We start from the raw sequence: 54,285 nt of genomic DNA, 5'->3' as shown, positions 1-54,285 counted from the left end.
GATGCTGTGGCCGGAGGCGCGGCGGTCGCCGAGTGTCGGAATCGTCGGCGCGACTCCGACCCCCTCCGCTGACACCCATGCCACCGCCCGGCCGACCGCCGCCTCTTCGAGGCGGTGCAGGAAGCGCAGGCGGCTCTCGGGCAGGAAGCGTGACAGTGCCCATGTCGTGGTGACGACGGGCAGGGCGTCGTCGGGCACCCGGGCGACAGCGTCGGCCATCACCTCGACCGGGTCTCCCCGCATCAGCAGCGGAGGGGCTGTCGCGGCCAGTGCCATCTCCGCTTCGAGCCGCGCGATCCGCTCGGGCTGGTCGGGCGACAGGCAGGCGCGCAGCCATCGGGCGTCATCCGCGTCGGTCACGTCCGCCGGATCGAGGTCGACACCGATTCGGGTGACGACCTCGGGCAGCGCCCGCGTCGGGAGGGGCCGGTTCCCCACGAGCGACGATGACAGTTGCACGGGAGATGACGGGTCCCCCAGCGATTGGCCGTTGCTGTAGGTGATGCCCACGCGATCGACATTGAGATTGAGCCCGGCCGAACACCCCACGTCGATCAGCCCGACCGCGTGCGCACCCGCCCGGTGCGCCGCCTCGGCAACGGCCGGATACAGCACGGCGCAGCGGCCGGTCTCGTCGGCCCGCGTCGGCCGGCGCACGGCGACGGCCGCGACCGAGTCGGTCATTGTCAGCAGGGTGTCGATCGCCGCGCCGGCGGCAGCGTCGCCGTCCGCAGCGGCATAGGCCGCGGCGAGCGCCGGGGCGCGTCCGGCGAGAGCGAGGTCGTGCAGCGCGGCGAGGATCACCGTGGGGTGCCGTTTGCGTGCCGGAACCGCCCCGATGGCGCGCAACGCCTCGCCGGACTCGCTCAGCGCGACGGCGACGCGCTCGTACAGCGGGGACGTCCTGGCGGCCTCGACCTCACCGAAGCGGCGGTACACCTGGGCGAGGGTCCGGGCCCTGCCCACGGATGCGGCGTTTCCTGCGGTCGGCCCTGGCATCCGACGATGCTAGCGGCTCAGATGCGGGGTTCCGAAGTCCGGCACCGGCACCGGCCGGATGCCGGACGGACCGTCCGCCTGGCCGTACCCTTTCGCTTCCTGCCGGGCAGAAGGTCACTTCACGGCGTTGTCCAGGTGGGTGAGGACGGCCGCCACGTCATCACTCTCGGTGCCCCGGATCAGCTGCAGGGCGGGCCGGACGAGGCCGCCCGGTCGCGCGATCAACCGTGCGAGCACGGCGGCCCGGACCTCGAGCCGCTCGATGGTGGCTTCGCGTTGCTCCTCGTTCTGGTGGGCGAGCAGGACGGCGTTGTACCACGCCTCCTCGCGGGACTGACGGACACTGAAGTCGAGGATCCGCTCGTCGGTGCGGGCTCCGAGCTGATCCAGCAGTGACATGAGAGGCGACAGGGCACCGAGCGACTCCTGCACCGCCAGTACCACCCGCGCGAGGATGTCGTTGATCAGCAGAAAGTCGTGGCGCAACGCGTGGATGGCCTCACCCGGGGCGGTCCGCGCGGCGGCGACGGCGAGATCGAGGTTGATGTGCGCGTTCACGCCGAGCAGGAGGTGCTGGACGATGACGGTGTCGGTGTCGTCGAGCAGCCCGAACGCCTCGCGCCAGCAACGCGGCCCGCTCCGGTCACGACGCCAGGCGTCGTACGCGTCGAAGTAGCGGTTGCCGAAGTGTGTGTCGAAACGGTCCATTCGAGCGCCGTCGTCGAACAGCCCGTCATGTATGGCCGTGCGGACCTCCACGGTCACCTGTCGGTACAGCGCCGCGAAGTACCCGACCCGGTCGCCGGCGCGGCCCGCCTCCCGCACGATCTCGGCGAGCCCGTCCACGACATCGTCGATGTTTTCTGCCGCCATCCCCAACTCCCCTTTCGCGGAGCCTCGTTCGGCCCGCGCTCTGCTGCTGTCCTGCGTGCCGATCAACAGCCCCGTCCTATCACCGCACGCCGGAAAGAGGCCCCGCCTTACCGGAAACGGGACGGATCCGGTGGGTCGCGGCCGGAGCCGCGATGGCGACCGTCGGCGCAGGGCTGGGGCTCAGGGCAGTGGCGGCGGGTGACGTCGCCAAGTACGGCGGAGACGCGCTGTACACCGTCCTGCTTCATGCTCTCGTCGTCCTGATGGTGCCGCGCGTGACACCAGTGAAGGCTGCGGCAAGCGCGTCGGCCGTCAGCTGGGCGGTCGAGTTCTCACAACTCACCGAGGTCCTGGCGGAACTTTCCCGGTACAGCACTGTGGCCCGCCTCGTGCTCGGGTCCACCTTCAATCCACCCGACCCGCTCTGGTACCCAGTCGGCGCGGCGGTGGGCCGGCTCGTTCACGCGGGACTGGGAGCCTTGCTGTCGCCCCGGTGCGGAGGGCGCAACTGAAGCCGTCTTTGTGGCAGCGGGCTGACGAAGAGCAGCGACTGCGGCGGACGGAAACCGGTGGGGAGGAAGCAGCACCCGCGCTGCTCACCGGGGCTTTCAAAGCCTCGGCGCGGGCACGTACGTCGCGACGCGTGTTCACTCCTGGGAATATCTGACTAGTCAGGTACTGTTGGTCCGGTGAACCGCTCGTATCCGGCGGGCACCACACCCTTCTGCCGAGGTACCCGATGAAGCTGATCTACGTATTCGACGCCTACTGCGGCTGGTCCCACGGCTTCTCCACGACTCTCCGCGAGGTGGTCTCACACCGTCCCGAGCTGCCGGTGGAAGTGGTTTCCGGAGGCCTGTTCACCGGATCGCGCCGGGTGCCGATCCGCGAGTTCGGCTACGTCCAGGGCGCCAACGCCAAGATTGCGGAGCTGACCGGTGCCGAGTTCGGCGAGGGCTACGAGCGGCTGATCGCCGACGGTTCGTTCGTCATGGACTCGGAAGCCGCAGCGCGTGGCCTCGCCGCCCTGCGCCACGCCGCCCCCGGCCGTGCGGCGGAACTGGCCATGGCACTGCAGCACGCCTTCTACGTCGACGGCCTCAGCCTCTCCGATCCCGCCACCTACCGGGAGGTCGCCGAGCGGGCCGGTTTGGACGCGGACGCCGTAGTCGCCGCCTTCGAAACCGCCGGCACCCGGGCCGAGGCCGACGCCGACGTGGCGCGCGCTGCCGAACTGGGTGTCAACGCCTTCCCCACCCTCATCGCCGTCGACGCCGGCCGCGCGACCGTCCTGGCGCGCGGCCAGGCCACCACCGACGACGTGGAGCGGCGTCTCACGGCGTTCGCCTCCACCCGCTCCCACTGACACCCGACCGCCCCCCTCCACCCGCGAAGGAACCACCATGAGCACACTCGACTTCAACATCCTCGACCTCGACGTCCCGGCAGGCAGCAAGAACAAGACCGCCACTCTCGTCACCGGCGAGACCCAGGCCCTGCTGGTCGACGCAGCCTTCACCCGCGCCGACGGCCACCGGCTGGCTGCCGAGATCCTCGACTCCGGCAAGAAGCTGGTGACCGTCTTCGTCAGCCATGCGGACCCCGACTTCTACTTCGGCGCCGAGGTCATCGCCGACGCCTTCCCGGAGGCGAGGTTCGTCGCGACCCCGCTCGTCATCGAGCACATCAAGGACTCCTACGAAGGCAAGCTCAAGGCGTGGGCGGCCCTCGGTGCCAACCTGCCCACCCGCCTGGTGGACCTGGAGCCCCTCACCGGGGACCTCACCCTGGAGGGCCACCGCTTCGAGCTCAAGGGCGGCCCGGCTGCGCTGCCCGACCGCCATTACCTGTGGCAGGCCGAGGAGCGGGCGGTCCTCGGCGGCGTCCTGCTGTTCCAGCAGGAGCACGTCTGGGTCGCCGACACGGCCACCCCCGGCGACCGTGCCGCGTGGATCGACCTGCTCGACGAGATGGCCGCCCTGGACCCGCGGCTCGTGGTGCCCGGCCACCGCCTGCCCGGCACGGCGGCGGACGCGTCCGCCATCACCGCCACCCGCGACTACCTGGTCGCCTTCGAGGAGGAGCTCGGCCGGGCCGCCGACGGCGCGGCCCTGACCGAGGCACTGGTCAAGCGCTATCCCGACAACGGCATGCTGATCGCCGCGCAGATCGGCGCGAAGGTGGCCAAGGGCGAAATGAAGTGGGGCTGACCATGAGCGAGTTCGCGACCTCCACCGCTCCCGCCGATGTCGTACGCCGCCAGTACCTGGCCTCCGCGGCAGGCGACCTGGAGGCCCTGCGGGCCACCCTCGCACCGGACGTCGAGTGGACCGAGATGGCCGGCTTCCCCCTCGCGGGCACCTACCGCACCCCCAACGGCGTCACCGCCAACGTGATGGAACAGCTCGGCAAGGCCTGGACGAACTGGACCGCCCACGACGACACCTACGTCGTCGACGGCGAGAACGTCGTCGTCCTGGCCCGCTACACCGCAACCAACAACGCCACCGCCAAGGCGATCGACGTCCGTGTGGCGCACCACTTCGTCGTACGCGGTGGACTCATCGTCCGCTTCGAGCAGTTCGTCGACACCGCGCTGGTCCGCGACGCGATGACCGGCTGACCCACCCGTGCACCACCACCCGTACGCCGCGGCGCACGCGCGTCCCGGCGTACGGCCCACCTGCGGACGCTTCTGTGAACCCGACCGTCGTTCCGGTGCACGGGGCGATGCACACCCCGGGGATCTTCAACCCGCGGGGAGAAAGACTCACGGGCCGCCGCCGAGGAGTCGATCTTCAGCGGGGTCGATCCCGCGCCGGCCGCCGAGGCCGTTCCCGTGCCGACGAGGTCGCCGACGTCATCGCCCAGGCGGTCGCCCGGGCCGACACCGTCGGGTGCCCTCGGAGCGTGCGGGTACGGCGCCCCCGTTCCGGTGGCGGTGCCGCACGCATGCCGTGATGCCCGTGATGCCGTCACGGGACGACGGTCCGCAACCGGGCGCCCCCAACGGTTCAGCCCGGGCAGCGCTCGCCGGCGCGTCAGCGCCTGGAGCCGCCCGGGCCCTGCGGTGACAACCGCGTCAGGTGCCGAGCGTGCCGAAGAAGGCGCGGACGTCGGTGACGAAGGCTTCTGGCTGCTCCAGCGCCAGGAAGTTGCCGCCGCGCTCCAGCTCGTTCCAGTACGTGATGTTGTGATCCCGCTCGGCGAAGCGGCGGATGGCGATGTCGCTGCTCAGGGCGACGGCCACGCCGGTCGGGACGGTACCGCGTGCCTTCGGAGTCCAGGCGTTCGCGTCGTGGGCCGTCTCGTAGTACAGGTTGGCCGACGAGCCCGCCGTGCCGCTGAACCAGTAGACGCTGACGTTCGTCAGCAGCCGGTCACGGCCCACCGCGTCTTCGGGGAGCTCGGCCGCGGCGTCCGTCCACTCCTTGAACTTCTCCACGATCCAGGCGAGTTGACCGACCGGCGAGTCGTGCAGACCGTAGGCGAGGGTCTGCGGACGGGTGGACTGGATGGCGTTGAATCCCATCATGTCCTGCTGGAAGTTCTCCAGCCGTGCCAGTCGCTCCTGCTCCGGCGCGGTCAGTCCCTCGAACTCGGCGGGATCGCCTGAGGGGAAGGTGAGCAGGCCGTTGACGTGAATGCCGACGATCTTGTCGGATGCCTGCCGCCCCATCTCGGTGGCGATCCAGGCGCCACCGCCCGTCCCCTGCACGCCGTAGGCGCTGTAGCCGAGCCGGTCCATCAGCTCGACGAACGCTCCCGCTATGCGGCCGGTGTTCCAGCCGGCCTCGCCGAGGGGACCGGAGAACCCGGTACCGGGCGTCGAGGTCACGATCACGTGGAAGTCCTCCGCCAGCGGCCGGATGACATCGGCGAACTGCACGAACGAGCACGGCCAGTCGTGCAGCAGAAGCAGCGGAACGGCCGCCGGGTTCTGCGAACGGACGTGCAGGAAGTGGATGTTCTGCCCGTCGATCTCGGTGGTGAACTGGGGGAACTCGTTGAGCTCCGCCTCCGCCTTGCGCCAGTCGAAGGCGTCCGCCCAGTACGCGACCAGGCCCCTCAGATAGTCGGTGGGAACACCCCGGCTCCAGCCGGCGCCGGGAATCTCGCTGCCCCAGCGCGTACGGGCCAGCCGGTCGCGCAGGTCGTCGAGCTCGTCCTGCGGAACGTCGATGCGGTACGAGTGGATCCGGGCGTCGGTGCTGCTGCTGGTTTCCATGGACAGAACAGTATTCTCCATATAGGCACGATGCGTTCCTAATGGCACCACAGGCTGGACTTCATGCTGGACACCTCGGCGCGGCTGCTGCGCCTCCTCTCCCTGTTGCAAGCTCCGCGAGCCTGGCCCGGATCCGAGCTGGCCGAGCGACTGGGCGTGAGCGGACGCACCGTGCGCAACGACATCGACCGACTGCGCGAGCTCGGCTATCCCGTGGACGCCACCCGCGGCGCCGTGGGCGGCTACCGGCTCGGTGCCGGCGCGGCCATGCCCCCGCTGCTCCTCGACGACGACGAGGCAGTCGTGGTGACGATCGCGCTGCGCACCGCCACGGAGGGTGCCGTTCCCGGCACCGAGGAGACCGCGCTGCGGGCGTTGACCAAGCTGGAGCAGGTACTTCCCTCGCGGTTGCGCCGACGGGTGCGGGCCCTGCACGCGTTCACCGTCACCGTGCCGGCCGACCGGCCCGCCCCGAGCGTCTCGGCGGACGTGCTCACCACACTGGTATCCGCCTGCCGTGACCGCGAGCAGCTGCGCTTCGACTACCTCGACCACGCGGGCACGCCCACCCTGCGCGTCGTCGAGCCCTATCGGGCGGTGAACTGGGGGCAGCGCTGGTACCTGGTGGCGTGGGACCTCGCGCGCGAGGACTGGCGGACCTTCAGGATCGACCGGATCCAGCCGCGAACCCCGACCGGACCGCGCTTCACCCCGCGAGAACCTCCCGGCGGCGACATCACGGCGTACGTCTCCCTGCGGGTGTCGAGCGCGTCGTGGCGCCATCATGCGCGAGTGACCGTCCACGCCCCGGCGACTGCGGTGATCGAGCAGATCAACCCTGCGGTCGGAACCGTCCAGGCCCTCGACACCGACACCTGTGTCCTGACCACCGGAGCCGACTCGGTACAGAGGCTCGCTGTCTATCTGGGCATGCTCGACTTCGACTTCGACGTCACCGAGCCCGCGGAACTCGTCGACCACCTCAGGCGGCTCGCTGACCGCTACTCCCGCTCGACACCGCCCGTCCGGCAGAGCGAGAAGACCACGACAGGTCCGCCAGGACTGGCATGAACCGGATCCGCCGGACGAAAGTCTCCTGCCTTCCCCTCCATCACCGTCCTCCTCGGCCCAGCAATGGGGTTTCCGGCCTCCGGGCCCGGAGGCCGCGCGTGCTGGAGCCCGCGGTACCTGTCTACGCGCCGTGGTTCGTGGTGAGACAGGCCCCTGTGGACCCGGCCGGGGTGGTGACCTCGGCGAGAAAGGTCTGTCTGGTGTGCGGGTACGGCTCCTGGCAGACGGTCAGCGGACCACCGGCTTCGAGAGCGGTCCGGTCGACGACGGCGGAACACTGGTACATGGGGGCCTGTGTTCCGACGTATTCCGCCGTGCCGGTCACCCACGTACTGCTCTGCAGTGAGAGACAGCCGCCGGACTCCAGCTTGTCGGTGTTGGCCACGTAGACCCGTGCCAGGGGCGCGGTGCCGCAGATGGTGTCCAGATTCTCGGTGTACATGGGGGATCCGAGCGCGCAGACAGCGGTCCTGGACTCGCAGAGTGCGTCCCCGGTCGGCAGTTTGTACGTGACGTCGACGCACGACTGCTGCGTCTGGCCGTCCGGCGGCGTGGTGGGGGCCGGCGGGTCGCTGCTCCACGGCGCAGAGGGTTCCGAGTGCGGGGGAGACGCCGTTGTTTCGGCATGCGCGGCCGTCGGCAGTGCGCCCGGTCGCTCGGAGGCCGTCACACCGGGCTGGCTGTGCTGCGGACGGCCGAGGACGAAGGCCAGGGCTCCAGCCAGCACCGCAACGCCCATCGCGCCGGCGAGCACCCGCTTCCAGGGAGGGCTTCGCCGCTCCGTGATGATCGGAATGTTGTCGAGCGTGTCTCCGTTGTGGAAACGCTCAAGCTCTTCGGCGGGAGTCGGCGGGCGTAACGGGCGCTGCTCGGACACTGGATCCCCCTTGCGCATGGCGTACGGACACGTCGGAGCCCGGTTGCCGCGCCCGGTTCCACACCGCCGAAGCCGTGGTCCCCACCGGCGCGCTCCCACACGCTGAACGAGGTAGGGCGAAAAACGATGCGTCCGCCCGGAGGTACGCCGGCACAGGGTGGCCGGAGAGCGATGAGTTCGGCGAACGAGCACGGTCTACACCCGCGAACCGCCTGCCGTGAACTTCGGAGGAACGTATGACCGCCAAGGCAGTACCGCCCGTCGTGGACGCCGAGACCTGGCAGCGTCGACTCGACGACCTGCGCGCCCGGGAGAAGGCCGCGACCCGCGAACTCGACGCGATCGCCGCCCAACGCCGCCGAATGCCGATGGTCGAGATGCCCGAATACACCCTCGACGGCGAGGAAGGGCCGGTCCGGCTGGCCGAGGTCTTCGGCGACAGGACCCAGCTGATCGTCTACAACCACATGTGGTCCCCCGGTAAGACGTGGCAGTGCTCGGGCTGTACGGGTTTCACGTCGCAGTTCACCCGGCTGGAGTTCCTGGATGCCTACGACGCGAAATTCGTCATCGTCACCCAGGGCCCGATCGACGAGACCCTCGCCTACAAACGGCGGGTGGGGAACAGGATGACCTGGTACTCCACCGCGAACAGCCCGTTCGGTTCCGACGTGGGCGCACCGCCCGGAGGCGGCTTCGCGGTCAACGTCTTCCTGCGGGACGGAGACACCGTCTATCGCACCTGGCACACCGAGGGGCGGGGCACCGAGCAGCTCAGCCACAGCTTCGCGCTGATCGACCTGTTGCCGTACGGGCGCCAGGAGGAGTGGCAGGACTCGCCCGACGGCTGGCCGCGGTCACCCACCTACAGCCGATGGGCCACATCCGAGGACATCGCGGCCTTCTACGGCGCGGAAGCGTGAGGCAAGAGCCTTTCCGGCGTCGGACCGGTGCTCCCCGAAGGCTCTTGCGACACAGGAGTCCCTCCCCCGCCCAGCGCGGGGGAGGGCCCCGGGCCGTGTGAGGGTGGCTAGAAGCCCTGGACGCTCCATGGCCGACAACATTCCTTTTGACAAGGTGAGTTGGCCTTTCGTGCCGGCGGCGGTCCGTGCGATTGGGCTCCGTCCAGCGGTCGTTCGGGCATGATCTGTGCGTGTGATCCGGCCCCGCGCGCTCGTCGTGGTGTGCTCCGAGGACGGTTGTGCCCGAAGAGGGCATCGGTGACGGGGAGATGCGTGTGATCGTCTGGGTGAACGGCGCGTTCGGCAGTGGGAAGAGCACGCTGGTCGATGAGCTGCGTCCGCGCTGGCCCGAGGCACTGGTCCTCGACCCGGAGATGGTCGGCTACGTGCTGCGCGAGATCGTGGAGGTCCCCACGGGTGACTTCCAGGATCTGCGGTTGTGGCGACGGCAGGTCGTGAACCTGGCTGTGGGCCTCGTCGAGGAATACCGAAGGCCCGTCCTGGTTCCCATGACGTTGGTGGACCCGGGGTATGTGGTGGAGATCTTCGGTGCGCTGAAGGACGCCGGCGTGGTGGTCCACCACTTCTTCCTCAAGGTCTCCGAGGAGGTCCTGGTGCGGCGGATCGACGGACGGAGTTTCACGCCGGACAAGCCCGAACAGGATGAGCGGGTCCGGCAGTGGTGCAAGGCCAGGATCGAGCCGTGCACGGCCGCGATGGACACGCTGCCCGGTGACACCGTGTTCCTGGACGGCGGGCTGACTCCGCAGGAGTTGGCCGACGACGTCCTGGCTCGCGTAGGTGGGGGTTCGGGCCGGTAGTCCCGGTCCTGATGCGACTCGTCCGACGTGGTGGCCGTGGACACCGGCAGCGGGTCAGCGCGTCAGTGGGAAGTGCTCCACGGCGGGGCGGCCTGTGCCCAGGCCGCGTCCCACTGGGCGAAGTTGTGCCGCTCCAGCCTGCGGTTGGCACAAGCGTATGCGGCGGCGCCGAGGAGCGGGACGGTCATCGCGGCGAGGACGGCGCAGCTCATGGCGCGGGTACGGACCTGTTCCGCGGTCAGGGGCGGACCGGTGATCCTGCCTTCACCATCGACCCACACGCGGACGGTGCTGTCGGCGGTCAGGGCGGGTTCGACGTCGGTCTGTGCCGTGCGGGTGTGTCCCTGGGCGTCGGTGAAGTGGACGGTGACCGGATACCGGGTCTCCTTCGCCTCGTCCGACCCCGGTTCCGGGTGGCGGGGAGCATCGTGGACCAGTACGGCGGGGATGTACTCGCGGGTGGCGGTCTGCTGCCGGGCGGTCTCCTTGTAGTGACGGTAGGCGGTGTCGCCGACCAGGATCATGGCGGCGGGAGTGGCGGCCAGCACGGCCACGAACAGACCGAGGGCGATCCACGCCTGCACGAGATCCGTACGACGGCGCAGGGGGTTGCGGCGCCATCGCCACAGCAGAACGTGCGGGTGTTCTGCTGGAGGCGGTTGTGCCGGGGGTATCTCGCGGTCCACGGCGTCTCTCCTTCCGTAGGACAGTGGCCGCCGCGCCGGCCCCTTGCTGACTGGGACCAGGGGGGCGGCGGGCTAGTGGGAGTGCGTCGCGTCGGTGACGGCGGTGACGGCGGGGTGCGAGTGGGTGGCTCGGAGGAGTCTTGCGGCGCCACGGACCGCGGCGGTGTGAGGGGCGGGGACGGGCAGGACAGGAGCGTGCAGACGGCCGGTGAAGCGGTAGGCGATGTCGGGTCGCAGCGCGCCCCCGCCGGCGAGGAGCGCGCCCCGCCGGAGGGCATCGAGCGTCTGGGACGTGTGGTCCTGGTCCAGCATGGCGGTCACCATCGCGACGACCGCTTCGGTGATCTGCGTGGGCGGGGTGAGGCCGTCCAGGTCGCTGGTGCCCAGGATGGTGTGACGGGCGTCGACCACCGCGCCGTCGGCGAGAAGCGCGACCTCGGTGAGATGGGCCCCGAGGTCCACCACGAGCAACGGACGCGCCAGGTCGGCATCGACGGCCATGGCCACGGCGCGTGGAGTGGGGACGGTCAGTACCGTACGCGGACGCAGGACCTCGACCGCGGCGCGGGCTTCGGCCCGGTAGGCGACTCCGCCCAGCACCGGTGTGGTCAGGATGAGCAGAGGGCGGCCGAAGCGGGGCAGACGGTGGCCGAGCAGCCGGGCGACCATCCGGGCGGTTCCGGGGGTGTCGACGATGGTGCCGCGCTGAATGGGGTGGGTGGCGCCGCCGTCCGGGAAGGTGACCGAGGGTACGTCGAGGATCATCCGGCGCCCGGACATCCAGGCTCGGGTACGGGCGCTGCCCAGGTCGAGGGCGATGCCGGAGCACTGCCGACACCAGGGCCAGGAGCGGTGCCGGGCGGCCGGGGGACCGGGGCGGGCGGGGGTGGTCACCGGTCGGCCTCCCTGACCTGTTGGCAGCGCGTGCAGTAGCGGGCCTGCGGCACGATCCGCAGCCGTTCGCGGGCGACGGGCCCGCGGCACAGGTGGCAGGTGCCGTACCGGCCCTGGTCCATCCGGGTGAGTGCGGCCTCCACGTCGGCGAGGACCATGCGGGCGGACGCGGCGAGCTTGACGCGCACCTCGACCTGGGAGGCGGCTTGCCGGTCGAGGAGCGCGTCGGCGCGGGTCGTGGCGGCGGTCGAGAGCTGTTGCAGTTGCTCCTGGCGGAACAGGCGTTGCTCGTGCAGGTTCTCGCGCAGTGCGGCGAGGTCGTCGATCGACAGAGTCGTGTCGCGGTCGTCGATGGTCTGGTGGTTCACCACTTCACCCCTTGGGCAGGGCGGGAGACGGAGGGTGGACAGGCGTCGTCAGGCGCTGTTGCGCTGACAGGGAACGCAGAACCGTGCGTAGGGCAGGATTTCCAGGCGTTCGACCGGGATGGGCCTGGAGCAGGTCCGGCAGACGCCGTAGCTCCCGTCCCGGACGCGGGCGAAGGCGGCCTCGACCTCGGCGAGGACGCGCCGGATGGTGCCCTTCTGCGCGGACAGCACGTGTTCCTCCGCGTCGGCTCCGGCCTCGGAGATGGCCTGCAACTGGGTGAGCCGGGAGGCCCGTTCGTGTTCGAGGCGCTGGAGGGCGTCGTGCGCGGTCAGCCGCGGGGGGCGGCTTTCGGTCTGCGACGTATCGAGTGACATGGTGGCTCCTGTTCTCGGCCCGGGGTCGAGCCGGGCGGGGGAGTCGTCGAGACGGGGGAGAGGGAAGGGCCGGACATCACGTGTGGCGGTTCATGCCTCCACCGTGGCCGATGCGCCGCGCGGATCCCATCGGGCGCGATACCCATCTACGGCGGGTCCCGGAGCCCATCGCGGCGTGGGCAGGCCAAGTCCGGGAAATGGGCACTGGAGCCCATCGACGGTGGACCATGGAGCGGGCAGGCTGGACCACGAGCCGGTCAGCGTCAGTGGCCCGCGACTCATGCTCGGGGCGCACGGTGACCGACAGTAGAGGCACAGCCGTGTCATACGGAGAAAGGCGTCATCCCGGTGTCCCTGTTCTGGAGGATCTTCGCGCTCAACGCGGTGGTGCTGGGCGGCGCCACCGCGTTGCTGCTGTGGGCTCCGGTGACGGTGTCCGTACCGGTTCTGCTGACCGAGGCGGTCATCCTCGTGGCCGGTCTGGTCGTCATGCTGGTCGCCAACGCCGCTCTGCTGCGGATCGGACTGGCTCCGCTGGACCGGCTCACCCGGCTGATGACGACCGTGGACCTGCTGCGCCCCGGGCAGCGGCTGCCGGAACACGGCCACGGCGAGACCGCCGAACTGATCCGCACCTTCAACGCCATGCTCGGACGACTGGAACACGAGCGGGTCACCAGCAGCGCCCGCATCCTGCTCGCCCAGGAGGCCGAACGGCGCCGCATCGCCCAGGAACTCCACGACGAGGTCGGCCAGACCATGACCGCGGTCCTGCTGTCTCTGAAACGGGCCGCGGACGAGGCGGACGAGCCTCTGAGAGGCGAGCTGCAGCAGGCGCAGGAGATCACCCGCGGGAGCCTCGACGAGGTGAGACGCCTGGTTCGTCGGCTGCGGCCGGGAGTACTGGACGATCTCGGCCTCGTCAGTGCCCTCACCTCGCTGACCACCGAGTTCGCCACGCATGCAGGACTGCGCGTGCTGCGGCGCTTCGACGCCGACCTGCCCGCGCTGGACTCCGAGACGGAACTGGTGCTGTACCGCGTCGCCCAGGAAGCCCTGACCAACGCGGCCCGCCACGCCGAGGCCGGCCAGGTCGAGGTGAGCATCCACCACTCCGGCGAAACGGTGGTGCTGGCCGTCGTGGACGACGGCCGCGGAAGCGGCGTCGCCCGCGAAGGGGCAGGAATCCGCGGAATGCGTGAGCGGGCCCTGCTGATCGGGGCCACGCTGGACGTCACCTCCCAGCCGCAGGCCGGAATGCAGGTCCGGCTGACCGTGCCCCTCCTCAGGAAGCAGCCATGACCACGTCCGACGCATCCGTGATCCGTATCCTCCTCGCCGACGACCACGCGCTGGTACGCCGTGGGGTGCGGCTCATCCTCGACGGGGAGCCGGACCTCGAGGTGGTCGCCGAGGCCGGGGACGGCGCGGAGGCTGTTGCCCTGGCCCGCACCCATGAGGTGGACCTGGCGGTGCTGGACATCGCCATGCCGCGGATGACCGGTCTGCAGGCCGCACGCGAACTCGCCGCCCTGAAGCCCGGTGTGCGGGTGCTGATGCTGACCATGCACGACAACGAGCAGTACTTCTTCCAGGCGCTCAAAGCAGGTGCCAGCGGCTATGTGCTGAAGTCCGTGGCCGACCGCGATCTGGTGGCGGCCTGCCGGGCCGCCATGCGGAACGAACCCTTCCTGTATCCGGGCGCGGTCACCGCACTCATCCGCAACTATCTCGACCGTGTCAGGCACGGGGAGGAACCGCCCGACCAGGTGCTGACCGCGCGTGAGGAAGAGGTCCTCAAGCTCGTGGCGGAAGGACACTCCTCCAAGGAGATCGCCGAGATGCTCTTCATCAGCATCAAGACCGTCCACCGGCACCGGGCGAACCTGCTCCACAAGCTCGGCCTGCGCGACCGGCTGGAGCTCACCCGCTACGCGATCCGTGCCGGCCTCATCGAAGCCTGACCGCGCCGGCCGCGCAAACCGGCCGCACCCCACCGGTGAGCGGGCGGCGGGTGCGATCGTCACAAGGGCTTGAGCCGCGTGCGCAGGAGGCAGAACTCGTTGCCCTCGGGGTCGGACAGGACGTGCCAGCTTTCGGTTCCGGTCTGACCGACGTCGGCGGGCCTGGCGCCGAGAGCGAGCAGTCGTTCCAGCTCGGCATCCTGGTCCCGGTCGGTGGCGTTGACGTCGATGTGTACCCGGAGCTGTCCCGTCCTGGGGGCATTGCTCGGGTTGAAGACGAGCGTGGGCTGCGGGCTTGCGGAACCGGCGTCCGGCGGGCCGATCGCGATGCTTCCGTCGGCCTCCCGCTCCAGCTCGACATAGCCGAGCACCTCGCTCCAGAACGCGGCCAGGCGGTCGGGGTCCGCGGCATCGATGACCAGTTCACTGATTCGGCATGCCATGGCCGTCACTATACGAAGACGTGACGGGCTCGGCGCGGCTTCGCGGTGAGTGGGGGCGGGCGCCCTTCCGGGAGTGGTGGATGATCTCTGGGCCCGGAACGCTGCTGGTCTACGTCGCCTAGCCGCCAGGTCAGGCTTCGACGTTCACGCGGCGGCCCCGGCATGGGGGCCGCGCCAGTCCAGGCACAGGACCGTGGCGTCGTCCCGCACGTGGCCGTCGCAGGCGTCGGCGACCGCGGCGACCAGCGTGCGCACGACCTCGCGGGGGTGTTCGGTTGCGGTGGCACGCATCAGGCCGGGCAGGTCGACCGTGTTCGCCTGGCGTTCCTGCATGCCGTCGGTGAAGAGCAAGAGACGGTCACCGGGGCGCAGGTCGAGATCCTGCACCGTGTAGGAGCCCTGCCCGACGACGCCGAAGGGCAGGTTCACGGCCAGGTGGAGTTGTTCGGCCTTGCCGTGGCGCAGGCGCAGGGGCCAGGGGTGGCCGGCGTTGACGAGCTGGGCGCTGGTGCCGTCCAGGGCGATGCGCAGCAGCTGGCCGGTGGCGAAGGTGCGCCGGCCGTGGTCGAGGAGGGCCTGGTGGGTCTGGCGGGCCTGTTCGGCCAGATCTGTTCCGGCGCGGCGGGCGCCGCGGGAGGCGTTGACCAGGAGGGTCGCTATGAGGGAGGCGTCGACGTCGTGGCCCATGGCGTCGGTGACGGACAGGTGCAGGGTGTCCTGGTCGAGGGCGTAGTCGTAGGTGTCGCCGGCGATGTCGGAGGCCGGCACCAGGGCTCCGGCGAGATCGAATTCGGGGGCTTCGCAGGAGGGGGCCGAGGGCAGGAGCTGGCGCTGGATCTCCGCGGCCAGACTGACCGTGGTGGTGCGGTTGCCCCAGTGGTAGAGGTCGGTGAAGCGGCGGTCGGTGACGATGATGTACGCCAGCGCGTGCGCGGCCTCCTCCACCTGCTCCAGCACGTCCTCGGTGACCTGGGTGAGGAACAGTTCCAGGACGCCTATGGCGTCGCCGCGGTTGGTGACCGGCGCGAGCACCCGCAGCCCCTGTGCGCCCTCCGGTGCCTGGACGAGCTTCTGGGTGCGCAGAACCTCGTCATAGACGCTGCTGCCCGCGAGAGGGACCTGATCGGCGCGGCGCTCCTGTGGCGTGGCCGCCTTCTCGCTCACGCGCAGCAGGCGCCGGCCGACGACGTCGACGAACAGGAACGACACGTACCGCGCCCCGAAGCGGTCACGCAGATTGCGTGCCACGACATCGAGGGAGCCGACCGGTGAGGCGTCCTCCGCCGCTGCCAGCACGTCCGCCAGTCCGATCCGATCCCGCATCCACTTCAGCTCCCAAGGTTACGAACTCTCCTTCCCACCGACACGTCGGGCATTACTTTCGAAGATCAGTTCGAATGGCCGAGTGCGTCAACGCCGAACACCCTCGCGTGGCCGTTCGGTGATCGTCGCGTACGCGGCCTGGGGCGGTCGAGCGCTGCCCGTCAATCGCACGTGGAGCCATCGCCACCGCGAAGACGTGCGGTTGCGTCGGTCTCGCTGCCTGCATCGATGATGAAGACCTGGTCCAGGCCGATGATGCGCAGGATGCGAAGAGTGTTGGCGGGAACGGCTGCCAGAATCACCTCGGCTTCGGCTGTCTGGGCGCGTTGGCGGGCGGCGAGAAGGGCGCTGATGCCGGTGGAGTCGCAGAAGTCCAGACCGGACAGGTCGATGACCAGGTGCTGGCCCGGGCTCAGGACAAGACGCTCGACCTCTTCGCGCAGAGCGGTGGCCTGCTCGTGGTCGAGCTCGCCGACCACCTGCAGAACGGGCCCGGCGGCGGCGTCTCGATGGGTGATGTTCAGCGGGCTCATCCTGCTCGGTCCGTAACCGGCAGGGCGGGCACGCCCAATGCGAGCAGGGCGGTGTCGTCGTCCAGGCCGTCGCCGAAGCTCTCCAGCAGCCCGGTCAGCGCGGTGATCATCTCGTTGGGTGTGGCCGGGGCGTGCCGGGTGGCGAAGGCATGCAGGGCGTCGTCGCCGAAGAGGTTCTCTCGGGTGGGGCCGGTGCGGGCCTCGGTGAGGCCGTCGGTGTAGAGCAACAGCGTGTCACCGGCGGCGAGGACGGTCTCCGCGGTGCTGAACGGAGCGGTAGGCAGGACGCCGACGAGCAGCCCGCCGGGAGTGCGGAGGTAGTCGGTTCGGCCGTCGGCCCGCATGACCAGCGCCGGCGGGTGACCACCCGAAGCGAGGCGCACGGTGCATCGGTTCTGGCCGGCGTCCGGTTGGATGACGCCGAAGATGACGGTGCAGTAGCGGGGGTCGCCGGAGGCGGCGTACCGCTCCTGGAGGACGGCGTTCAGCGTGGTCAGGGCAGCGGCAGGCTCGGGATCGTGGAGGGCCGCGGCCCGCAGGGTGTAGCGGGTCAGCGAGGTGAGGGAAGCCGCCTGCGGGCCCTTGCCGCACACGTCGCCGAGGAAGAACGCCCACCGGCCGTCGCCCAGGGAGAACAGATCGTAGAAGTCGCCGCCGAGACGGTCGGGGGAGGCGGTGTGGTAGTGGACGGCTGCCTCCAGCCCCGGCACGGCAGGCAGCGAGGAGGGCACCAGGGACTGCTGCAGCACCGCGAGCGAGTCGGCCAGCCGTTCCCGGTCGGTCTCGGCCTGCCGACGGGCCTCCTCCGCCTCGGCACGTGCGCGCTCGGCCTCGGCACGTGCCCGCTCGGCCTCCTGGCGGCGGCGCAGGAGTTCCTGCTCGTAGGCGCGCCGGTCCGAGGCGTCGAAGACGGTGGTGCGGATCAGCAGCGGATCGCCTTCACTGCTGTGCTTGACCACGGAGGAGACCATCACCGGCAGACGGCGCCCGTCGGCGCCCTTCATCTCGAGGGCGATGCCGCGCAGCTCGCCCTGCATGCGCAGCAGCGGCGCGAAGTGTGTCTCGTGGTAGAGCTTTCCGCCGACGGTGAGGAGATCCGCGAAGCGGACCCTGCCGACCACTGCTTCGCGCTTGAGGGACAGCCAGTCCAGCAGCGTGGCGTTGATCTTGGCGATGGTGCCGTCCATCAGGGTCGACAGGTAGCCGCAGGGAGCCGACTCGTACAGGTCCTCGGCACTGTCCTCCAGCAGGGCGCTGAACGCGGCATCCGTGCCCGCGTCGTCCTCGATCTCCGTGGGTTCCGGTTCGTCGCCTGTGCGGCACATCAACGCTGGGCTGCCAGAAAGTCGAGAATCGCCGCGTTGGTGGCCTCCGGTGCGCTCAGTTGCGGGCAGTGCCCCGTGGCGTCCAGGGTGACCAGGCGGGAGGCGGGGATCGCGGCATGCACGTACGCGCCGACCTCGCGGGGTGCGATCACGTCCTGGGAGCACTCCAGCACCAGGGTCGGCACCGTCACGCTCTTCAGGTCCTCTCGGCTGTCGGACAGGAACGTGGTGCGGGCGAAGACCCGGGCGATGTCCGGGTCGGTGGCGCAGAAACTGTTGGTCAGCTCCTGCCCCAGCTCCGGCCGCTCCGGATTGCCCATGATCACCGGGGCCATGGCGGAGGACCAGCCCAGATAGTTCGAGTCGAGCGAGTCCAGCAGTTCGTCGATGTCGTCCGCCGTGAAGCCGCCCCGGTAGCCGTCACCGTCGATATAGCAGGGTGAGGGTGCCACCATCACCAGCGCTCCGATCCGCTCCGGCACCATCCGCGCGGCCAGCACCCCCACCATGGCGCTGACCGAATGCCCGACGAACGCCGCCCCCTCCAGATCCAGCTCCTCGCAGACGTCCACGACATCCTGGGCGTATCCCTGCAGAGAGGAGTACCGCTCCTGGCTCCAGGCAGCCAGATCCGAACCGCCGGATCCGACGTAGTCGAAGAGCACCACCCGGTATCTCTTCTCCAGGGCCGGTACGGCCAGCCGCCACATGTTCTGATCACAGCCGAATCCATGTGCCAGCACCACCACCGGCCCTTCAGCAGGACCGGTGACCGTCACATTGTTCCTACTGCGAATATCCATACAGGTCATACTCCCACTCGGCCCGAGGAGCTCGGCGCAGGGCCGCACAGTTCCACCGGTGCTGAGCCCGCTCTCCTGCCGGTCATCGGCCGGCAGGATCGAGTGCTCACCGCCCACTGCTGTTCCGCGGTCTCTGGTGTCGTACACCTCTGCAAATGCCCCTGGAGTGTCATGAGTTCGGAGAGACTGAAGGGCTTTCAGCAGGAGTCCGAGGGCGGGACGCCGTGTCGGTGGAAGGTCGAGCCGTGAGTTCGCGCCGAACGCGGTTCGGGGTGCTCGGCTCCCGGTGCCTGAGGGTGGCGTCGCTTCACGAAGACGCGCTCCGACCGGACGCGGAGCTCGTTCGCCCGCTCCCGTGCGCCGCGCCCTTGTGTCGCATGGGCACGCGTCCGGCCAAGGCCGCGGGGGCACCGACTGCGAGCACTCGTCCTGAACCCCTACGACGATTCGCGCACCACGAGTTCGGTGGGAAGGACCACGTGCTGGCGCGACTCCTCGGGATCGCCGATCTCCTTGAGGAGGATGTGGGCGATCGTGCTGCCGATCTCCTCGATGGGCTGACGTACGCTCGTCAGAGGCGGGTTGCTGTGCCGGGCGATGATGGAGTCGTCGAAACCGACCACCGCCACGTCGCCGGGAACGCTGCGCTTCTGCCTGCGCAACTCCGCAAGGGCGCCCACCGCCATGACGTCCGATGCGACGAACACCGCGTCGAGCTGGGGAACTTGTTCAAGGAGTGAACGCATGGCGGCCTCGCCACCCTCCTCGGTGAAGTCCGCCTGAGCCACAAGCCGGTCGGTGACTTCGTGTCCTGCCTTCTCGAGGGCCTCCCGCCAGCCCTGGAGCCGGCTTCGTGCCACGTCCATGTCGAGGGGGCCGCTGATCGTGGTGACGGTCCGCCGCCCGCGTGCGAGCAGGTGGCCGACGGCCGCCGCGGCCCCGCCCGCGTTGTCTGAGTGGACGTGGCTGAGCGACTCGGCGGGGGAGCGGCGGCCGGCGAGCACCGTGGGCAGGCCCATGTCCTCCAGCAGTCCCGGCAGCGGATCGTGCTCGTGCACCGAGACCAGGAGGACTCCGTCGACGCGCCGCTCCGCCACCGACTCGGTGAGCTGGTCCCGCTCCGCCTGGTCGCGTACGAGCACCAGTTGGAGCTGTGTCCTCGTTTCCGCGAGGGCTGTGCTGACCCCGCGGATGACCGCCGAGAAGTAGGGCTCGGAGCCCAGCCTGCTCTCCGACTCGGGGATCACCAGGGCCACGGAGTTGGTCCTGCTCGTCACCAGCCCCCGGGCCACCGAGTTCGGTACGTAGTTCAGCTCGGCGATGGCGGCGAGCACCGCGGCCCTGGCCTGCTCGCTGACGAGCTCCGAGCCGTTGATGACTCGTGAAACCGTGGTGCGTCCGACGCCGGCGCGCGCGGCCACGGTCTTGATGGTCGGGCGTTGCCTGCCCACCATGACGCCTCCCTCGCTTGCGCGCTGCCAGATGGCTTTCACCTGCGCATTGTGCCAGACCCTCGCAGAGCGCCCGCAGGCCTTGAGCGGAGCGGTGCGACATCTTCCGGAAACGAAGCGGGTTCAACTTCTTGACAGACGCCTTTCGTGGCGGCCAGGCTTCGGGCTTCCGAGTGGGCACGTTCCCACCAAGGTTTGGGAACGTACCCACCGGACAAATCGTGCCTGCGGAGCGGACCGTGGGGCTCGAACTCCGGTGCGTCAGCGCCGCCGCTAGGAGGGCGAAATGGACAAGTTCCGAAGGAAGTTGCGCAGGAGAGTTGTGACCGCCGTATCGGCCGTGTCAGCTCTCGGGCTGGTCGTGGGCTGTGGGGGCAGCGACGGAGGAGGCACGGGCGGGGGCAAGAAGGACGGCAAGGTCACCATCACCATGGGCCTGTTCGGCGTCATGGGCTTCAAGGAGACCGGGCTGCTCGACAAGTACATGAAGGAAAACCCGAATGTCACCATCAAGGCGGACATAGCGGGTGACGAGCAGACCTACTACACAGCACTGCAGACCCACCTGGCCGCCGGCAGCGGGTTGAAGGACATCCAGGGCATAGAGATCGGCCGGGCCAAGGAACTGTCCGACACGCAGAAGGACAAGTTCGTCGACCTGGCCGGGGTGGCCGGGACGGACCACTTCCTTCCGTGGAAGCAGAGTCAGGTCACCGCCTCGGACAAGAAGGTCATCGGCCTCGGCACCGACATCGGCCCGATGGCCGTCTGCTACCGCAAGGACCTCTTCGAGCAGGCCGGCCTGCCCACCGACCGCGACGAGGTCGCCAAGCTGTGGGAGGGCGACTGGTCGAAGTACGTATCCACGGGCAAGCGGTTCAAGCAGAAGTCCAAGGCCGACAAGGTCGCCTTCATGGACAGCTCCAGCGGGCTCTTCAACGCCATGATCTACGGCAACTCGCAGCAGTTCTACGACAAGGACGGCGAGCTGATCTACGGCTCCAACCCCGTCGTGAAGGACGCGTGGAAGCTGGCCTCCGAGGCGGCCACCTCCGATCTGACCGCGAAGCTCCGCCAGTTCCAGCCCGGCTGGGACCCGGGCCTGGCCAACAGCACCTTCGCCACCACCGTCTGCCCGGCGTGGATGCTCGCGCACATCAGCGAGAAGGCGGGCCCGAAGAACAAGGGCAAGTGGGACGTGGCCAAGGCGCCCAAGGGCGCCAACTGGGGCGGAGCGTTCCTCGGCGTGATGGAGAAGAGCCCCGTCAAGAAGGAAGCGCAGGATCTCGTCGCCTGGCTCACCGCCCCTGAGCAGCAGGCGTACCTCTTCAAGAAGATCGGCAACTTCCCCTCGTCACAGACGGCGTTGGAGATGCCCGAAGTCGTCGACGCCAAGTCGGACTACTTCAGTGGCGCACCCATCGGGAAGATCTTCGGCGCAGCGGCCCAGGAGATCCCCGACGAGCAGGTGCTCGGCCGCAAGGACGGCACGATCAAGGACATCTTCTCGCAGGGTCTGACCTTGATCGAGGCGCAGAACAAGAGCCCGAACGAGGCGTGGAAGACCACTGACAAGCGCATCGAGAAGGCCGCCGGCTGACCTCGGCTCCCCTCGCTGCTTCTCCGTAGCCGCCCGGCGCCCCACGCACGGCCCGCGTGGGCCGCCGGGCCCCTGCCCGCCTCCCCCACCTTCCAGGAAGGACGCCCTCCGGTGGCCATCTCCACCTCGACACCCTCAGACGGTGCGCCCGGCGCCGCCCCGCCGACCGGAACCGGCACGGGCGGGGAACGTCAGCGCCGCAGTACGCTGCTGCACCGCCTCGACGTACGGGGTGCCCCGTACGCCTTCGTCGCCCCGTTCTTCGTCGTCTTCGCGGCCTTCAGCTTCTACCCGCTCGTCTACACCTCGTGGATCTCCCTGCACCGCGTCGAACTGTCGACCCTGAGCCTCATGGAGTGGGTCGGCTTCGACAACTACACGGCCCTGTGGGACGACGACCGCTTCTGGAACGCGCTGCTCAACACGATCACCATCGGCGTCCTGTCGACCGTGCCGCAACTGCTGATGGCGCTCGGGCTGGCTCATCTCCTCAACTACCGGCTGCGTGGCTCGACGTTCTTCCGCGTGGCCGCCCTGACGCCCTACGCCACATCGGTGGGTGCCGCGGCCCTCGTGTTCACGATGCTCTTCGAGCGCGACTTCGGAATGATCAACTGGATGCTGAGCCTTGTCGGCGTCGAGAACGTCGACTGGGAGAACAACAAGTGGGCCGCGCAGACGGCCATCTCGACGATCGTCATCTGGCGCTGGACCGGCTACAACGCGCTGCTCTACCTCGCCGCGATGCAGGCGATCCCGCGCGACCGCTACGAGGCCGCGGCCATCGACGGCGCCTCGCGATGGCAGCAGTTCCTCAAGGTCACCGTCCCCGGCATCCGGTCCACCATCGTGTTCACCATCGTCCTGTCCACGATCGGCGCCACCCAGCTCTTCGGTGAGCCCCTGATCTTCGGTCAGGGCCCGAACGGCATCACCGGGGGAGCGGACAACCAGTACCAGACGCTGGGACTTCTGCTGTACGAGGAGGGCTGGAAGAACTACCAGATGGGCCGGGCCGCCACCGTCGCCTGGGCGATGTTCCTGCTGCTCATTGCCGTGTTCGTCGTCCAACGAATCGTCAAGCGCGTCGCGGCGCGCAAGGCCTGACCGGGAGACTTCCATGACCACAGACAGCATCCCGGTCCAGGCGGCCGACGCACGCCCCGACACCGCACGCAAGATCCGCAAGAGCGCCCCGCCCGGCGGACAGGGCCGACGACTGTTCCGGTACCCGGGTGCCGGACGCCAGCATCACGCGGGTCCCCTCGCCTACATCCTGCTCGGAATCGCGGCGCTGTTCTCCCTCTTCCCGCTCTACTGGACGATGGTCGCGGCGTCGAGTGACAACACGCGCGTCACCCAGACGCCTCCGCCGTTCCTGCCCGGACCCCACCTTCTGGACAACCTCGGCAAGGCCTGGCAGGACGCCGCACTGGGCAAGGCCATGCTCAACAGCCTGATCGTGGCCGGTGTGATCGCCCTGTCCACGGTGCTCTTCGCCACTCTCGCCGGCTTCGCGTTCGCCAAACTGCGCTTCAAGGGCCGCAACATCCTGCTGATGCTCGTCATCGGCACGATGATGGTGCCGCCGCAACTCGGCGTCGTACCACTGTTCATGATGATGACCGAGCTGGGCTGGGGGCAGAAGCTGCCCGCCGTCATCTTCCCCACGCTCGTCAGCGCCGTAGGTGTCTTCTTCATGCGGCAGTACCTGATGGAGGCGCTGCCCGACGAACTCGTCGAGGCCGGGAGGGTGGACGGCGCGCACTCCCTGCGCATCTTCTGGAGCATCGTGCTGCCGATCGCCCGGCCGCCCATGGCCGTCCTGTTCATGATCACGTTCGTGCACGCCTGGAACGACTTCTTCTGGCCGTTCATCGTCCTCGACATGACCAATCCGACGGTCCCCGTCGCGCTCACGCAGCTGAGCGCGGGATACGTGCGCGACCAGTCGCTGATCATGGCGGGCGCCCTGCTCGGCACGCTGCCCCTGCTGGCCATGTTCATCGTGTTCGGCCGCCAGATCGTCGGGGGAATCATGCAGGGAGCGGTCAAGGGATGAGCGCCCTGCCGTCCCCCCGCTGTCGCGACCCTTCGGAGCCCGCCGCCACATTTCGCCGTTCCCGCCCCCAGCACTTCTGGAAGGACCCCACGTGACCACCGTTACCCGACGTGTCGCGCCCGCCCCGCAGAGCACCACCGGCATCAGGTTCCCGCAGGGATTCACCTGGGGCACGGCGACCGCCGCGTACCAGATCGAGGGCGCCGCCTCCGTGGACGGACGCACCCCTTCGATCTGGGACACCTACTCGCGCACGCCCGGCAGGGTGCGCAACGGCGACACCGGTGACGTTGCCACCGACCACTACCACCGCTGGCGCGAGGACGTCGCGATCATGGCCGACCTCGGCGTGAGCGCCTATCGGTTCTCACTGTCGTGGCCGCGGGTGCAGCCGACGGGCCGCGGCCCGGCCGTCGAGAAGGGACTCGACTTCTACCGTGCCCTGACCGACGCCCTGCTGGAGAAGGGCATCGAGCCGGTCGTCACGCTCTATCACTGGGACCTGCCGCAGGAGTTGGAGGACGCGGGCGGCTGGCCGGAGCGTGTCACCACCGACCGGTTCGCCGACTACGCGACCCTCGCGGCCCGTGCGCTGGGCGACCGGGTGAAGACCTGGACCACCCTCAACGAGCCCTGGTGCAGCGCCTTCCTCGGATACGGATCGGGCGTCCACGCGCCCGGGCGTACCGACCCCGTCGCGGCCCTGCGCGCCGCTCACCACCTCAACCTCGCCCACGGCAAGGCCGTCCAGGCGCTGCGCGCCGAACTGCCGTCCCGCGCGCGGGCGTCCATCACGCTCAACATCCACCATGTCCGTGCGCTGACCGACAGCGCCGCCGACCTCGACGCGGCCCGCCGGATCGACGCGCTGGCCAACCGCGTCTTCACCGGTCCTGTGCTGGAAGGCCAGTACCCGCAGGATCTCCTCCAGGACACGGCCGGCCTGACCGACTGGTCCTTCGTGCGGGACGGAGACACCGCCACGATCCACCAGCCGCTGGACTTCCTGGGCGTCAACTACTACACGCCCACTCTCGTCTCCGCCGCCACCGGTGAGGCCGGCCACGGCTCCGACGGTCACGGGATGAGCGAGCACAGTCCCTGGCCGGGCGCCGACCAGGTCGCCTTCCACCGCCCTCCGGGCACCACGACGGCGATGGGCTGGGCCGTCGACCCGACCGGCTTGTACGACCTGCTGATGCGGCTCAAGGCGGACCACCCGGCGATGCCTTTGATGATCACCGAGAACGGGGCCGCGTTCGACGACTACGTCAATCCGGAGGGCGAGGTGGCCGACCCCGACCGCATCGCCTACCTGCACGGTCACCTGGCGGCCGTGCAGCGGGCGATCGTCGCGGGTGTCGACGTGCGGGGCTACTTCCTGTGGTCCCTGCTGGACAACTTCGAGTGGGGCTACGGCTACAGCAAGCGTTTCGGTGCCGTCTACGTCGACTACCCCACCGGTAAGCGCATCCCGAAGGCCAGCGCGCGGTGGTACGCCGACGTGGCCCGCACCGGTTCGTTGCCGGACAGGGACGGCATGAACAGTTGAGTTCACGTGTGACGCCGCAGCACTCCGCGTGACTTCGGCGATCCCGGGACGATCTTCGCCCCTGCCCCCGCGTCGCTCCGGGGCAGGGGCCCCGGCCGAAGCCGTGAAGGGTCCGATGAAGGGGCAGAATCGTTTCTCGGCTCACAGCTTCGTCGCATAACCTCGTGGATGAAAGCGCCGGATGGCACGTGTATCCACCTTGCGGAGGCGATGGTGCTCGGAAGCGGCACGCGGTTGTTCGCGGGCGCCATGGCCGTGGCATTCATGCTGCTGGTCGGCCCCAGTGCACCGAGCGGTGCCCTCTTCGTCAGGTCCCTGCCCGTGGGTGCGGTCAACGAGGTCGTACCGAACCGGGTCATGACGTGGAACATCTGCAATCCCTGCGACGAGAACAACGTCAACCGGGCGTCGGAGATCGCCACGTACGCGCCGCAGGTCATCGGGATGCAGGAGGCGTGCGTGCGTGACGTCGAGAGGATCCGCGAGCATCTCGAGAACCTCTACGGGCTGGTGTACCACGTCGAGTACGGGATGGTGCTCAACGACTGGGGCCGTTGCGGCGGAGTGCCGTGGAGCCCGGGAGCCTTCGGCCAGGCGATCCTCTCGGCGGCACCGATGACGGACCGCGTCCACGTGGAATACCCCGACGGCGGATCCGAGGACCGTGGGTACATGGCAGTCACCACCATGGTGGGCGGCCAGTCGGTCCGGGTCTTCAACACGCACCTCGCCCAGCGACGCCAGGAAGCGGTCCGGGAGAAGCAGATCGGCGTACTCGCCAAAGCATTCGCCCGGCACGAACGCGCCATCGCCCTCGGCGACTTCAACGCCGTGCCGGAGGCTCCCGAGCTCAGCCGAGTATGGGCACTGGCCGAGGACACGGATCCCCAGTGCCGTCCCGCTCCCATCGGCACCTGCGAGCCGACCACCGACTGGAACAGCAAGTTCGACTACGTCTTCCTACGAGGCATCGCCCCGATCGAGCACAGGGTGCGGCCCACTCCGTACTCGGACCACCACGCGCTCTACACCGACGTGGACCCGGCTTGAGACGTCTCACGTACCCAAGCCGCTGAACAGAACCGGCCGGTCTTCGCGAAGGACATGGCGGTCTTTGAGACCTTCGGCGAGACGCCACGTCGGATGCACGGCAGCCATGAAATTTCCGCGACGGTTTCCGACGTTCATCTGATCATGAGTCAAGGTCCGGCACCTCGCCCGCTGTCCGACGAAGCCCTCTCCGACCTGCTCGGCAAGCAGCAGTTCGGCACGCTCGCCACTGTCAAGCGCAACGGCCGCCCTCACCTGACCACCATGCTCTACAGCTGGGACGGGGAGGCCCGCGTGCTGCGGTTCTCGACGACCGCCGACCGCATCAAGGTCAAGCACCTGCGGCACGACCCGCATGCGGCGCTGCATGTGCAGGGCGGCGACGTGTGGTCGTTCGCCGTCGCCGAGGGCGAGGCGGAGGTCTCCGAGATCACGAAGGCCCCAGGTGACGCGGTCGGACGGGAACTGCTCGGGATGATCCCGCAAGCGGCGAAGCCGGAGGACGAAGACGCGTTCCTGGAGCAGTTGGTCACCGAACGCCGAGTGGTCGTCCGGTTGAAGGTGGACAGGCTGTACGGAACGGCGCTGGACATCGACGGATAGCCATGACGGATCCGTGCGGGTCCCAGTCACCCCGCTGTGACCGGGACCGGCACGGTGACCGCAAGACGAGCGACGAGCCTCCAGGTCGGCCTGGCACCGGACATTGCTCCATTCGGAGGAGGTACGGGAACCGAGCAGGAGAGGCTCGTGCCGCAGCTCGGGAACGTGAGCGAGCGGTGAGGGCCGTGCGGGGTTACGCGACCGGCGGTCCGGTCTGCTGCACGACTTCGAACGACCACAGTGTGGACCCGCTCGCCGCGGGCTTGGGACGCTCGCCGCCCTTTGCCTCGCCGCCCTGGTGGGCCGCCTTCATGGGGCCTTCCATCCAGGCGGTGAAGGACTCCTCGTCACGCCACCGCGTGTAGACCAGGTAGTCGTCAGTGCCCTCCACGGGGCGGAGGAGCTCGAACCACTCGAAGCCGTCGGAGTTCTCGACGGCACCCGCGCGGGAGGCGAAGCGCTTCTCGAGGGTTTCCCGCTGCTCGGCCGGGACGGTCAGGACGTTGATCTTGACGATGCTCATGGAGCCATCTTGCCGCGATCCGTTCGGCGTCGGGCGCGCGGGGCTCCGGATGACGCAATGCGGCGGTGGCCGGCCCACCGCGACGCCATCCGGAGTAAGGCTGCAGACCTTCGGCGCCCCAGCCCCAGTTCCCTGCCCCTGCCGGTGCGGAACGGCAGGCAGAATCGCTCGCGTGAACGTGCACGACGCACCGCAGAAGACTCCTGACGGACATCACATCATCGTTGGCGGGCGGAAGTGGCGGGCCACCGATCCCGCCCTGCCGGAGGACATCGCGGCCCGGCTGCGACGCCACCTCATGGCGGCTCGCCGTGCGGTGCGCTCAGCGACCACCGCCGGAGACGAGCAGGCCGAGCGGGCGGCACGCGCACGCGTGCACCAGGCGAAGACCGCGCTGGGGGAACGCGGCACGCCCTGGTGGGAACAGTCCACGGACCAACGACGTCAACGATGGGAGGACCACCTCGCGGAACTCGATGCGGACTCACCGGATCGAAGAGACGGCTGACCCGCCCGCCCGTGGCTGCTGTTGCCCGCGGAACCGGCCTGATCAGTGCGATGTCAGTGCCCGCCTCTACGGTGTGAGCAGTGGGACCCGCCGAAGAGAGAGCGGGCTCGCGCCTTGGGGAGGGGTCTGTCATGACCAGTGGGTCCGCGTCGACGACGTATCTGGAGCTGTCGCAGGAGGACGGCGCAGCACACAAGTTCTACGAAGTGGCCGTCGATGGCCCGGTGGTGACAGTGCGGTACGGACGTATCGGTGCCGCCGGTCAGACCCAGATGACGACGTTCCCCACCGCGGACAAGGCCCGGTCCGCGGCGGCGAAGAAGGTGGGGGAGAAGGTCCGCAAGGGATACGCCCCGGCCGTCGCAGGGCAGCGCGCGCCGCGCGCCGTGACCCGGCGTCAGGTGGCTTCGGCCCCTTCCACCGCGCGCGCCGTGGCCCCCGTGCTGTGGCGTTTCCGCACCGGATCGTCGGCGTTCGGTATTCACGTCGACGACGACCGTTGCTGGGTCGGCAATCAGGCGGGCGATGTCTTCACCCTGGACCACGACGGCGGCGTCCTGGCTCGCTTCAGTCTTCCGGACGGTGTGAAGTGCCTGGTCGCGGACGACTTCTGGATCTATGCGGGGTGTGACGACGGCAGGGTCTACGACCTGTCCTCGAAGCTGCCGTTCGCGGCGTACGACGTCGCGGCGGACGTCGACATCTTCTGGCTGGACATCCACGAGGGCGTCCTGAACGTCTCGGACCGCGAGGGCCGGCTGACGGTGATCGACCATGAGGACGAGCACCAGTGGGCCCGCCGCAGCCAGGGCGAGCACGCCTGGATGGTCCGTGCCGACGACCGTGCGGTCTACCACGGCCACCAGCGCGGGGTGAGTGCCTACGCGCCCGACGGAAGCGGCGAGTTGTGGCACACGCCGACCCGCGGCGGCGTCCTGTTCGGCTGGCAGGAACAGGACGCCGTGTACGCGGGGACCGCGCACCGCGTGGTCCAGCGGCTGTCCAAGGCGACCGGCACGGTCGAGGCCACCTACGCCTGTGACAGCGCGGTCTATTCGTGCGCGACCTCGCCCGGTGGCCGGTTCGTCTTCGCCGGGGACGCGTCCTCCTCTGTCTACTGCTTCGACCGGGACGGCACCCGCCTGTGGAAGCTCGGCACGGGGGGCGGTTCGGCGCTGTCGATGCAGTACCACGACGAGCGGCTCTACCTGGTGACCACGGACGGCTCACTGGTGTGCGTGGACGCCGGCGAGACGGCCATCTCGGCCGCGCAGCAGGGCACGATCCCGGTGGCGCGGGACGTCAAGCTCGCCGAGGCCCTGCCCACCTACGCACCGGCGACGGCCGCAACCGCGCTGGCGAGTGTGGCCCGTGCTCCCGCCGGAGCCATCGTCGTCGAGTGCGTCTCCACGGCGGGCCGACTGCGTGTCCACGTGGTGTCCGAGGGATACGAACCCTCCTGGAACGTCCAGTTCCCGCGCACGATACGAGAGCCCGGAGCCCGCTACGTCGTCGACGCCCTGCACGCGGCGGCCGGTGGTTTCTACCGGGTCCGCGGCGACATCCGCCGCCTGCTGTGACGGCGACCGCCGCACCGCACACCACGTGCGTTGTCAGGCACTGCGGCCGATCGTCATGGACCAGCGCACCGATGACGGCCCGTTGACCGAGACGGTCCCCTTCTTCTCCGCTCCCGCGACGCGTACCCGGTTGTAGGTGGTGCTTGCTTCACCGTCGGCGCACTCCAGCGGGAAGTCGACCTTCACCGGCTTCACGGAGACCTTGATCTCTCCCTTGCCCTGGCATCGGACAGCCACGATCAGGGCGCCGCCCTTTCTGCCCTCGATGAATTCGAAGGTGCCGCCACCACGAGTCTCGCCCTGACGGCCTGCGAGCGTCTCGGTGTCGTCCAGTTCGGGCGGGGACTTCACCGTGTTCCGTTCAGGGGCGGGGGAAGTCACAGGTGCTGTCGGCCTGGGCGCAGCGGGCTCGGGAGGGCTCGTGGCGTCCGACTGGCCGGACGTGCAGGCAACCCCGAGCAGCAGCACGGCCGTCGACACCAGGCTCAACCCCACGGAAGGCCGCCGGGACACTACTCGGTCTCCCGGACGTCGCAATCGACATGGACAGGCGCGAGGAGTATCGCGTTCATCGTGGTCCCCCTTGGTGCGGTTCACGTGGACGTGCTGGTTTCGACCTGCTCCCGGCCGGCCGACCACCTCCGGAACCGTACGTGACCAGCGGTACTTGTCGCCGTCTGACTCTGACGGTGGTATCCAGACCGGAGAATGCGGGATCGCCCTGTTCCGCATCGGGTGACGCGCGAGTACGCCGTCCAGGTTCGACTCACGGTGAAAGCGTCGCCGTTTCCCGGTGCCGCGACCAGAGTTGAGCTCGCGGGGAGCAGCGGCGCCGGACGGCGGCGCCCGCGGAGCCGAGGAGATTCGCGATGAGCAAAGTAGTGCTGGACGTGTCGATGTCCCTGGACGGGTTCACGGCAGGACCGAACGTCGGTGAGAAGGAGCCCATGGGCGCCGGCGGCGAAGGACTGCACGAATGGATGTCCGGGGACGGGCCGGACGGCGCGGTCGACGTCGCCGTCCGTGAGGCAGTGGACGCGAGGGTCGGGGCCGTCGTCATCGGGCGGCGCACGTTCGACCTCGGCCTGGGGCTATGGGGCGGCACGCCATGGCCTGGCGTCCCGAGCTTCGTGGTCACGCACCGGACCAGGGAGGACCTGCTCGGCGACAACGGAGGGACGTTCGCCTTCGACGGTCTGGAGGCCGCGGCCAGGCGTGCCAAGGAGGCCGCGGGGGACAAGGACGTCCTGGTGCTGGGCGCAGACGTAGCCCGCCAGTTGCTCGGGGCGGGCCTGATCGACGAGGTGAGCGTGCACCTCGTCCCCCTGCTGCTGGGGCAGGGCACGCCGCTGTTCGCCGGGGAGCGGGCCGAACTGATCCCGCAGGGAAAGCCTGTCACGGGGTCCGTGACCCACCTGCGCTACCGCGTCGCGAATCGCTGACGTCCGCACTGCGCGGCAGGAACGACAGAGGCTGGACGGGATCAGGCTGCTCGGCCGGCGTTGCCGGCAGTGCGCTGGTGCGAAACGCGGCGCCTCGCAGGACGCCCGCGGGGCAGGTGCCCGGGACAGGCGGCGGCCGCCGACGGAGGGGGAGTGCCGTCGGCGGCCGCCGCGCGTGACCGGGCAGTCGGTCAGCCGCTGCCCGTGGGGTCGAAGGGGATGTTCGACGGCTTGGCCCGCTGCAGCTCGGTGGTGAACCTGCCGTCCTTGAGCGGGAAGTTGGCGTCACCCCAGGTGGCACTGTTCAGCTTCGACTGGAGGTTGACGCCGTTGTTGCCGCTCGGGAAGCTGTTCCAGCTCACGAGGCCCGGGGTGTCCCATCCGCCGTCCCCCCAGGCTTCCGCCCGCTCCCCGGCCTTGGCGAAGCGCATCGAGTGGGTGCTGCCGCCTTCCTTGTGGTAGACGGCCTTGGCGCGCTTGCCGTCCCTCTCGACGTCGTAGTACGGCTTGGTCGTGTACTGGCCGTGGGCGGACACGGACACGTAGTCGGGGAAGTCCACGCCCTGTTTCACCCAGACCACGACGGACTCCCAGTCGTGACGGTGCGACGTGGGGGTGCAGCCGGCGCAGCTCATGTCCTTCTCGAAGTACAGGGTGTAGACGATCCCGCACCAGCCGTTGTTGCACTTGACGCGCGAGTACGTGTTGGCCTTGCCGAGGTGGTTGCTGCGGCACTGACCCGTGACGGGTCCGCTGTCGTCGAGGCCGCCGTTGAGGTTGCCGTCGCGGTCGATGGCGGCCGCGGGGAAGCAGCTGTTGGAGTCGTAGTCGAAGAGCGGCATGAACGTCTGCTGGAACGAAGTGGTTCCCACGGGCAACGGGGTCAGCACCCCGGCGGACGAGCTGCCCGTCAGGCCGACGGTCAGCGCGCCCGCGCTGACGGCGACGAGGGCGGCCTTGCCGAGGCGGGACTTCCTTGTGCTTTTCCGTGCCTGAGACGTGGGGAGTTCCTGGGACATGGGGGGTGCTCCAGAGTCGCTCGGTGTGCCGGAGTCCGGTTGGCCCGACCGACGCTGGCAGTGTGGAGGTTGAAAGGCACTTCCTTTGATCGGGGCAATCAACTCCGCGGGCCGCGGGCGGCTGTTCGCTGTGCTGTTCCGGCGCTGTCATCAACGCCACATCTCCCGCGGACAGGGTTTACGCGGATCGGCGCGGAAACGTACGTTGACCGCCCTGAACAGCGTTCTCCTCCGCGTCGCGACCACGGATGCGGCACGCAAGCGGCAAGGCTGCGCACGGAAGCGGGTGGGACTGTGGGCCGTCCGGAAAGACCTGTCGACCCGGAGGCCGGCCCTGTCCAGCGCCTCGCCCATGACCTGCGGGAGCTGCGCAAGGCTGCCGGCTGTCCGGCGTACCGGACGATGGCAGAGGTGGCGGGGTTCTCCGCGACGACCCTGTCCGAGGCTGCGCGCGGCGAACGCCTGCCGTCGCTCGCCGTCATCCAGGGCTACGCGGGCGCGTGCGGTGCGGACCCGGCGGAGTGGGAGCGGCGGTGGACGGAGGCCGAAGCCGAAACCGGCGGATCGGCGCGGTCCGGGACGGACGACGCGGCACCGCCGTACCGGGGCCTCGCGCGGTTCGAGCAGGGCGACCGTGAGCTGTTCTTCGGCCGGGACCGGCTGGTCGAGGAGCTGCGGGAGCTGGTGTGCGAGCACCGTTTCGCGGTGGTGTTCGGCCCGTCGGGCAGCGGCAAGTCGTCGTTGCTGCGCGCCGGGCTGATACCCCGCGTCCAGGAGGAGGCCGCCCGCCGCGGGTTGCCGGTGGCGCTGCACGTACTCACTCCGGGAACGCGGCCCGCGTCGACGTACGGTCATCTCCTGACTCCTGCCGGGGAGCAGGTGGAGAGCTGGGTGGTGGTGGACCAGTTCGAGGAGGTCTTCACCCTGTGCAGGGACCGAGGGGAGCGGGACCGCTTCATCGATCTGCTGCTGGCCGCCCGCGCCCCGGACAGCCGGTTGCGGGTGCTGATCGCGGTACGCGCGGACTTCTATGCCCGGTGCGCCGAACACCGGGCTCTGGCGGACGCCTTGCGCGGTGTCGGACTGCTGGTCGGGCCGATGAGCGCGGACGAACTGCGGGAGGCGGTCGTCCGCCCGGCGCAGAAGGCGGGCCTGCTGGTCGAACGGGAACTCGCCGCCCGGCTCGTCGACGAGGTCCTCGACGAGCCCGGAGCACTGCCGATGCTCTCGCACGCCCTGCTGGAGACCTGGCGGCGGCGCCGAGGCAGGCTGCTGACCGTGGCCGCGTACCAGGCGGCCGGCGGTGTGCGCGGTGCGATCGCGGCGAGCGCCGAGGAGGTGTACGGGCAGCTGTCCGCGGCCCGGGCGCGCACCGCACGGCAGGTGCTGTTGCGGCTCGTCGAGCCGGGGCAGGGCACGGCCGACACCCGACGCCCGCTACCACGGGCGGAACTGGACCAGTGGGCGTACACAGAGGCGTCGGCGGTGGTGGAACGACTGGCTGCCGCCCGGCTGCTGACGGTCGACGAGGACACCGTCCAACTCGCCCACGAGGCGCTGATCACCTGCTGGCCCAGGCTGCACGGCTGGATCGAGGCTGACCGCGAGCGACTGCGAGACCAGCGGCGCCTGGCCGAGGCCGCCCGCGCCTGGCTGGAGCACGACCGCGACCCGGGCGCGCTCTACCGGGGGACCCGGCTGGCCCGTGCGGAGGAGATGTTCAAGGGGGACGGCCGCCACGACGACCTGACCACCACGGAACAGGAGTTCCTGCGGGTCGCGCTCGATGCCCGGGAGACGGAACGCCGTACCGCGGCCCGTACCGTCCGCAGGTCACGGCTCCTCGCCACCGCGCTCTCCGGGGTCCTCGCGGTCGCACTGGTCGTCGGCCTGGCCGCCTGGCGCGAGCACGAGGACAACGAACGTCAGCGCACCGACACCGCGGCACGCCGGGTCGCCGCGGTCGCCGACGCCCTGCGTACCACCGAACCGCGTACCGCCCAGCTGCTCGGAGTGGCCGCCTGGCGTGTCTCCCCGCTGCCCGAGGCCCGCCGGGCCCTGCTCGGCTCCCTCGCCCAGCCCGAACTGGACATCTTCACCGATCCCGTGCCCGGCGAGAGCCCCGCACGCTTCCTCGTCGACTCGGGCCGCACGCTGCTCAGCGCCGACGGTGGCAGGTGGCGGACCTGGGACGTGACCGAGCACCGTCGCACCGCCTCGGGGAGACTGCCGGAGGGTGACGTGATCGCGGCCGGCCCGGACGGGCGGGTACTCGCCATCGCGGCGAGGGACGGTATCCGGCTGTGGGACAGGTCCACCGGACAGTGGACCGGCGCACCGAGCCCACTTCCGGCAGGCTCCGACATCGGGTTCGGTCCGGGCGGCCGCAGCTACCTGGCGCGCGGCGAGGACGACGACCAGGTGCGGCTGCGCTCCGTCCCGGACGGCAGAGTGCTCTTCGAGACCAGGGCACCGGGCCGGACGCCCGTGGCCCAGAGCGCCGACGGCCGGCTGGTGGCGGCCTGCTCCTCCGGGCACCCGCTCCGGGTCTGGCACACCGGGCACGGAAACGCGGTGCGCGGTGCGTGGTCGCGGGCCCACGGCGGCTGCCACGACGACCGGTCCGGCCCCGTGTTCGGCGGTACGAGGCTCGCCGCCGTCTCGGAGAGCGGAGTCCGCGTCTGGGACACGGGCACGGGCGACGAGGTCGCCGTACTGGAGGATCCGGACGCCCGGCACGTCGCCTTCAGTGAGGACTCGGACTTCCTCGCAACCGCCGACCGTCACGAGATCAGGGTCTGGCGGCTGTCGTCCCCCGCCGCCCCGGTGTTCCGGCACCCCCTGAACAACCAGCATCTCTACGGCAGCCTCGCCTGGGACCCCGGCCGTCCGGTCCTGCGCTATCTCGAAGGCGGTACGGTCCACTCCCTCGACCTCGCCGGTGCGGTCACCCCGGCATGGCGCGACCGTCCCGCGGACGGCGTGCTGCTCAGCCCCGACGGCCGCACCCTCGCCGTCGCCCAGCGTTTCGGCACCACCTACCGCTTCCAGTTGCGCGACACCTACTACGAACTCCCGAGGCTTCCGCTGCCGGTCCCGCCCCTGCCCGCCTCCCGCGACCAGGCGCGGCCGGTCGCCGCGGGGGACACCCTCCCGGTGATGGCGTTCAGCCCCGACGGCGACTCGTTCGCCTACGGTGTCTCGGCACGCGACGGACAGGCGGGGCCCCAGCAGGTCACCGTCTGGGACGTGGCGCGCAACCAGGCGCGGACCACGCTGGACCTGGCCGACGTCCCGTCCGCGTCCCCCGTGGTGGCCCTCGCCCTGGGACCGTCCGGCCGCACCTTGTACGCCACCCGCACACCGGAGCCCGGCGAGCTGAGCAACGAGGTGTGGGACACGGCGAGTCGGCGCCGGACGGAGACACTCACGGGCCTGGCCGGCGGCCACCTGGCCGTCCGTCCCGACGGTCGCCTCCTCGTCGGCGACAACCGCACCGCCCGCCTGTCCTCCGGGCGGTCCACAGGCACCTCGGTCGGCCGTGACCTCGTCCAGGGCGACCAGGTCGGCGCCCTGGCCTTCAGTCCCGACGGCTCACGCCTGGCGGTCGGCGACCGGACCGGACGCGTGGCCCTGTGGGACGGAGCCCTGCGTCATCGGGCCGGGGTGCTGCGCAACGTCTTCCCGGCCCCCATCGGCGACACCCCGGAGACCGTCAGCGCCCTCGCTCTCAGCCCCGACGGCCGCACCCTCGCCGTCGGCGGCGACGCGGGCACGCTGCAGCTCTGGGACACCGCCACCCAGCAGCCGCTGGGAGGCCCCCTGACATCGCCCGGTGAAACGATCGGCACCCTCGCCTTCAGCCCCGACAGCGGCACTCTCTACGCGGGCAGCGCCCACGTCCCGCTCCAGCGGTACGTCATCGACCCCGCCCGGCTCGTCACCCAGGTCTGCGCCCGCGCCGGCGCGGACCTCACACGCACCCAGTGGCACACCTACATCACCGAGGTGCCGTACCGCCGACTCTGCGACCCGCGAGAGACGGACCGACCGTCTGCCGCATCCTTGGTGTTTGGAAAGATCGCCGTCTTTGCAGTGCGAGGTCTCGGTGGCTCCTGCCCTGGTGTTCCTGCAACGGGTCGCACGGGAGGCGGGTGCCCGGCTGGAGGACAGGTGCAGAGTTCTGACATGTCCCGCGGCGCCCGTCTGGCGGCCCACGGTGCCGTTTCCACATCGCTGGCGCTGTGCGGTGATCGCCGGTTGCAGGAGCTCGTGGACGCCGCCACGCCGATCGGTTCCGGCATCGGCGGGACGTCCCTCCTGATGGAGGTCGACGGAACGCCGGTCTTCGTCAAGCAGCTACGTCTGACGGATCTGGAGCGACGACGGGGGAACATCCACTCCACGGCGAATCTGTTCGAACTACCGCACTTCTGCCAGTACGGCATCGGCACTGTCGGCGGACCGGGTACCGGAGCGTGGCGGGAGCTGGCCGTGCACACCATGACGACGAACTGGGTGATCGCGGGCGACCACGAGGGGTTTCCCCTGATGTACCACTGGCGGGTTTTACCGGACTCCGGCCGACCGCTCCCCGAGGAACTGGCCGATGTGGAACGAGCCGTCGCCTACTGGGGAGGCGGAACGGAGGTACGTCGCCGGATCGAGGCTCTCGAACAGTCCTCGGCGAGCCTCATGCTGTTCCTGGAGTACATCCCGCAGAACCTGCACCAATGGCTGGGTGTTCAGGTCGGGGCCGGTGACGAAGCCGCCGAGCGGGCCTGCGCCATGGTGGACAGCGAACTGCGAGCCGGCATCTCGTTCATGAACGCGCGCGGGCTGCTGCATTTCGACGCCCACTTCGAGAACATCCTCACCGACGGCCGACGGCTCTTCTTCGCCGACTACGGTCTCGCGATCTCCTCGCGCTTCGAACTCACGCGGACCGAGGCCGACTTCTTCGAGGAGCACCGCACCTACGACCAGTGCTACACAGCCACGCATCTGGTGAACTGGCTGGCCGTCGCTCTGTACGGGTACGAACCGGAAGAACGCAGGGCGTTCGTGCGCGCCTGCGCCCAAGGGGCGTACCCGGAGGACATTCCGGCGTCGGTCGCGGCTGCTCTGGTCCGGTACGCGCCGATCGCCGCGGTGATGGGCGACTTCTATCGCCGATTCCAGCAGGAGAGCCGGGCAGTTCCCTACCCGCTCGAGGAGATCCGCCGGATCAGCCGGTTGGACGGCCCCACCGACGCGGCAACGTAGGCCGAAGGCACCCGATCGGGGAGAGTGGTCCACCCGTCATTCGCTGCGGGCGCTCTGCGGCTGGGACACACGTAAGCCCGGCTGGCGGGGGCCAGCCGGGCTCAGGTCTTGGGTACTGCCGCCGCGCCACGCGACGAGCGGTCAGTGGCGGCCGTGGGCGGAGCTCGAGGCACCGCCGAACAGACGGGCCACGGCCCGGAACGGCAGGGTCACGACGGTGGCGATAGCTCCGCCGATGGAACGAAGAACATCCGCGATTGCCTTCAACATGGTGGACCTCCGTTCTCCTCCGGCAGGGTGCGCCGGATCTGGTGTGCCGCTACACGGCTGATCACTCGGCGGGTGCCCGGTGATCGCTCAGGGAAACCGGCCTCCTTGGGGGACCGGTGGTCGCCGTACCCCGTCGGCTGGGCTGTGACGGCTCGTGCACCGACTCTCCCGTAGCTGTCCGAGGGTGAATAACCCACTGTCGGACGCGCAAAATCTATGTTGGCCACAGTAGACATTGGATGGGGGTGCGGCTACGGTTTCTCTCGTAACCCATGGAGACAGCAAGGTCTGGCAAGCCCGACAGTGTCTCGGTCGGGTATGCGGAGACAGTAGGCCGGTGCAGTACCAGGGCCGGCAGATGGTGTAGCAGTTCCTTCGGGGCCCTGGTGCCGTTCGGCACCAGGGCCCCTCCACGCGCTCTACAGAGAGGTGCACGTGACAGCAGACGACGCGTTCGGCCGTCTCGACGACGACGACTACCCCGCCTACACGATGGGCAGGGCAGCCGAAATGCTCGGCACCACCCAGGGTTTTCTCCGCGCCATCGGAGAAGCCCGCCTCATCACCCCGCTCCGCTCAGAGGGCGGACATCGCCGTTACTCCCGCTACCAGCTCCGCATCGCCGCTCGAGCCCGGGAACTCGTCGACCAGGGCACGCCCATCGAGGCGGCCTGCCGCATCGTCATCCTCGAGGACCAGCTCGAAGAGGCTCAGCGCATCAACGCCGAAAACCGCCGCACTGCGGAGTCGGCGAACCCGACCGCGGCGGCCTGAACACCAGCTGTGAGGCCGTGACCGTCCCGCACGCAGGCCCCCTCCAGCGCACTCTCAGAGAGCGCGCAGGCCCCGGTCGGTGAAGGCGATCAGCCATTCGTAGCTCTCGTCGATGTCGGCGCTCCACTGGAAACCGTTGGCCGCCTGCAGGGTGGCGAAGCCGTGGTAGAGGCTGCGGAGCATGCGTAGGGCGTGATCCGTGTCGGATTCCTTGATCCCGTAGCCGCGCAGGACGGCCATGAACGCTTCGAGGAGCCGCTGACCTGCGGCGGCCAGGGGGTCGTCGGGGCCGCGAGGCTCCATGCCGATCGTCGTGGCGTACCGGCCGGGGTGCTTGAGTACGAAGGCACGGAAGGCCCGCGCCGCGGCCGCCAGGGCGTCGCGGCCGGCGTATCCCTGGATCGCGCCGCCGACGGCGTCGGCGGCCTCGCTCATGGCCAGGGCCGCGATGCGCCTGCTGAGGTCCTCCTGTCCGCCCACATGCTTGTAGAGGGACGGGGTGCGCACGCCCACCCGCTCGGCCAGCAATCCCATCGTCCAGTTGGTGGGGCCCACCTCGTCGGCCAGGGCGGCACCGGCCGCGACCACGGCTGCCGGGTCCAGGCCGGCCCTAGGCACGGGCGGCGTCCGATCGGAGGAAGCCGAGCGTGAGTGAGACCACCTGGTCGGGGAACTGGTCGTGCGGGTAGTGCCCGGCGCCCTCGATCATCTCCAGGTGACCGAGGCCGGTCGGCAGGGCGTCGACGATCGCCGAACCCTCGGCGTGGGGGTCGGCCCAGTCGGGGTCGAGGGTGCCCATCACGACCAGGACCGGGCAGCGGACGCCCCCGAGTCGAGCGCCTGCGTCGGTCGGAGCGCTGCGGCCCATGCTCTGGAGCGCCTTCATCCGGCCCGGCTCGCGCAGCTGGGAGTCGATACGGCCCAGCCGCTGGGCCCAGTCGGCAGGCTTCGTGCCGGGGTAGGCCACATCGAGGTACGAGCGCCAGAGCGGCACGCTGGCGAACGCGGTCGTGCCGAGCAGCCGCAGCATGCCCTGTCTGAAGCGCTTCACCCGCAGGTCGCCGAGGCGGACCGACTGCTTGCGGGTGAACGGTGCCAACTCGACGACTGCGGTGACGAGTGCGGGCTCCTGCGAGGCCGCGATGGTGGCGGCGCCGCCGGAGACCGAGTGACCGACGAGTACGGCCGGACCACCCAGGTGACGAATCACGGCGAGCAGGTCGCCGGCGATGGCGGTGCGGCTCCAGGCGGGCCAGTCGACGCTGGACTCACCGCAGCCGCGCAGATCGACGGCGGCGACCCGGTACCCGGCCGCCACCAGCGGAGGGATCACGGCACGGTAGGCGGCGCGGCTGTCACCCATGCCGTGCGCGAGAACGATCAGTGGGCCGGTCCCGGCCACTTCGTAAGCGATCGTGCCGCCGTCGACGGCAAGGTACTCGGTCATGACATCCCCCAAGCTCGGCTAATCCGCTTAGCTAAAAGCTAACGCCGTTAACCAACTATGTCAACGTCGGGGTCGGCGCTTCTCGCGCACGGCTTGGGTGTCGGCCACGGTGGCGAGTGGCGGCGGAAGCGCTGTGGAGGGGGAGAGGTCCAGGTGGAGAACGGACATGGCTCGAACGGAACGCGTGCCCGTGGCGTCCACCACTGTATGAAGGCATCGCGTCAATCAGCTGTACTGCTTCTGAGCGCTGGACTGTTGCTCACCGGTTGCTCGTCCGCGTCCGACAACCAGGGCGAGGAGGCTCGGACCGGCCCCACCCTGCCCGCCCGCACCGTCGTGAAGGACAAGTGGCAGGAAGGGCCGGCCAAGCCCAGACAGCACAAGCCGTATCCGTACGACATCTACACGCACTGCGGAATCAAGTCGGTGATGTTCGGCGGTCGTTGGTGGGTTCTTGACTCCGTCTTCCCCGGCGTCGAGCAGGTCAAGGGGGAGCCACCTGCTCCGCACAGTCAGAGGATTGCCGGTTACATGACTCTGATCGGCCCGGACGCGGCCAACTTCGACGCCGCCGGAATGCCCACGATGCAATTCGTACCGTCCAAGGACGAACCGCCGGGATGTGCCTGAGCGGCGGGGCGAGCCTTGCCGAATTGTCCACGGTGAGATGGTTGGCGCTTCGGGCGCGCGCCGCCTCGGGGGAGTCTGCGGGTCGCAGCCTGGCGGCGCCCGCTGTCAGCCGGTAGCCGGGCGCGCGCGGGACCGGGCGGCCCATGCGATCGCCGCCGGCATGGCGGCGCAGGCCGCCGATGCTGCTGCCGTCACCCGGACCAGTGCCTGTTGCCCGGCAAGGCGACTGCGAGAAGGCGGAGGAGGAGGAACGTGACCGTCGCGAGGGCGGCGAGGGCTGTCACTGGCATGCAAAGGATCACGACGGCCGTTCCTCCCGGGGTCGGCTGCTCACCGCACCCGGTCCTGGTGGGGAGGGCCAGCTGTCAGCCGTTCGACGGCGGCTGTCACGAGCCCTTCCCTCTGGGCGTCCGAGAGTACGTCCGGGAGGGTGAGCTGCTCGACGATCAGCCAGTTGAGTGTCAGGTACAGCAACTGGACGGCGGTGGCGTCGCCAGGCAGGCCGGATGCCTCGTGGTAGGCCACGTTGGCCGCGAGGTCGGCCCGCACCTGCTCGGTCAGCACCGCGCGGAGCTGCGGCCGCCGGGTGGCTTCGAGGCGGAGTTCGAGAAGTGCGAGGTAGCCGGTGCGGAAGTCGCTGATCCGGCCCACGAGTTCGCGCATCAGGACCGCGTAGGTCTCTCGGTCCCGAGCGCTCGTCCGCTGCCGGGTGATGGTCGCCTCGTCGGGCTGGAGCCGCTCGTAGACGCGGGCGCCCGCCTGGGTGAGCAGGTCGTCGCGGTTGCTGAAGTAGTTGGAGGCTGTGCCGGCCGGCACAGCGGCCTCGGTGTCCACGGCCCGGAACGTCAGGCCACGCGCGCCCTCCCTGGCCAGAACCTCGATGGCGCCGTCCACGAGGGCGGCCCTTCTTTCGTCGTTCCGGCGCACCATCGAGCCCACTCCAAAGGTATTAACAGGTTCACAGCACTCCGGACAGAGTACTGCGGGCGGAGTGGACTCGACGAGCCGTGCGGGCGGGCTTGTCCCGAGCCGGGTGAGAGGGCCGGGGGCGTCGCCCGCGTGCACGTCTTCCGTGCGTCATGCCGCCCGGGTGAGTTCCGCACGGCCGAACAACAGGGCGTACCCGGAGGGGAGTTGGGTGAGGATGCGGCTGAGGAGCTCCTCGCCGGCGAGTTGGGCCACGATGCGAAGGACGGTACCGGTGTCCCAGCGTGTGGTGGCTGTCGAGCCGCCTGTGCGGGACGCCAGATCCCTGACGAAGCCCCAGCCGGTGAGGGGTTCGGTCGCGGGGATCTCGGACGTGAAGGCCAGGGCGGCCTCGTGCGGCAGTGCGGCCGCGAGCTCCACGCGTTCGTCGCCGGTGAGCTGGCGCCCGAGAGCGCCCAGTACGGCGTGTACGGACGCTTCGGCCTGTGCGCGAGTGGGGTACGCGCCTTCGTACCGCACTCTTTCCAGCATCTGCTCGAACGTCATGCTCGTGGTGGTCCGGCACAGTTCCTGCTGGGGCATCATCGGTGACGCGTAGCCTTTCTGGTCTGGGGTGATCTCGATGCGGTGGCCGGTTCCGCCGGCCGGCCACCGCTGTTGCTCGGTCAGGAGAGAGGGGTCGTCGCGGTTACTGGATGCGTTGGGGACGGCCGAACAGCAGGTCGTAGCCCGCTGGGAGTTGGAGCAGAAGCCGACGGGTGAGCTCTTCGCCCGCGGCGTCCGAGGCCACGCTGAGCACGGCGCCCACGTCCCAGGCCGCGGTCTGTTCGGTGGCTCCCTCGATCCATGCCGCGGCGGCCCGCACGAACCGCTCGGGGGAGAGCGGCTCGTGCGCCTGGAGCGGATTGAGCAGGATCAGTGCCAGTTCGTCCGGCAGTCGGGCCGCCAGCTCGGCCCGTACCCCTCCGACCAGGTGGGCACCCAGGAGTGCCAGCACCGTCCGGGCTGCCCGCTCGGCCTCTTCGGTGGTCTCGTATGCGCCGTGTTCCTTGATCTGGCCCAGGAACGTCGTCCATCGCATGGCCATCACTGCTCCCTCGCGTGTGTGGCGGCGAGCGAAGACAGGGGGTGGCCGCATCAGCGGCCGCCCTCCCGTCTCTGTCGTGGCAGGCAGGGGACTCAGCCGCTGATCTCCGTGCGGGTGGAGCTGCCGCCGATGGTGACCTTGCGGGGCTTGGCGCGCTCGGCGATCGGGATGCGCAGGGTCAGTACACCCGCGTCGTAGTCCGCCTTGATGCGCTCGGTGTCCAGGGCGTCGGCCAGTACGACCTGGCGGGAGAAGACGCCCAGAGGCCGCTCGGAGAGCTCCACCTGTACGTCCTCCGCCTTGGTGACGGGGCGCCGCTCGGCCTTGACGGTCAGCATGTTCCGCTCGACGTCGATGTCGATCGCGTCCCTGGAGACACCGGGCAGGTCGAGGGCGATCACGTACTCCTCACCCTCGCGGTAGGCGTCCATCGGCATGGCCGACGGCCGGGACCAGGTGCCGGCGGTGTTCAGGAGCTGCTGAGTGAGTCGATCCAGCTCACGGAAGGGGTCGGTGCGCATCAACATGGGGAAACACCTCCAGTGTTCAGGTCAGGCACATGCTGCCAATGCGGTTCACCTGCCAATCGTTGTAGCATGTCATCGAAGTGATGACAAGTTGCGTGTCGTCCATGCGATGACATCACGCGCTGGAGGTTTCATGGCCATGGCGGATCAGCCCGACCCCCGCGCCCGGGGTCTAGCCCCCACCCCCTTTCTCGCCACCGCGGCGCTGCACACGATGCACGATGCTCTGCGCTCCGCTCAGACACCGCGGGAGCGGGAGGGGGAGCCCCCGGAGCCTTTCCAGACCAGCTCGGAGCAGGCGCTCACCGCGCTCCTGCTGCTCCGCGAAGTGCGCGACCAGCTCGCCGAGTGGGAACCGGGTCTGATCGAAGGGGCGCGGGAGGCAGGCGCCAGCTGGGCGGACCTGGCCCACCCTCTCGGCGTCTCCAGTCGCCAGGCCGCCGAACGGCGTTACCTGCGTGTACGCCCGGGGAGCCCGGGCTCCACGGGTGAGCAGCGGGTTCGGGCCACGCGCGACCGACGCGCCGCCGACCGCACCGTCACCGCCTGGGCGCGCGCCAATGCCGCGGACCTGCGCCAGCTCGCCGGCCAGATCACCGCGCTCACCGATCTCCCCGCTGCCGCCCGCAGCCCTCTCGGCGAGCTCACTGCCGCCCTCGCCGAGAACGACGCTGCGGCTCTGGTCGGCCCCCTCGCGCTGACGCACGCCTACCTGGCATCCGGCCACCCCGATCTCGCGGCGCGCGTCGATGACGTCGCCCGCCACACCGACGGGCTCCGTCGACACAGCGGTGACCCGAGTCAAGAGCCCCGGAAGTCACCGTGACCTTCAGAGCGGCTGGAGGGGGAGGACTGCGTCGATCTGCGGGCCGCTCGACTTCCACCGTCGGAGCGTTGCTCCCGCGGTGGGCGTTCGGCGGAACGGGCCCGCACGGCTCGGGGCGCCGACACGCGCCCGGCGAACATCTACGCGGCGTGGCTGCTCGATTCACGGGCCCGACCCGACCCCGCACGAACCGACCTGGCCTGCTCTACGAGGGACGTGGCGGCCCCCTCCCACTCGGGGTGCGCGAAGGTGAAGCCGGCCGCACGCAGTCGCCCCGGCACCACCCGGCGGCTCTTGAGGAGCAGCTCCGTGTCCGAGCGCAGTGCGAAGGCTCCCAGCTCGGCCATCCAGCGCGTTGCCGGTAGTCCCACCGGGACGCCCCAGGCGGAGCGCAGCGCCCGCATGAAGTCGCGCTGCGGCAGAGGACCCGGCGAGGCGAGGTTCACCGGTCCCTCGAGGTCGTCCCGGGCGATCAGGAACTCCACCGCTCGCACGAAGTCCTCGTCCTGGATCCAGGAGACGTACTGCGCGCCACCGGCCACCGGACCGCCCAAGCCGAGGCGCGTCAGCCGCGACAGCACGTCGAACACGCCGCCCCGATCCGGGCTCATGACCATCGCCGAGCGCAGCGCCACCTTGCGGGTCGTGGGGGTCGGCGCCTCGGCCTGCGCCCGCTCCCAGTTCTGTGCGATCTCGACGCTGTACGCCCAGTAGTCCGGCACCCCGGCCTCCGAGCCGCCGATCACACCGGTCTCCTCGTCGTGTGCCGCGTCGAACCGGTGGGCGTAGACCGTCGCCGTACTCATCTGCAGCCAGACACGCGGTGGCCGCGCGGCGGCGGCGATCGCCTCGCCGACCACCCGTGCCGAGTCCACCCGGGAATCCATCATGGCCCGCAGGTTCTCGGGGGTGTACCGGCAGGAAACACTGCGCCCGGCCAGGTTGATCACGGCATCGCAGCCGTCGATCGCCGCGGCCCAACGGCCGAGCGTGGCCCCGTCCCAGCCGACGTCATGCGCCCGCACGGGATGTCGGGTCACCACCGTGACCTCGTGGCCGGCCGCTGTCAGCGCACGGTCGAGAATCGTGCCCACCTGTCCGGTTCCCCCGGGCAGCACTACCTTCATCGAACCCCCTCGGCGTCGTTCGACATCACCCTAGCCTCTCTTTTTGAACGCGTTCAACAGCTGAGGCCGGGGTGATTGCGAGCCGCACGAGGTACCCCGGACAGGGAAGTACACGTGGAGCCGTGGGGCTTGCTCCTGCGCCACGTCCGCCGCGTTCGCGGAGACCGGACGAGCGCAGAGCGTGTGTTCGCCGGAGTTCGAACTCCCTGCGATGCCCTCGGTACGATCACGGGATGACTGCCGACGAGCGGATCAGGCGAGCCGAACTCCTCTACGAGCGTGCCGTGTTCGGCGGTGAGAGCAGTGCGTTGGTGTCCGCCGACCGGTGTCTGGACGAGGTCGAGGCGGACCTTGCGCTGACCCGCGGCCGGGTGATCCACGCCCGCTTCCTGGAGGAGCGGGCCGAGGACGCGCGGGAGTTGGAGCTCTTCGAGCGTGCGGCGGAGCTGTACCGGCGGCTCGGTGACGCGCGCGGCGAGGGCGAGGCGGTGTTCTGGGTCGGCACCTTCCACCAAGTGGTCCGTGAGGATGCCGGGAGCGCCGTGCCCGCCTTCGAACGTGCCCTCGCCCTGGCCGCCCGGGCCGACGACCGGCTGACCACGTCCTACGCGCTGCGGCACCTCGGCTTCGCCGCCCACATGGCCGGCCGCCTGGACGAGGCCCGGGCGCATTTCGAGGAGTCCACTCGCCTCCGCCGGGAGCTGGGATTCCTGCCGGGAGTGGCGGCGAACCTGGTCGGGCTGGCGTATCTGGCTGCCCAGCAGGGGCGGCCGGACGATGCGGTGGCGCTGCTCGACGAAGCCACGGAGCTGGCCGAGAGCACCGACTCCCACGGCGTGCTGCGGTGGGTGACGGGCGCGCGCGAGGAACTCAGCCTGCGGTGAGGCACAAAAACTGCGACCGGGTACGCCACAAAAGCTTCGTACGACGCGCTCGGCCCCACTGACGCTCTCCGGCATGAGGAGTACGACGAGCTGGAGCGTGAAGTCACGAACCTCCTGGTGAGACAGTGGAGCCGACGAGAGATGGAAGATCGTGCATACGGGAGTGGTGTCGTGATAGATCGTTGCGTCAACCTGCATGAGGTCGAGCTCGACCCGATGCCCCTGGAGGAGGACGACATCCTCGTGGGACGACCCGCAGCGGCTGTGAAGGCCTTGGGCGACTTCAGCGGTACGCAACTCGGCCTGTGGTCGTTGTCGGCCGGCACGGTGCGCGACGTCGAGGCCGACGAGGTCTTCGTCGTACTCGAGGGTGATGCCACCGTGCGGTTCGAGACCGGTGAGAGTATCGAACTCACGCCTGGCACCCTCGTACGCCTGCACACGGGGGAGCGAACCGAGTGGGAGATCCGCTCTCCCCTGCGCAAGCTCTACGTGGCAGCCGGCTGAGGGCGCAGAGGGGTGATCGTCCGCTGTTTGTCCGAACGTGCCGCCTCGGACGTCGTGCCGTCCGTTCGCATCCGTCGCACGTTTCTTGCGTGAGCGATGACTTCGGGCGGCGGATCGGGTCTGCCCTGACATGACTCGAACCATCACCGACATCTCGGCTTCTCTCGACGGCTTCGCCACCGGGCCCGACCCCTGTCCGGACCACGGTCCGGACACCCGCGCCAAGGACCTCGACGTCATCCTGACGGGCGGCGGCGCCCCGATCGGATCGGCTGGTCCGCGACGACTTCCGGTGATCCGATGACCACTGTCGACGTCAACGGGGTCTCCTTGGGCATCGAGTCGTTCGGCGACGACGACGCGCCACTCGTCCTGCTCGCGGGCGGGACGACGATGCTCTCCTGGCCCGACGCCCTCTGCGAGCGCCTCGCCGCCGGCGGACTTCGTGTGGTGCGCTACGACCTGCGCGACAGCGGCGAGTCGACGACGGCGGATCCGGAGGCGCCCACGTACACCCTGCGCGGCCTCGCCGCCGACGCGGCGGCCCTTGCCGGCGCGCTCGGCGGGGGACCCGCGCACCTCGCGGGGATCGGCGTCAGCGGGATGGTCGCCCAGGTGGCCGTGCTCGACCATCCAGGCGCGTTCTCGGCGCTCACCCTGGTCGGCACCCGCGCGGTTGCCCCTGGCCCGCCCGACGATGACCTTCCCGGCCATGACCAGGCGACGATGAGCCGGCTGTTCGCGCGTGCGATGCCCGATTGGACCGACCGCGAGGCGGTCGCGGAGTTCGCCGCTGGTGCCGCGGAGATCCTCGGCGACGATCCCGTCGCCGCGCGCGCGAGCGCAGCGCGCATCTGGGACCGCACGCCCGGCACCGCATCCCCGGTCCAGATGGCCAACCAGATGGGCATGGTGTTCTCCAGAATCGACTGCAAGCCCCGCTGGCGCGAGCGCCTGCCCGAGATCGAGGTCCCCACGCTCGTCGTCCACGGCCGTCGCGACCGGTTCTTCCCTGTCGGCAACGGCGAGGCGATCGCGCGCGAGATTCCCGGGCACGACTGCTCGTCCTCAAGGAGGCCGCCACTGCGATCCCCGACGCGGCGGTCGGCGAGGTCACCGAGGCGATGCTCACGCTCGGCCGGAGGAAGGAGGGTCGCGCGGATCCGGCCTCCTCGTAGCGGCGGCCGTCGGCGGCTCGATCGGAGCAGCTTCGACAGCACGACCCGGTCGGCTGGATCACGGTCCATGGCTGGAGCACCCGGCCATCGGGAAGGGCGCGGAACTGCGGTCCCGTTCTGCGAGCCTGTCGAAGCGTGGTGCCTCGGCCGACGGTCCTTTGAGCCTGCACGTATATCGCGTTGTGAGTCCAGGGGCGCCGCCATAAGGTCGTCGGCATGTCTGTACGTCTTCGTATGCGTCAAGCACTGCCGGAAGCGATGCGCGCCCGTGACAAGGCCGCAGTCAGTGCCCTGCGCACTACGCTCGCTGCGCTGGACAACGCCGAGGCGGTGCCTGTGGACGAGTCGGAACTTCGCGGCACGGCTCTTGAGCAGTCCCCGGTCGGGGCCGGCGCCACCGAGGCGGCGCGGCGTGAACTGAGCGAGCGCCGCGTGATGGATGTCGTGCGGTCCGAGGCCACCGAACGACTGGATGCTGCAGCGCAGTTGACCGCGCCCGCGCATGCGGAGCGAGCCGCGCGGCTCCGGGCGGAGGCCGCCGTGCTGCTGCACTTCCTCGAGGGTTCCGGCGCCGCATAGGACAGGGCGTCCCGCCCCGCGGTCGGGTGACGGGCCGCACGGGCCGCAACTCAGCGAGGCCGCCGTGGTTCCTCCACCACGACCGTGGCGCTGTGGTGGAGGGTTACGGGCACGGTTCAGCGGCTTTCGAACAAGGCGATGGTGTCCGTGTCGGCGAAACGCGGTGCTTCCGCTTCCGCGACCATCAGGGCGGCGATACCCGCGCGCGGTGCCATGGGAGGCATCATCCGAGGCTTGAACTCCTCGGCACGGATGAGGCTGCCGTCGCCCTGGTAGGGCTTGTTGGTCAACGGCCCGGCGTGGACGCTGGTCCCGCTGCCACCAACGCGACAGCCCTGCAGTTCGTGCGCCATCACGACCTCGTCGCGGCGGTCCCCGAACTCGTCAGCCGCCCCTCCTGGACGACCTCGGCCTCCGTACCCCGCCTCTGCCGCTGACGACGCCGGCCATCCCGATCCACCTCGCGTGGCACCGGCGCTACGACAACGACCCCGTGCAGGACTGGCTGCGCGGGCAGGCCCGCACGGCTCTTCAGCACGCATGCACGCCCAACGACGCCTCCGCCGGGTGACACCTGACGTGCCACGAGAGGGTGTGAAGGGGGTCAGACGGTCAGGGCCTGCTCGACGGTGGGATGGCTGGGGATGACCTTGTCCAGGCCGACAAGCTGAAGGACCCGCAGCACCGCTTCCTGGGCGCCGGCGAAACGCAGCCATCCCCCTGCCTCGCTCACCTTCTGGTGAACGATGACGAAGACGTTGATGCCGCTGGAGTCCATGAATGTCACGCCGCTGAGGTCCACCACTGTCCGCGGCGACGCGCTCTCGGCGGACAGCAGGGCCTCGCTCAACTCGTCCTTGACGGTGTGGTCGATCTCGCCGCGCAGGGTGACCACCCGGATGTCGCCGACAGCGGTGTCGCCGATCGACAGCTGGCCGGACTGGGCTGCTTCGTGGGTATCTGTCACCGTTTCCTCGACTGCGCTCACTGATGGGGCTCGGACTCCGACACGTCATGCGCTGCAAGCCTGCCCAGATGGAACAGGGAACAACCGTTCGGTACTTTAGCCGAGTTCAAGGCACATGTGAGAGATGGTGCGGGGTACACGCAGGTGTGAACGGGGGAACAGAGGTGGACCCGGTGGAATCAGCTCCCGAGAGCGATGGTGAGGGCGACGCGGTGCATGGTGCCCGTCCGATACAGGAAGCCGTCGCCCTGGACGGTGATGGCCCTGTCATTGCCCAGGCGCGCCATCGTGCGGCGGACTTCCTCGCCCGGGTCCGGTCCGAGCACGGCCTGTCGGTGTCAGCGCGTGCGATGGACCTGACCCAGCTGGTGGTCAGCGAGCTGGTCACCAACGCGCGCAAGTACGCTCCCGGGCCGGTGCTGATGCGGCTTCGCATCTGCGGGGCCCTGGTGGAAGTCGTCGTCTGGGACAGTGATCCGGTCCTGCCGGTGGCCCGGGCCACCGATGCGGGCAGAGTCGGCCAGCACGGTCTGGAGATCGTCATGGCTGTCGCCCAGGGTTTCGAGGTCCAGCGGGAAACGGTCGGCAAGCGCATCACCGCGCGCATCGCTCTCCTGGACGATCCCGACGGGGACCTCGGCGGACGCCGCCCCCAGTAGCGGCCGACCGCCTCCAGCCCCGTGTCCCCGGCCGACGGGTTCCGGCATGGACCTGAGGGCCCTGCCTACGTGACGGGCCCGGCCAGCCGTTTCACTTCCTGCGCGGCTTCCCGTGCGGTCCGCTCAGCGCGTTCCGCGGCCAGAGCGGCCTCCCGGTTCCGTTTTTCGGCCGCCTTCTGCTCCTGCGCGGCCAGGTGGAGCTGTTCGCGCGCCAGGCGAAGCCGCTGCTCGGCCGTGGAGACTTGCCGACGGGCCCGATCATGCCGGTCATGTGCCTGCTCGAGTACGGCCTCGGCGTCCGTTTGCTCGGCACGCCGGCCGTGGAGGTGCCGGTCGGCGATGTCGGCCGACGTACGTGCCTGAGCGAGCTGTTCCCGTCTCAGGCGACGCCTCTCGGCGAGTTCGTCCCTGGTCCGAGTCCGCGGCGCCGCTCGGGGTGGTGCCGCCGGTGGTGCGGCCGGGGCGCCGGTGGGGGAGGGGAAGTCCGACGGCTGGGCGAGAGCGGCCTCCAGGCGGCCGGTGGCCCACCGATCGGCCGCGTCCTCGTCGGCGAGTACGGCGCGCAGCGTGGCTTCGACACCCTGTTGGGCGGTGTCGGACAGTGCGTGCCCGCCCTCGACGGCGAGCCGGCCGGCCTGCCGGGCCAGCGCCGAGACGACATGGCGGCGCTGCTCGGACAGCTCCTTGATCCCACTGGCGTCCAGGGTCTGATAGGCCTCGCGCAGCGCGACTCCCAGTTCCAGGAACCGTTGGCACTCCTCCGGGCGGGAGCGGAGCAGCAGGTTCGCTGCCCAGGCGGCGAGCGTGGGTCGGCGGGCGGCATGGATGCGACGGGCGTCCTCCACCTGCCCGGCCGCCTTGGTGAGGGCCGCCAGTTCCTCGCGACGGGAGACGAAACCGGGCGGCGGCGTGGTGTAGAGCTCGTCCAGAAGCTTCTCCACGTCGTGGCCTTCGCCCGCCCGCCCGTCCTTGCTCCGCATGATCATCAGATTCCATCAACCCGGTCCTCCCCGCACGCGGAGGGCAGTGCGAAGGCAAGCCCGGACACGGGGCGTAGGTGTGCCGCCGGCGGCTTCCGCACTTCACCCGCCGAAAATCGTTGACGAGACGATTCGTCTCGTCTAGTTTCATGTTCATCGGCCCGCAGCCGGTCTCCCTCTGCTCGCCGCACAATCCTGTTCACCCAGCCAAGGAGTGCTCTTGCACTGTGCTTCCGTCGACACCACCCTCACCGCTTCCCCTCCCACCACGTCTCAGATCGCTCTTGCGGAGGTGACCAAGCGCTACGGCGACCGCCTGGTGCTGGACCGCGTGTCCTTCACGATCCGGCCGGGCGAAAGGGTCGGCATCGTCGGCGACAACGGCTCTGGGAAGTCCACGCTCCTGCGACTGCTGGCAGGACAGGAGCCCGTCGACAACGGCGGCCTCACCGTCATCGCACCGGGAGGTACCGGCCACCTTCGCCAGACCCTCGACCTGCCCGGTTCGGCGCGCGTGGGCGACGCCGTGGATCACGTACTGGGCGAGCTACGGGCCCTGGAGCACGGTATTCGTGTCGCTGAGACCACCCTGGGCACGGCCGGTCCCGCCGAGTTGGCGGGCTACGCCGCGCTGGTGGCCGAGTTCGACGCGCGCGGCGGGCACGGAGCGGACCGCCGGGTCGAGGTGGGCCTGCGCCGACTCGGCGAGCGCGCGCCACTGGACCGGGAGCGTGCGCTCGGTACCCTCTCCGGAGGCCAGCGCTCCCGGCTCGCGCTCGCCGCGGCCCTGGCCCTCGCCCCGGAACTGCTGCTGCTCGACGAGCCGACGAACGATCTGGACGACGAGGCCGTGGCCTGGCTCGAAGGACGCCTGCGCCGTCATCGGGGCACGGTCGTCGTGGCCACGCACGACCGGGCGTTCCTGGAGCGCGTCACCGGCACCGTCCTGGAGGTGGATCACGACCGGCGCACGATACGGCGCTACGGCAACGGCTACGACGGCTTCCTCGCCGCCAAGGCGGCGGCCCGGGCCCGGTGGGTGTGGAACCACGAGCAATGGCGCAACGAGGTCACCCGACAGGAACACCTCGCCGCCGCCGGTATCGGACTGCTGGCCGAGATCCCCCGCAAAGGTCCGTGGGCGTTCAGCGGCGCCGGAGCCTTCCGGGCCCGCTCGCGGTCGCACGGCGCACAAAGCCGCATCCGGAACGCACGCGAACGGCTGCAACGGCTCAGGGAGCACCCCGTGCCGCCGCCTCCGCAGCCACTGCGGTTCACAGGCCGCGTCGAGGGCACACCGAACGCCGAGGAGGCGTCAACGGCAGTTCACCTGGAAGACGCCCTGGTCGAAGGGCGGTTGTACGTTCCGTCACTGGAACTCGCCGCTGGGGACCGACTCCTTGTCACCGGCCCCAACGGCGCCGGCAAAAGCACCCTTCTCCACCTGCTGGCGGGGGAACTGACACCTGACGCCGGTGCCGTGCGCCAACCACACCGGGTCGGATTCCTACGGCAGCAAAGCGCGCCCGATGACGCCTTCGACGCCCGGACGCTGCTCGCGGCATTCGCGGCCGGCCGGGCGGGGCAGCCCGACGAGCACGCGGACACCCTTCTCGCGCTCGGCCTGTTCCACACCGCCGACCTCACTGTTCCCGTACGCAACCTGTCCGTCGGGCAGCGCCGCAAGCTCGAACTGGCCCGGCTCGTGACGGCCGGCCCACTCGATCTGCTCCTGCTCGACGAGCCGACCAACCACCTGGCTCCCGCCCTGGTGGAAGAGATCGAGGCAGCACTGGCCCACTACACCGGCACGCTCGTCGTGGTGACGCACGACCGGCTGCTGCGCGAGCGCTTCCGCGGGCGCCGCCTGGTACTTCCCCTGGACACCGAGATGACGCAGCAGAAATGAGGACCCGGAGATCCCCGACCGTCCGCCCGATCGGGTCAGGTGCGGCGCGCCTCGGCTGTGCGGGCGGTCGTCGGTGGAGGATCGGCGGGGCGGCGGCCCTGGCACGGGCTGCCGGGAACCGCCCCACCGTGTGAAGAGGTACGGCCTTGATTCAGCTTGACGACCCGCTGCTCCTGTCCCTCGTCGACCGGGTGCTGGAACCGGTCCGGGACGACACCCTCGGCGTTGCGCCGAGCGCGACGTGAGCGCCGCTCCGCGCGGGGACGCGCCGGGCGGCGGCCGCTACGGCGAGACCGTCTTCCGTCCGGAACAGACAGGCGAGGGTGAGCGCATCGACTTCGGAGCCCTCGCCTACGACGACATCACCATGAAGCGGCTGCGGGCACTCGGGGCGGGCCCGGGGTGGCACTGTCTCGACGTGGGTGCCGGTACCGGCACGGTCTCCCGCAGGCTGCTGGACGAGGCAGGGGTGGCGAGCGTGCTCGCGGTGGACCGTGACGTCCGCTTCCTCGTGGAGCGGGCTGTACCCGGGCTCGACGTACTGGAGGCCGACATCACCGACCCGGAGGTCGTGCCCGGCCGGTTCCGGCTCGTGCACGCGCGCTTCGTACTGATGCACCTCCCTGAACACGCCCGACTGATCGGGCAACTCGCCGAACTCGTCGAGCCCGGCGGCGTGCTGGTCCTCAGCGACGCGGTCGACCTGACGAACGACCGGAAGCCCGGCACGCCGTACAGCGTGGCGATGCGGGCGATGTGGCAGGGGCTGGGGGCCACCATCGGCACCGATGTCTCCTGGGTGCCGTCGTACCCGCATCTGCTGCGTGCGGCGGGACTCGCGTCCGTCGCTGCCGAGATCCATGTGCCCCCCTTGTCGCCGGGCAGTCCCATCAGCCGCTTCTGGGCGGACACGTGGGAGCGGAGCAGGGCAGCGATGCTCGCCACCGGCATGGTCGACGACACGGCCGTCGACGCCGCGGTCCGGTATCTGGACTCCGACGAGTGCGCTGCTCTGTCGGCAGGCATGCTCACCGTCTGGGGGCGGAAACCCGAGGAGAACCCTCGATGACCCGCCCGGCCGTCGGCCATACCGCTCGAGCGCGCAAACGCTCAGGGGCCGACTGAATCGCACGCCACGACGGGGTGCGCCGACGGCGCCGCGAGCAGGCCCCGGTCGTCCTCGTCGAGGAGGAGGACCTTCCCCGGTTCCGGGCGTCCAGACACCTCGATGAACGTCCCGTACGCCTCGGTCCACTCTCCTGACCTGCCAAAATGAGCTCGACAGGTGATGTTGCGGGGACTTGGGGAAGTAGGTGCGGCAACCGTAAGGAGGTTGTCGTGGAGAGTGGAGACCTGGAGCTGGGGGAGTTGCTGACCGCCGCGGAGGCGGCTCCGCCCGGGGAGTCCGTCGATGTGGTGGCACACGACCTGCAGAAGCGGTTCGGTGCCGAGCAAGTGTCGTTCCTGTTCCTCGACCTCATCGGCCAGCGGATGGTACGGCTTGCGGCGACCGGTGGTGACGCCGCCGACCACGCCGAACCGGTCGACCTCCGGAACAGCGTCTACGACAGCGTTCTGCGGAGTCAGCGCCAGCGTGTGGAGGCGGACGGCGAGGGCGGGCTGCGCGTGATCACGCCGGTCAGCAACCGCGGGGACTGCATCGGCGTACTGGAGGTGACCTTGCAGGCCGCGGACGAGACCGTGCTGCGGCAGGTCCGTGACGCGGCCCACGCGCTGGCCTACATCATCGTCACGGACCGCCGCTTCACCGACCTGTACCACCTCGGCCGGCGCACCACCGAGACGA

60 protein-coding genes and 1 pseudogene (2 of these 61 cut by a window edge) are annotated in these 54,285 nt (G+C 69.8%); 32 read left to right on the top strand and 29 right to left on the bottom strand.

Translation table 11 applies throughout. The features are described 5' to 3' along the window. Together O1Q96_RS27875 and O1Q96_RS27870 are read right to left on the bottom strand one after the other, a co-directional pair. Positions 1–999: the 5' portion of a DUF2332 domain-containing protein gene (locus O1Q96_RS27875; protein ID WP_269250766.1), read on the bottom strand. 99 nt of this gene lie to the left of the window's left edge; the window shows 999 of its 1,098 coding nt (coding positions 1–999); it begins with the start codon at positions 997–999; its stop codon lies beyond the left edge, outside the window. Between the two features lie 114 nt (positions 1,000–1,113). Next, positions 1,114–1,872, bottom strand: a complete 759-nt coding sequence (locus O1Q96_RS27870) for a DUF5995 family protein (RefSeq protein ID WP_269250765.1) — start codon at positions 1,870–1,872, stop codon at positions 1,114–1,116. Between the two features lie 152 nt (positions 1,873–2,024). On the opposite strand from O1Q96_RS27870, the gene O1Q96_RS27865 reads away from it, so the two are divergent. The 4 genes from O1Q96_RS27865 (at position 2,025) to O1Q96_RS27850 (ending at position 4,495) form a co-directional block, all read left to right on the top strand. Then, positions 2,025–2,384: a ribosomal maturation YjgA family protein gene (locus tag O1Q96_RS27865; RefSeq protein WP_269250764.1), complete on the top strand. Its 360-nt coding sequence runs from the start codon at positions 2,025–2,027 to the stop codon at positions 2,382–2,384. 227 nt (positions 2,385–2,611) lie between these two features. Beyond that, complete coding sequence (locus O1Q96_RS27860; RefSeq protein WP_269250763.1) at positions 2,612–3,238, top strand: DsbA family protein; 627 nt, start codon at positions 2,612–2,614, stop codon at positions 3,236–3,238. A gap of 37 nt (positions 3,239–3,275) precedes the next feature. Then, entirely contained in the window at positions 3,276–4,082 is an 807-nt protein-coding gene (locus O1Q96_RS27855) for an MBL fold metallo-hydrolase (protein WP_269250762.1), read from the top strand. 2 nt (positions 4,083–4,084) lie between these two features. Further along, positions 4,085–4,495: a nuclear transport factor 2 family protein gene (locus O1Q96_RS27850; protein WP_269250761.1), complete on the top strand. Its 411-nt coding sequence runs from the start codon at positions 4,085–4,087 to the stop codon at positions 4,493–4,495. A 459-nt stretch (positions 4,496–4,954) separates the two neighbouring features. Here O1Q96_RS27850 and O1Q96_RS27845 read toward each other — a convergent pair whose 3' ends face one another. After that, positions 4,955–6,100, bottom strand: a complete 1,146-nt coding sequence (locus tag O1Q96_RS27845; RefSeq protein ID WP_269250760.1) for an epoxide hydrolase family protein — start codon at positions 6,098–6,100, stop codon at positions 4,955–4,957. A 63-nt stretch (positions 6,101–6,163) separates the two neighbouring features. Between O1Q96_RS27845 and O1Q96_RS27840 the strand changes: the two genes are divergently transcribed. Continuing rightward, positions 6,164–7,171 (top strand): helix-turn-helix transcriptional regulator, encoded by a 1,008-nt coding sequence (locus O1Q96_RS27840; RefSeq protein WP_269250759.1) that lies wholly within the window; start codon positions 6,164–6,166, stop codon positions 7,169–7,171. A 121-nt stretch (positions 7,172–7,292) separates the two neighbouring features. On the opposite strand, the gene O1Q96_RS27835 is transcribed toward O1Q96_RS27840, so the two are convergent. Beyond that, positions 7,293–8,048 (bottom strand): hypothetical protein, encoded by a 756-nt coding sequence (locus O1Q96_RS27835; RefSeq protein WP_269250758.1) that lies wholly within the window; start codon positions 8,046–8,048, stop codon positions 7,293–7,295. A gap of 236 nt (positions 8,049–8,284) precedes the next feature. On the opposite strand from O1Q96_RS27835, the gene O1Q96_RS27830 reads away from it, so the two are divergent. Both O1Q96_RS27830 and O1Q96_RS27825 read left to right on the top strand, forming a co-directional pair. After that, the gene (locus O1Q96_RS27830; RefSeq protein WP_269250757.1) at positions 8,285–8,971 is read left to right on the top strand and encodes a DUF899 domain-containing protein; all 687 of its coding nucleotides are present in this window, start codon (positions 8,285–8,287) and stop codon (positions 8,969–8,971) included. Between the two features lie 314 nt (positions 8,972–9,285). Then, complete coding sequence (locus O1Q96_RS27825) at positions 9,286–9,831, top strand: AAA family ATPase (protein WP_269253748.1); 546 nt, start codon at positions 9,286–9,288, stop codon at positions 9,829–9,831. Positions 9,832–9,893: 62 nt separating this feature from the next. On the opposite strand, the gene O1Q96_RS27820 is transcribed toward O1Q96_RS27825, so the two are convergent. The 4 genes from O1Q96_RS27820 to O1Q96_RS27805 all read right to left on the bottom strand — a co-directional run bounded on the left by O1Q96_RS27820 (position 9,894) and on the right by O1Q96_RS27805 (position 12,154). Next, on the bottom strand, positions 9,894–10,517 hold the full coding sequence (locus O1Q96_RS27820) for an Rv1733c family protein (RefSeq protein ID WP_269250756.1): 624 nt from the start codon (positions 10,515–10,517) through the stop codon (positions 9,894–9,896). A 72-nt stretch (positions 10,518–10,589) separates the two neighbouring features. Beyond that, a complete protein-coding gene (locus tag O1Q96_RS27815; RefSeq protein WP_269250755.1) occupies positions 10,590–11,411 on the bottom strand; it encodes an acetate and sugar kinases/Hsc70/actin family protein in 822 nt (273 codons plus the stop codon). Beyond that, positions 11,408–11,782, bottom strand: a complete 375-nt coding sequence (locus tag O1Q96_RS27810; RefSeq protein WP_269250754.1) for a TraR/DksA family transcriptional regulator — start codon at positions 11,780–11,782, stop codon at positions 11,408–11,410. The genes O1Q96_RS27815 and O1Q96_RS27810 overlap by 4 nt, the downstream gene beginning before the upstream one ends. Before the next feature lie 45 nt (positions 11,783–11,827). Then, positions 11,828–12,154 (bottom strand): TraR/DksA family transcriptional regulator, encoded by a 327-nt coding sequence (locus O1Q96_RS27805; protein ID WP_269250753.1) that lies wholly within the window; start codon positions 12,152–12,154, stop codon positions 11,828–11,830. 348 nt (positions 12,155–12,502) lie between these two features. Between O1Q96_RS27805 and O1Q96_RS27800 the strand changes: the two genes are divergently transcribed. Together O1Q96_RS27800 and O1Q96_RS27795 are read left to right on the top strand one after the other, a co-directional pair. Further along, on the top strand, positions 12,503–13,456 hold the full coding sequence (locus O1Q96_RS27800) for a HAMP domain-containing sensor histidine kinase (protein ID WP_269250752.1): 954 nt from the start codon (positions 12,503–12,505) through the stop codon (positions 13,454–13,456). After that, entirely contained in the window at positions 13,453–14,118 is a 666-nt protein-coding gene (locus O1Q96_RS27795) for a response regulator (protein WP_269250751.1), read from the top strand. The genes O1Q96_RS27800 and O1Q96_RS27795 overlap by 4 nt, the downstream gene beginning before the upstream one ends. A 59-nt stretch (positions 14,119–14,177) precedes the next feature. Here the strand turns inward: O1Q96_RS27795 and O1Q96_RS27790 are convergent, their stop codons facing one another. From O1Q96_RS27790 to O1Q96_RS27765, 6 genes are all read right to left on the bottom strand, one after another. Next, positions 14,178–14,561, bottom strand: a complete 384-nt coding sequence (locus O1Q96_RS27790) for a VOC family protein (protein WP_269250750.1) — start codon at positions 14,559–14,561, stop codon at positions 14,178–14,180. A 144-nt stretch (positions 14,562–14,705) separates the two neighbouring features. Further along, entirely contained in the window at positions 14,706–15,884 is a 1,179-nt protein-coding gene (locus O1Q96_RS27785; RefSeq protein WP_269250749.1) for a PP2C family protein-serine/threonine phosphatase, read from the bottom strand. 161 nt (positions 15,885–16,045) lie between these two features. Continuing rightward, a complete protein-coding gene (locus O1Q96_RS27780) occupies positions 16,046–16,417 on the bottom strand; it encodes an STAS domain-containing protein (RefSeq protein WP_269250748.1) in 372 nt (123 codons plus the stop codon). Then, positions 16,414–17,742, bottom strand: a complete 1,329-nt coding sequence (locus tag O1Q96_RS27775; protein ID WP_269250747.1) for a PP2C family protein-serine/threonine phosphatase — start codon at positions 17,740–17,742, stop codon at positions 16,414–16,416. Before O1Q96_RS27775 ends, O1Q96_RS27780 begins: the two co-directional genes overlap by 4 nt. Beyond that, positions 17,742–18,545: an alpha/beta fold hydrolase gene (locus O1Q96_RS27770; RefSeq protein WP_269250746.1), complete on the bottom strand. Its 804-nt coding sequence runs from the start codon at positions 18,543–18,545 to the stop codon at positions 17,742–17,744. Before O1Q96_RS27770 ends, O1Q96_RS27775 begins: the two co-directional genes overlap by 1 nt. Positions 18,546–18,982: 437 nt before the next feature. Beyond that, entirely contained in the window at positions 18,983–19,999 is a 1,017-nt protein-coding gene (locus O1Q96_RS27765) for a LacI family DNA-binding transcriptional regulator (protein WP_269250745.1), read from the bottom strand. A 283-nt stretch (positions 20,000–20,282) separates the two neighbouring features. On the opposite strand from O1Q96_RS27765, the gene O1Q96_RS27760 reads away from it, so the two are divergent. From O1Q96_RS27760 to O1Q96_RS27735, 6 genes are all read left to right on the top strand, one after another. Beyond that, positions 20,283–21,596, top strand: coding sequence for an ABC transporter substrate-binding protein (locus O1Q96_RS27760; protein WP_269250744.1), 1,314 nt, complete (start codon positions 20,283–20,285; stop codon positions 21,594–21,596). A gap of 111 nt (positions 21,597–21,707) precedes the next feature. After that, on the top strand, positions 21,708–22,703 hold the full coding sequence (locus O1Q96_RS27755) for a carbohydrate ABC transporter permease (protein ID WP_269250743.1): 996 nt from the start codon (positions 21,708–21,710) through the stop codon (positions 22,701–22,703). A gap of 13 nt (positions 22,704–22,716) precedes the next feature. Next, positions 22,717–23,658, top strand: coding sequence for a carbohydrate ABC transporter permease (locus O1Q96_RS27750; RefSeq protein ID WP_269250742.1), 942 nt, complete (start codon positions 22,717–22,719; stop codon positions 23,656–23,658). A gap of 91 nt (positions 23,659–23,749) precedes the next feature. Continuing rightward, positions 23,750–25,210 (top strand): GH1 family beta-glucosidase, encoded by a 1,461-nt coding sequence (locus O1Q96_RS27745; RefSeq protein ID WP_269250741.1) that lies wholly within the window; start codon positions 23,750–23,752, stop codon positions 25,208–25,210. Between the two features lie 210 nt (positions 25,211–25,420). Continuing rightward, on the top strand, positions 25,421–26,260 hold the full coding sequence (locus tag O1Q96_RS27740) for an endonuclease/exonuclease/phosphatase family protein (RefSeq protein WP_269250740.1): 840 nt from the start codon (positions 25,421–25,423) through the stop codon (positions 26,258–26,260). 144 nt (positions 26,261–26,404) lie between these two features. Next, positions 26,405–26,863: a PPOX class F420-dependent oxidoreductase gene (locus O1Q96_RS27735; protein ID WP_269250739.1), complete on the top strand. Its 459-nt coding sequence runs from the start codon at positions 26,405–26,407 to the stop codon at positions 26,861–26,863. A 193-nt stretch (positions 26,864–27,056) separates the two neighbouring features. On the opposite strand, the gene O1Q96_RS27730 is transcribed toward O1Q96_RS27735, so the two are convergent. Next, entirely contained in the window at positions 27,057–27,386 is a 330-nt protein-coding gene (locus tag O1Q96_RS27730; RefSeq protein WP_269250738.1) for an antibiotic biosynthesis monooxygenase family protein, read from the bottom strand. 172 nt (positions 27,387–27,558) lie between these two features. Between O1Q96_RS27730 and O1Q96_RS27725 the strand changes: the two genes are divergently transcribed. Beyond that, complete coding sequence (locus tag O1Q96_RS27725) at positions 27,559–27,894, top strand: hypothetical protein (RefSeq protein ID WP_269250737.1); 336 nt, start codon at positions 27,559–27,561, stop codon at positions 27,892–27,894. Between the two features lie 131 nt (positions 27,895–28,025). Then, positions 28,026–29,474 carry a WGR domain-containing protein gene (locus tag O1Q96_RS27720; protein ID WP_269250736.1) on the top strand — a complete coding sequence of 483 codons (1,449 nt, stop codon included), beginning with the start codon at positions 28,026–28,028 and terminating at the stop codon, positions 29,472–29,474. Between the two features lie 33 nt (positions 29,475–29,507). Here the strand turns inward: O1Q96_RS27720 and O1Q96_RS27715 are convergent, their stop codons facing one another. Next, positions 29,508–29,825 (bottom strand): hypothetical protein, encoded by a 318-nt coding sequence (locus tag O1Q96_RS27715; RefSeq protein ID WP_269250735.1) that lies wholly within the window; start codon positions 29,823–29,825, stop codon positions 29,508–29,510. A 518-nt stretch (positions 29,826–30,343) separates the two neighbouring features. Between O1Q96_RS27715 and O1Q96_RS27710 the strand changes: the two genes are divergently transcribed. Further along, positions 30,344–30,916: a dihydrofolate reductase family protein gene (locus tag O1Q96_RS27710; RefSeq protein WP_269250734.1), complete on the top strand. Its 573-nt coding sequence runs from the start codon at positions 30,344–30,346 to the stop codon at positions 30,914–30,916. Between the two features lie 191 nt (positions 30,917–31,107). Here O1Q96_RS27710 and O1Q96_RS27705 read toward each other — a convergent pair whose 3' ends face one another. Continuing rightward, positions 31,108–31,935: an NPP1 family protein gene (locus tag O1Q96_RS27705; RefSeq protein WP_269250733.1), complete on the bottom strand. Its 828-nt coding sequence runs from the start codon at positions 31,933–31,935 to the stop codon at positions 31,108–31,110. A gap of 402 nt (positions 31,936–32,337) precedes the next feature. On the opposite strand from O1Q96_RS27705, the pseudogene O1Q96_RS27700 reads away from it, so the two are divergent. Next, positions 32,338–35,715: pseudogene (locus O1Q96_RS27700) on the top strand (nSTAND1 domain-containing NTPase); the annotation flags it as partial. A gap of 408 nt (positions 35,716–36,123) precedes the next feature. Further along, entirely contained in the window at positions 36,124–37,200 is a 1,077-nt protein-coding gene (locus O1Q96_RS27695) for a protein kinase family protein (RefSeq protein WP_269253747.1), read from the top strand. 141 nt (positions 37,201–37,341) lie between these two features. Here O1Q96_RS27695 and O1Q96_RS27690 read toward each other — a convergent pair whose 3' ends face one another. Continuing rightward, complete coding sequence (locus O1Q96_RS27690) at positions 37,342–37,470, bottom strand: LPFR motif small protein (protein WP_269250732.1); 129 nt, start codon at positions 37,468–37,470, stop codon at positions 37,342–37,344. 435 nt (positions 37,471–37,905) lie between these two features. Here O1Q96_RS27690 and O1Q96_RS27685 point away from each other — a divergent pair, with 435 nt between their 5' ends. After that, the gene (locus O1Q96_RS27685) at positions 37,906–38,244 is read left to right on the top strand and encodes a MerR family transcriptional regulator (RefSeq protein ID WP_269250731.1); all 339 of its coding nucleotides are present in this window, start codon (positions 37,906–37,908) and stop codon (positions 38,242–38,244) included. A 54-nt stretch (positions 38,245–38,298) separates the two neighbouring features. On the opposite strand, the gene O1Q96_RS27680 is transcribed toward O1Q96_RS27685, so the two are convergent. Further along, positions 38,299–38,832: a TetR/AcrR family transcriptional regulator gene (locus O1Q96_RS27680; RefSeq protein ID WP_269253746.1), complete on the bottom strand. Its 534-nt coding sequence runs from the start codon at positions 38,830–38,832 to the stop codon at positions 38,299–38,301. 22 nt (positions 38,833–38,854) lie between these two features. Beyond that, positions 38,855–39,691 (bottom strand): alpha/beta fold hydrolase, encoded by an 837-nt coding sequence (locus tag O1Q96_RS27675; protein ID WP_269250730.1) that lies wholly within the window; start codon positions 39,689–39,691, stop codon positions 38,855–38,857. A 255-nt stretch (positions 39,692–39,946) separates the two neighbouring features. Here O1Q96_RS27675 and O1Q96_RS27670 point away from each other — a divergent pair, with 255 nt between their 5' ends. Then, on the top strand, positions 39,947–40,321 hold the full coding sequence (locus tag O1Q96_RS27670; protein WP_269250729.1) for a hypothetical protein: 375 nt from the start codon (positions 39,947–39,949) through the stop codon (positions 40,319–40,321). Positions 40,322–40,651: 330 nt separating this feature from the next. Here O1Q96_RS27670 and O1Q96_RS27665 read toward each other — a convergent pair whose 3' ends face one another. From O1Q96_RS27665 to O1Q96_RS27650, 4 genes are all read right to left on the bottom strand, one after another. Then, positions 40,652–41,251 carry a TetR/AcrR family transcriptional regulator gene (locus O1Q96_RS27665; protein ID WP_269250728.1) on the bottom strand — a complete coding sequence of 200 codons (600 nt, stop codon included), beginning with the start codon at positions 41,249–41,251 and terminating at the stop codon, positions 40,652–40,654. Positions 41,252–41,398: 147 nt separating this feature from the next. After that, entirely contained in the window at positions 41,399–41,833 is a 435-nt protein-coding gene (locus O1Q96_RS27660) for a DUF2267 domain-containing protein (protein ID WP_269250727.1), read from the bottom strand. 103 nt (positions 41,834–41,936) lie between these two features. After that, positions 41,937–42,335: a DUF2267 domain-containing protein gene (locus O1Q96_RS27655; RefSeq protein ID WP_269250726.1), complete on the bottom strand. Its 399-nt coding sequence runs from the start codon at positions 42,333–42,335 to the stop codon at positions 41,937–41,939. A gap of 92 nt (positions 42,336–42,427) precedes the next feature. After that, a complete protein-coding gene (locus O1Q96_RS27650; RefSeq protein ID WP_269250725.1) occupies positions 42,428–42,862 on the bottom strand; it encodes an Hsp20/alpha crystallin family protein in 435 nt (144 codons plus the stop codon). Positions 42,863–42,995: 133 nt separating this feature from the next. Between O1Q96_RS27650 and O1Q96_RS27645 the strand changes: the two genes are divergently transcribed. Further along, the gene (locus tag O1Q96_RS27645; protein ID WP_269250724.1) at positions 42,996–43,688 is read left to right on the top strand and encodes a type III effector protein; all 693 of its coding nucleotides are present in this window, start codon (positions 42,996–42,998) and stop codon (positions 43,686–43,688) included. A gap of 140 nt (positions 43,689–43,828) precedes the next feature. Here the strand turns inward: O1Q96_RS27645 and O1Q96_RS27640 are convergent, their stop codons facing one another. Then, the gene (locus O1Q96_RS27640; protein WP_269250723.1) at positions 43,829–44,815 is read right to left on the bottom strand and encodes a TIGR01777 family oxidoreductase; all 987 of its coding nucleotides are present in this window, start codon (positions 44,813–44,815) and stop codon (positions 43,829–43,831) included. Positions 44,816–45,048: 233 nt separating this feature from the next. On the opposite strand from O1Q96_RS27640, the gene O1Q96_RS27635 reads away from it, so the two are divergent. From O1Q96_RS27635 to O1Q96_RS27615, 5 genes are all read left to right on the top strand, one after another. After that, positions 45,049–45,699 (top strand): tetratricopeptide repeat protein, encoded by a 651-nt coding sequence (locus tag O1Q96_RS27635; RefSeq protein ID WP_269250722.1) that lies wholly within the window; start codon positions 45,049–45,051, stop codon positions 45,697–45,699. A gap of 171 nt (positions 45,700–45,870) precedes the next feature. Continuing rightward, positions 45,871–46,206, top strand: coding sequence for a cupin domain-containing protein (locus O1Q96_RS27630; protein WP_269250721.1), 336 nt, complete (start codon positions 45,871–45,873; stop codon positions 46,204–46,206). Between the two features lie 130 nt (positions 46,207–46,336). Beyond that, positions 46,337–46,510, top strand: a complete 174-nt coding sequence (locus O1Q96_RS27625; protein WP_269250720.1) for a hypothetical protein — start codon at positions 46,337–46,339, stop codon at positions 46,508–46,510. Continuing rightward, positions 46,507–47,805 carry an alpha/beta fold hydrolase gene (locus O1Q96_RS27620; RefSeq protein WP_269250719.1) on the top strand — a complete coding sequence of 433 codons (1,299 nt, stop codon included), beginning with the start codon at positions 46,507–46,509 and terminating at the stop codon, positions 47,803–47,805. The genes O1Q96_RS27625 and O1Q96_RS27620 overlap by 4 nt, the downstream gene beginning before the upstream one ends. Next, on the top strand, positions 47,697–47,963 hold the full coding sequence (locus O1Q96_RS27615) for a GatB/YqeY domain-containing protein (RefSeq protein WP_269253745.1): 267 nt from the start codon (positions 47,697–47,699) through the stop codon (positions 47,961–47,963). Before O1Q96_RS27620 ends, O1Q96_RS27615 begins: the two co-directional genes overlap by 109 nt. Positions 47,964–48,079: 116 nt before the next feature. On the opposite strand, the gene O1Q96_RS27610 is transcribed toward O1Q96_RS27615, so the two are convergent. From O1Q96_RS27610 to O1Q96_RS27600, 3 genes are all read right to left on the bottom strand, one after another. After that, on the bottom strand, positions 48,080–48,316 hold the full coding sequence (locus tag O1Q96_RS27610; protein ID WP_269250718.1) for a hypothetical protein: 237 nt from the start codon (positions 48,314–48,316) through the stop codon (positions 48,080–48,082). Between the two features lie 251 nt (positions 48,317–48,567). Beyond that, a complete protein-coding gene (locus tag O1Q96_RS27605; protein WP_269250717.1) occupies positions 48,568–48,930 on the bottom strand; it encodes an STAS domain-containing protein in 363 nt (120 codons plus the stop codon). 179 nt (positions 48,931–49,109) lie between these two features. After that, on the bottom strand, positions 49,110–49,256 hold the full coding sequence (locus tag O1Q96_RS27600) for a hypothetical protein (protein WP_269253980.1): 147 nt from the start codon (positions 49,254–49,256) through the stop codon (positions 49,110–49,112). On the opposite strand from O1Q96_RS27600, the gene O1Q96_RS27595 reads away from it, so the two are divergent. Next, positions 49,200–49,589: an ATP-binding protein gene (locus O1Q96_RS27595; protein ID WP_269253744.1), complete on the top strand. Its 390-nt coding sequence runs from the start codon at positions 49,200–49,202 to the stop codon at positions 49,587–49,589. The two genes, O1Q96_RS27600 and O1Q96_RS27595, sit on opposite strands and share 57 nt — an antisense overlap. 65 nt (positions 49,590–49,654) lie before the next feature. On the opposite strand, the gene O1Q96_RS27590 is transcribed toward O1Q96_RS27595, so the two are convergent. Then, positions 49,655–50,569: a hypothetical protein gene (locus tag O1Q96_RS27590; RefSeq protein ID WP_269250716.1), complete on the bottom strand. Its 915-nt coding sequence runs from the start codon at positions 50,567–50,569 to the stop codon at positions 49,655–49,657. A 220-nt stretch (positions 50,570–50,789) separates the two neighbouring features. Between O1Q96_RS27590 and O1Q96_RS27585 the strand changes: the two genes are divergently transcribed. The 3 genes from O1Q96_RS27585 to O1Q96_RS27575 form a co-directional block, all read left to right on the top strand. After that, positions 50,790–52,478, top strand: coding sequence for an ABC-F family ATP-binding cassette domain-containing protein (locus tag O1Q96_RS27585; protein ID WP_419586960.1), 1,689 nt, complete (start codon positions 50,790–50,792; stop codon positions 52,476–52,478). A gap of 241 nt (positions 52,479–52,719) precedes the next feature. Next, positions 52,720–53,547 carry a class I SAM-dependent methyltransferase gene (locus O1Q96_RS27580; protein ID WP_269250714.1) on the top strand — a complete coding sequence of 276 codons (828 nt, stop codon included), beginning with the start codon at positions 52,720–52,722 and terminating at the stop codon, positions 53,545–53,547. 269 nt (positions 53,548–53,816) lie between these two features. Next, positions 53,817–54,285: the 5' portion of a PP2C family protein-serine/threonine phosphatase gene (locus tag O1Q96_RS27575; protein ID WP_269250713.1), read on the top strand. The gene runs 755 nt beyond the window's last position; 469 of the gene's 1,224 nt are visible here — the first part of the coding sequence; the start codon lies at positions 53,817–53,819; its stop codon lies beyond the right edge, outside the window.

Origin of the sequence: Streptomyces aurantiacus (assembly GCF_027107535.1) — a bacterium.
Lineage (GTDB): Bacteria > Actinomycetota > Actinomycetes > Streptomycetales > Streptomycetaceae > Streptomyces.
The sequence above is the reverse complement of the archived record's forward strand: the minus strand, read 5'-3'. Positions and strand labels throughout refer to the sequence as shown.

Excerpts from the sequence above, each read along its gene's own strand:
- O1Q96_RS27870 (WP_269250765.1), bottom strand. The coding sequence starts at position 1,872 with ATGGCGGCAGAAAACATCGACGATGTCGTGGACGGGCTCGCCGAGATC.
- O1Q96_RS27865 (WP_269250764.1), top strand. The coding sequence starts at position 2,025 with ATGGCGACCGTCGGCGCAGGGCTGGGGCTCAGGGCAGTGGCGGCGGGT.
- O1Q96_RS27860 (WP_269250763.1), top strand. The coding sequence starts at position 2,612 with ATGAAGCTGATCTACGTATTCGACGCCTACTGCGGCTGGTCCCACGGC.
- O1Q96_RS27855 (WP_269250762.1), top strand. The coding sequence starts at position 3,276 with ATGAGCACACTCGACTTCAACATCCTCGACCTCGACGTCCCGGCAGGC.
- O1Q96_RS27850 (WP_269250761.1), top strand. The coding sequence starts at position 4,085 with ATGAGCGAGTTCGCGACCTCCACCGCTCCCGCCGATGTCGTACGCCGC.
- O1Q96_RS27845 (WP_269250760.1), bottom strand. The coding sequence starts at position 6,100 with ATGGAAACCAGCAGCAGCACCGACGCCCGGATCCACTCGTACCGCATC.
- O1Q96_RS27840 (WP_269250759.1), top strand. The coding sequence starts at position 6,164 with ATGCTGGACACCTCGGCGCGGCTGCTGCGCCTCCTCTCCCTGTTGCAA.
- O1Q96_RS27830 (WP_269250757.1), top strand. The coding sequence starts at position 8,285 with ATGACCGCCAAGGCAGTACCGCCCGTCGTGGACGCCGAGACCTGGCAG.
- O1Q96_RS27805 (WP_269250753.1), bottom strand. The coding sequence starts at position 12,154 with ATGTCACTCGATACGTCGCAGACCGAAAGCCGCCCCCCGCGGCTGACC.
- O1Q96_RS27795 (WP_269250751.1), top strand. The coding sequence starts at position 13,453 with ATGACCACGTCCGACGCATCCGTGATCCGTATCCTCCTCGCCGACGAC.
- O1Q96_RS27790 (WP_269250750.1), bottom strand. The coding sequence starts at position 14,561 with ATGGCATGCCGAATCAGTGAACTGGTCATCGATGCCGCGGACCCCGAC.
- O1Q96_RS27785 (WP_269250749.1), bottom strand. The coding sequence starts at position 15,884 with ATGCGGGATCGGATCGGACTGGCGGACGTGCTGGCAGCGGCGGAGGAC.
- O1Q96_RS27780 (WP_269250748.1), bottom strand. The coding sequence starts at position 16,417 with ATGAGCCCGCTGAACATCACCCATCGAGACGCCGCCGCCGGGCCCGTT.
- O1Q96_RS27775 (WP_269250747.1), bottom strand. The coding sequence starts at position 17,742 with ATGTGCCGCACAGGCGACGAACCGGAACCCACGGAGATCGAGGACGAC.
- O1Q96_RS27770 (WP_269250746.1), bottom strand. The coding sequence starts at position 18,545 with ATGGATATTCGCAGTAGGAACAATGTGACGGTCACCGGTCCTGCTGAA.
- O1Q96_RS27765 (WP_269250745.1), bottom strand. The coding sequence starts at position 19,999 with ATGGTGGGCAGGCAACGCCCGACCATCAAGACCGTGGCCGCGCGCGCC.
- O1Q96_RS27760 (WP_269250744.1), top strand. The coding sequence starts at position 20,283 with ATGGACAAGTTCCGAAGGAAGTTGCGCAGGAGAGTTGTGACCGCCGTA.
- O1Q96_RS27750 (WP_269250742.1), top strand. The coding sequence starts at position 22,717 with ATGACCACAGACAGCATCCCGGTCCAGGCGGCCGACGCACGCCCCGAC.
- O1Q96_RS27740 (WP_269250740.1), top strand. The coding sequence starts at position 25,421 with ATGGTGCTCGGAAGCGGCACGCGGTTGTTCGCGGGCGCCATGGCCGTG.
- O1Q96_RS27735 (WP_269250739.1), top strand. The coding sequence starts at position 26,405 with ATGAGTCAAGGTCCGGCACCTCGCCCGCTGTCCGACGAAGCCCTCTCC.
- O1Q96_RS27730 (WP_269250738.1), bottom strand. The coding sequence starts at position 27,386 with ATGAGCATCGTCAAGATCAACGTCCTGACCGTCCCGGCCGAGCAGCGG.
- O1Q96_RS27720 (WP_269250736.1), top strand. The coding sequence starts at position 28,026 with ATGACCAGTGGGTCCGCGTCGACGACGTATCTGGAGCTGTCGCAGGAG.
- O1Q96_RS27710 (WP_269250734.1), top strand. The coding sequence starts at position 30,344 with ATGAGCAAAGTAGTGCTGGACGTGTCGATGTCCCTGGACGGGTTCACG.
- O1Q96_RS27705 (WP_269250733.1), bottom strand. The coding sequence starts at position 31,935 with ATGTCCCAGGAACTCCCCACGTCTCAGGCACGGAAAAGCACAAGGAAG.
- O1Q96_RS27695 (WP_269253747.1), top strand. The coding sequence starts at position 36,124 with ATGTCCCGCGGCGCCCGTCTGGCGGCCCACGGTGCCGTTTCCACATCG.
- O1Q96_RS27690 (WP_269250732.1), bottom strand. The coding sequence starts at position 37,470 with ATGTTGAAGGCAATCGCGGATGTTCTTCGTTCCATCGGCGGAGCTATC.
- O1Q96_RS27675 (WP_269250730.1), bottom strand. The coding sequence starts at position 39,691 with ATGACCGAGTACCTTGCCGTCGACGGCGGCACGATCGCTTACGAAGTG.
- O1Q96_RS27665 (WP_269250728.1), bottom strand. The coding sequence starts at position 41,251 with ATGGTGCGCCGGAACGACGAAAGAAGGGCCGCCCTCGTGGACGGCGCC.
- O1Q96_RS27660 (WP_269250727.1), bottom strand. The coding sequence starts at position 41,833 with ATGATGCCCCAGCAGGAACTGTGCCGGACCACCACGAGCATGACGTTC.
- O1Q96_RS27655 (WP_269250726.1), bottom strand. The coding sequence starts at position 42,335 with ATGGCCATGCGATGGACGACGTTCCTGGGCCAGATCAAGGAACACGGC.
- O1Q96_RS27650 (WP_269250725.1), bottom strand. The coding sequence starts at position 42,862 with ATGTTGATGCGCACCGACCCCTTCCGTGAGCTGGATCGACTCACTCAG.
- O1Q96_RS27645 (WP_269250724.1), top strand. The coding sequence starts at position 42,996 with ATGGCCATGGCGGATCAGCCCGACCCCCGCGCCCGGGGTCTAGCCCCC.
- O1Q96_RS27640 (WP_269250723.1), bottom strand. The coding sequence starts at position 44,815 with ATGAAGGTAGTGCTGCCCGGGGGAACCGGACAGGTGGGCACGATTCTC.
- O1Q96_RS27635 (WP_269250722.1), top strand. The coding sequence starts at position 45,049 with ATGACTGCCGACGAGCGGATCAGGCGAGCCGAACTCCTCTACGAGCGT.
- O1Q96_RS27625 (WP_269250720.1), top strand. The coding sequence starts at position 46,337 with ATGACTCGAACCATCACCGACATCTCGGCTTCTCTCGACGGCTTCGCC.
- O1Q96_RS27620 (WP_269250719.1), top strand. The coding sequence starts at position 46,507 with ATGACCACTGTCGACGTCAACGGGGTCTCCTTGGGCATCGAGTCGTTC.
- O1Q96_RS27610 (WP_269250718.1), bottom strand. The coding sequence starts at position 48,316 with ATGGCGCACGAACTGCAGGGCTGTCGCGTTGGTGGCAGCGGGACCAGC.
- O1Q96_RS27590 (WP_269250716.1), bottom strand. The coding sequence starts at position 50,569 with ATGCGGAGCAAGGACGGGCGGGCGGGCGAAGGCCACGACGTGGAGAAG.